General features: G+C 71.8%; 55 protein-coding genes (1 of these 55 running past the window's edge). 26 read left to right on the forward strand and 29 right to left on the reverse strand.

The genetic code is table 11. From position 1 onward, the window contains the following. Window positions 1–137 precede the first annotated feature (137 nt). On the forward strand, window positions 138–764 hold the full coding sequence (locus ACZ6TI_RS21765) for a DUF3043 domain-containing protein (protein ID WP_465346912.1): 627 nt from the start codon (window positions 138–140) through the stop codon (window positions 762–764). Between the two features lie 89 nt (window positions 765–853). After that, complete coding sequence (locus ACZ6TI_RS21770; protein ID WP_465346913.1) at window positions 854–1,471, forward strand: TetR/AcrR family transcriptional regulator; 618 nt, start codon at window positions 854–856, stop codon at window positions 1,469–1,471. Here ACZ6TI_RS21770 and ACZ6TI_RS21775 read toward each other — a convergent pair. The 3 genes from ACZ6TI_RS21775 to ACZ6TI_RS21785 all read right to left on the reverse strand — a co-directional run bounded on the left by ACZ6TI_RS21775 (window position 1,468) and on the right by ACZ6TI_RS21785 (window position 4,054). After that, on the reverse strand, window positions 1,468–3,006 hold the full coding sequence (locus ACZ6TI_RS21775; RefSeq protein ID WP_465346914.1) for a WXG100-like domain-containing protein: 1,539 nt from the start codon (window positions 3,004–3,006) through the stop codon (window positions 1,468–1,470). The genes ACZ6TI_RS21770 and ACZ6TI_RS21775 overlap by 4 nt on opposite strands. A gap of 62 nt (window positions 3,007–3,068) precedes the next feature. Further along, window positions 3,069–3,377, reverse strand: a complete 309-nt coding sequence (locus ACZ6TI_RS21780; protein WP_465347130.1) for an AzlD domain-containing protein — start codon at window positions 3,375–3,377, stop codon at window positions 3,069–3,071. After that, window positions 3,377–4,054: an AzlC family ABC transporter permease gene (locus ACZ6TI_RS21785; RefSeq protein ID WP_465346915.1), complete on the reverse strand. Its 678-nt coding sequence runs from the start codon at window positions 4,052–4,054 to the stop codon at window positions 3,377–3,379. Before ACZ6TI_RS21785 ends, ACZ6TI_RS21780 begins: the two co-directional genes overlap by 1 nt. A 55-nt stretch (window positions 4,055–4,109) precedes the next feature. On the opposite strand from ACZ6TI_RS21785, the gene ACZ6TI_RS21790 reads away from it, so the two are divergent. Then, entirely contained in the window at window positions 4,110–4,679 is a 570-nt protein-coding gene (locus ACZ6TI_RS21790; RefSeq protein WP_465346916.1) for a helix-turn-helix domain-containing protein, read from the forward strand. A 12-nt stretch (window positions 4,680–4,691) separates the two neighbouring features. Here the strand turns inward: ACZ6TI_RS21790 and ACZ6TI_RS21795 are convergent, their stop codons facing one another. Genes ACZ6TI_RS21795 through ACZ6TI_RS21805 form a run of 3 tightly spaced genes read right to left on the reverse strand, consistent with a single transcriptional unit; the run spans window position 4,692 to window position 7,157 of the window. Next, on the reverse strand, window positions 4,692–5,657 hold the full coding sequence (locus ACZ6TI_RS21795) for an ABC transporter ATP-binding protein (protein WP_465346917.1): 966 nt from the start codon (window positions 5,655–5,657) through the stop codon (window positions 4,692–4,694). Beyond that, window positions 5,654–6,454: an ABC transporter permease gene (locus ACZ6TI_RS21800; RefSeq protein ID WP_465346918.1), complete on the reverse strand. Its 801-nt coding sequence runs from the start codon at window positions 6,452–6,454 to the stop codon at window positions 5,654–5,656. The genes ACZ6TI_RS21795 and ACZ6TI_RS21800 overlap by 4 nt, the downstream gene beginning before the upstream one ends. Continuing rightward, window positions 6,447–7,157 (reverse strand): ABC transporter permease, encoded by a 711-nt coding sequence (locus ACZ6TI_RS21805; RefSeq protein ID WP_465346919.1) that lies wholly within the window; start codon window positions 7,155–7,157, stop codon window positions 6,447–6,449. Before ACZ6TI_RS21805 ends, ACZ6TI_RS21800 begins: the two co-directional genes overlap by 8 nt. A gap of 295 nt (window positions 7,158–7,452) precedes the next feature. Here ACZ6TI_RS21805 and ACZ6TI_RS21810 point away from each other — a divergent pair, with 295 nt between their 5' ends. Together ACZ6TI_RS21810 and ACZ6TI_RS21815 are read left to right on the forward strand one after the other, a co-directional pair. Beyond that, on the forward strand, window positions 7,453–11,298 hold the full coding sequence (locus ACZ6TI_RS21810; protein ID WP_465346920.1) for a WG repeat-containing protein: 3,846 nt from the start codon (window positions 7,453–7,455) through the stop codon (window positions 11,296–11,298). A gap of 19 nt (window positions 11,299–11,317) precedes the next feature. Further along, the gene (locus tag ACZ6TI_RS21815) at window positions 11,318–12,316 is read left to right on the forward strand and encodes an aldo/keto reductase family protein (protein ID WP_465346921.1); all 999 of its coding nucleotides are present in this window, start codon (window positions 11,318–11,320) and stop codon (window positions 12,314–12,316) included. Here the strand turns inward: ACZ6TI_RS21815 and ACZ6TI_RS21820 are convergent, their stop codons facing one another. Then, window positions 12,317–13,132, reverse strand: coding sequence for a site-2 protease family protein (locus ACZ6TI_RS21820; protein WP_465346922.1), 816 nt, complete (start codon window positions 13,130–13,132; stop codon window positions 12,317–12,319). Next, the gene (locus tag ACZ6TI_RS21825) at window positions 13,129–13,326 is read right to left on the reverse strand and encodes a hypothetical protein (protein ID WP_465346923.1); all 198 of its coding nucleotides are present in this window, start codon (window positions 13,324–13,326) and stop codon (window positions 13,129–13,131) included. Before ACZ6TI_RS21825 ends, ACZ6TI_RS21820 begins: the two co-directional genes overlap by 4 nt. Window positions 13,327–13,409: 83 nt before the next feature. On the opposite strand from ACZ6TI_RS21825, the gene ACZ6TI_RS21830 reads away from it, so the two are divergent. Both ACZ6TI_RS21830 and cobS read left to right on the forward strand, forming a co-directional pair. Then, complete coding sequence (locus ACZ6TI_RS21830; RefSeq protein WP_465346924.1) at window positions 13,410–15,092, forward strand: bifunctional adenosylcobinamide kinase/adenosylcobinamide-phosphate guanylyltransferase; 1,683 nt, start codon at window positions 13,410–13,412, stop codon at window positions 15,090–15,092. Then, the gene (gene cobS, locus ACZ6TI_RS21835; protein ID WP_465347131.1) at window positions 15,064–15,813 is read left to right on the forward strand and encodes an adenosylcobinamide-GDP ribazoletransferase; all 750 of its coding nucleotides are present in this window, start codon (window positions 15,064–15,066) and stop codon (window positions 15,811–15,813) included. Before ACZ6TI_RS21830 ends, cobS begins: the two co-directional genes overlap by 29 nt. Here the strand turns inward: cobS and ACZ6TI_RS21840 are convergent. Both ACZ6TI_RS21840 and gcvT read right to left on the reverse strand, forming a co-directional pair. After that, window positions 15,799–16,152, reverse strand: a complete 354-nt coding sequence (locus ACZ6TI_RS21840; RefSeq protein ID WP_465346925.1) for an MmcQ/YjbR family DNA-binding protein — start codon at window positions 16,150–16,152, stop codon at window positions 15,799–15,801. The genes cobS and ACZ6TI_RS21840 overlap by 15 nt on opposite strands. A 4-nt stretch (window positions 16,153–16,156) precedes the next feature. Then, window positions 16,157–17,227 carry a glycine cleavage system aminomethyltransferase GcvT gene (gcvT, locus tag ACZ6TI_RS21845; RefSeq protein WP_465346926.1) on the reverse strand — a complete coding sequence of 357 codons (1,071 nt, stop codon included), beginning with the start codon at window positions 17,225–17,227 and terminating at the stop codon, window positions 16,157–16,159. 108 nt (window positions 17,228–17,335) lie between these two features. On the opposite strand from gcvT, the gene ACZ6TI_RS21850 reads away from it, so the two are divergent. Further along, complete coding sequence (locus ACZ6TI_RS21850) at window positions 17,336–18,880, forward strand: leucyl aminopeptidase (RefSeq protein WP_465346927.1); 1,545 nt, start codon at window positions 17,336–17,338, stop codon at window positions 18,878–18,880. Here ACZ6TI_RS21850 and ACZ6TI_RS21855 read toward each other — a convergent pair. Further along, on the reverse strand, window positions 18,877–19,197 hold the full coding sequence (locus ACZ6TI_RS21855; RefSeq protein WP_465346928.1) for a hypothetical protein: 321 nt from the start codon (window positions 19,195–19,197) through the stop codon (window positions 18,877–18,879). The two genes, ACZ6TI_RS21850 and ACZ6TI_RS21855, sit on opposite strands and share 4 nt — an antisense overlap. Before the next feature lie 252 nt (window positions 19,198–19,449). On the opposite strand from ACZ6TI_RS21855, the gene lpdA reads away from it, so the two are divergent. The 6 genes from lpdA (at window position 19,450) to ACZ6TI_RS21885 (ending at window position 26,649) form a co-directional block, all read left to right on the forward strand. Continuing rightward, entirely contained in the window at window positions 19,450–20,841 is a 1,392-nt protein-coding gene (gene lpdA / locus ACZ6TI_RS21860) for a dihydrolipoyl dehydrogenase (RefSeq protein WP_465346929.1), read from the forward strand. A 38-nt stretch (window positions 20,842–20,879) separates the two neighbouring features. Next, complete coding sequence (sucB, locus tag ACZ6TI_RS21865; RefSeq protein ID WP_465346930.1) at window positions 20,880–22,787, forward strand: 2-oxoglutarate dehydrogenase, E2 component, dihydrolipoamide succinyltransferase; 1,908 nt, start codon at window positions 20,880–20,882, stop codon at window positions 22,785–22,787. 215 nt (window positions 22,788–23,002) lie between these two features. Next, window positions 23,003–23,917, forward strand: coding sequence for a TIGR01777 family oxidoreductase (locus ACZ6TI_RS21870; protein WP_465346931.1), 915 nt, complete (start codon window positions 23,003–23,005; stop codon window positions 23,915–23,917). Between the two features lie 31 nt (window positions 23,918–23,948). After that, window positions 23,949–25,817 (forward strand): DUF6311 domain-containing protein, encoded by a 1,869-nt coding sequence (locus ACZ6TI_RS21875; RefSeq protein WP_465346932.1) that lies wholly within the window; start codon window positions 23,949–23,951, stop codon window positions 25,815–25,817. A gap of 23 nt (window positions 25,818–25,840) precedes the next feature. Further along, complete coding sequence (lipB, locus tag ACZ6TI_RS21880) at window positions 25,841–26,482, forward strand: lipoyl(octanoyl) transferase LipB (RefSeq protein ID WP_465346933.1); 642 nt, start codon at window positions 25,841–25,843, stop codon at window positions 26,480–26,482. After that, entirely contained in the window at window positions 26,482–26,649 is a 168-nt protein-coding gene (locus ACZ6TI_RS21885; protein ID WP_465346934.1) for a peptide ABC transporter substrate-binding protein, read from the forward strand. Before lipB ends, ACZ6TI_RS21885 begins: the two co-directional genes overlap by 1 nt. A 627-nt stretch (window positions 26,650–27,276) precedes the next feature. Here ACZ6TI_RS21885 and ACZ6TI_RS21890 read toward each other — a convergent pair. Genes ACZ6TI_RS21890 through ACZ6TI_RS21900 form a run of 3 tightly spaced genes read right to left on the reverse strand, consistent with a single transcriptional unit; the run spans window position 27,277 to window position 28,899 of the window. Next, on the reverse strand, window positions 27,277–27,678 hold the full coding sequence (locus ACZ6TI_RS21890) for a hypothetical protein (RefSeq protein ID WP_465346935.1): 402 nt from the start codon (window positions 27,676–27,678) through the stop codon (window positions 27,277–27,279). Then, entirely contained in the window at window positions 27,678–28,088 is a 411-nt protein-coding gene (locus tag ACZ6TI_RS21895; RefSeq protein WP_465346936.1) for a MarR family winged helix-turn-helix transcriptional regulator, read from the reverse strand. The genes ACZ6TI_RS21890 and ACZ6TI_RS21895 overlap by 1 nt, the downstream gene beginning before the upstream one ends. A 43-nt stretch (window positions 28,089–28,131) precedes the next feature. Further along, a complete protein-coding gene (locus ACZ6TI_RS21900; protein ID WP_465346937.1) occupies window positions 28,132–28,899 on the reverse strand; it encodes a helix-turn-helix domain-containing protein in 768 nt (255 codons plus the stop codon). Window positions 28,900–28,962: 63 nt separating this feature from the next. Here ACZ6TI_RS21900 and ACZ6TI_RS21905 point away from each other — a divergent pair, with 63 nt between their 5' ends. Next, window positions 28,963–29,760: an SDR family NAD(P)-dependent oxidoreductase gene (locus ACZ6TI_RS21905; protein ID WP_465346938.1), complete on the forward strand. Its 798-nt coding sequence runs from the start codon at window positions 28,963–28,965 to the stop codon at window positions 29,758–29,760. Window positions 29,761–30,100: 340 nt separating this feature from the next. Here ACZ6TI_RS21905 and aspS read toward each other — a convergent pair whose 3' ends face one another. Further along, window positions 30,101–31,348 carry an aspartate--tRNA(Asn) ligase gene (gene aspS, locus ACZ6TI_RS21910; RefSeq protein WP_465346939.1) on the reverse strand — a complete coding sequence of 416 codons (1,248 nt, stop codon included), beginning with the start codon at window positions 31,346–31,348 and terminating at the stop codon, window positions 30,101–30,103. Window positions 31,349–31,736: 388 nt separating this feature from the next. Here aspS and lipA point away from each other — a divergent pair, with 388 nt between their 5' ends. Beyond that, complete coding sequence (gene lipA / locus ACZ6TI_RS21915) at window positions 31,737–32,633, forward strand: lipoyl synthase (protein ID WP_465347132.1); 897 nt, start codon at window positions 31,737–31,739, stop codon at window positions 32,631–32,633. A 122-nt stretch (window positions 32,634–32,755) separates the two neighbouring features. Here the strand turns inward: lipA and ACZ6TI_RS21920 are convergent, their stop codons facing one another. Genes ACZ6TI_RS21920 through ACZ6TI_RS21935 form a run of 4 tightly spaced genes read right to left on the reverse strand, consistent with a single transcriptional unit; the run spans window position 32,756 to window position 36,746 of the window. After that, window positions 32,756–33,094, reverse strand: a complete 339-nt coding sequence (locus tag ACZ6TI_RS21920) for an immunity protein Imm33 domain-containing protein (protein WP_465346940.1) — start codon at window positions 33,092–33,094, stop codon at window positions 32,756–32,758. After that, entirely contained in the window at window positions 33,091–33,660 is a 570-nt protein-coding gene (locus ACZ6TI_RS21925; RefSeq protein WP_465346941.1) for a hypothetical protein, read from the reverse strand. Before ACZ6TI_RS21925 ends, ACZ6TI_RS21920 begins: the two co-directional genes overlap by 4 nt. Window positions 33,661–33,666: 6 nt before the next feature. Beyond that, window positions 33,667–36,525 (reverse strand): helix-turn-helix transcriptional regulator, encoded by a 2,859-nt coding sequence (locus ACZ6TI_RS21930; protein ID WP_465346942.1) that lies wholly within the window; start codon window positions 36,523–36,525, stop codon window positions 33,667–33,669. Window positions 36,526–36,566: 41 nt separating this feature from the next. Further along, entirely contained in the window at window positions 36,567–36,746 is a 180-nt protein-coding gene (locus ACZ6TI_RS21935) for a hypothetical protein (RefSeq protein ID WP_465346943.1), read from the reverse strand. Between the two features lie 185 nt (window positions 36,747–36,931). Here ACZ6TI_RS21935 and ACZ6TI_RS21940 point away from each other — a divergent pair, with 185 nt between their 5' ends. Further along, on the forward strand, window positions 36,932–37,624 hold the full coding sequence (locus ACZ6TI_RS21940; RefSeq protein WP_465346944.1) for a DUF4191 domain-containing protein: 693 nt from the start codon (window positions 36,932–36,934) through the stop codon (window positions 37,622–37,624). On the opposite strand, the gene ACZ6TI_RS21945 is transcribed toward ACZ6TI_RS21940, so the two are convergent. Next, on the reverse strand, window positions 37,621–38,007 hold the full coding sequence (locus ACZ6TI_RS21945; protein WP_465346945.1) for an RDD family protein: 387 nt from the start codon (window positions 38,005–38,007) through the stop codon (window positions 37,621–37,623). The two genes, ACZ6TI_RS21940 and ACZ6TI_RS21945, sit on opposite strands and share 4 nt — an antisense overlap. 175 nt (window positions 38,008–38,182) lie before the next feature. Between ACZ6TI_RS21945 and glnA the strand changes: the two genes are divergently transcribed. Continuing rightward, entirely contained in the window at window positions 38,183–39,607 is a 1,425-nt protein-coding gene (gene glnA / locus ACZ6TI_RS21950) for a type I glutamate--ammonia ligase (RefSeq protein ID WP_465346946.1), read from the forward strand. On the opposite strand, the gene ACZ6TI_RS21955 is transcribed toward glnA, so the two are convergent. From ACZ6TI_RS21955 to ACZ6TI_RS21965, 3 genes are read right to left on the reverse strand one after another with little or no spacing between them, the layout of a single operon-like run. After that, window positions 39,604–39,816: a hypothetical protein gene (locus ACZ6TI_RS21955; RefSeq protein ID WP_465346947.1), complete on the reverse strand. Its 213-nt coding sequence runs from the start codon at window positions 39,814–39,816 to the stop codon at window positions 39,604–39,606. The genes glnA and ACZ6TI_RS21955 overlap by 4 nt on opposite strands. 11 nt (window positions 39,817–39,827) lie before the next feature. Further along, window positions 39,828–40,154, reverse strand: a complete 327-nt coding sequence (locus tag ACZ6TI_RS21960) for a hypothetical protein (protein ID WP_465346948.1) — start codon at window positions 40,152–40,154, stop codon at window positions 39,828–39,830. A 47-nt stretch (window positions 40,155–40,201) separates the two neighbouring features. Beyond that, complete coding sequence (locus ACZ6TI_RS21965) at window positions 40,202–40,600, reverse strand: DUF6188 family protein (protein WP_465346949.1); 399 nt, start codon at window positions 40,598–40,600, stop codon at window positions 40,202–40,204. An 89-nt stretch (window positions 40,601–40,689) separates the two neighbouring features. Here ACZ6TI_RS21965 and ACZ6TI_RS21970 point away from each other — a divergent pair, with 89 nt between their 5' ends. From ACZ6TI_RS21970 to ACZ6TI_RS21995, 6 genes are all read left to right on the forward strand, one after another. Further along, window positions 40,690–41,391 (forward strand): VOC family protein, encoded by a 702-nt coding sequence (locus tag ACZ6TI_RS21970; RefSeq protein WP_465346950.1) that lies wholly within the window; start codon window positions 40,690–40,692, stop codon window positions 41,389–41,391. A 69-nt stretch (window positions 41,392–41,460) separates the two neighbouring features. Continuing rightward, the gene (locus tag ACZ6TI_RS21975) at window positions 41,461–42,156 is read left to right on the forward strand and encodes an alpha/beta fold hydrolase (protein ID WP_465346951.1); all 696 of its coding nucleotides are present in this window, start codon (window positions 41,461–41,463) and stop codon (window positions 42,154–42,156) included. Window positions 42,157–42,403: 247 nt separating this feature from the next. Beyond that, window positions 42,404–42,763, forward strand: a complete 360-nt coding sequence (locus tag ACZ6TI_RS21980) for a hypothetical protein (RefSeq protein ID WP_465346952.1) — start codon at window positions 42,404–42,406, stop codon at window positions 42,761–42,763. Window positions 42,764–42,773: 10 nt separating this feature from the next. Further along, a complete protein-coding gene (locus ACZ6TI_RS21985) occupies window positions 42,774–43,130 on the forward strand; it encodes a YciI family protein (RefSeq protein WP_465346953.1) in 357 nt (118 codons plus the stop codon). A gap of 79 nt (window positions 43,131–43,209) precedes the next feature. After that, window positions 43,210–45,192, forward strand: a complete 1,983-nt coding sequence (locus tag ACZ6TI_RS21990; RefSeq protein WP_465346954.1) for a GMC family oxidoreductase N-terminal domain-containing protein — start codon at window positions 43,210–43,212, stop codon at window positions 45,190–45,192. Next, entirely contained in the window at window positions 45,189–46,604 is a 1,416-nt protein-coding gene (locus tag ACZ6TI_RS21995; protein ID WP_465346955.1) for an aldehyde dehydrogenase family protein, read from the forward strand. Before ACZ6TI_RS21990 ends, ACZ6TI_RS21995 begins: the two co-directional genes overlap by 4 nt. 50 nt (window positions 46,605–46,654) lie before the next feature. Here ACZ6TI_RS21995 and ACZ6TI_RS22000 read toward each other — a convergent pair whose 3' ends face one another. The 4 genes from ACZ6TI_RS22000 to ACZ6TI_RS22015 form a co-directional block, all read right to left on the reverse strand. Then, window positions 46,655–47,743 carry a hypothetical protein gene (locus ACZ6TI_RS22000; protein WP_465346956.1) on the reverse strand — a complete coding sequence of 363 codons (1,089 nt, stop codon included), beginning with the start codon at window positions 47,741–47,743 and terminating at the stop codon, window positions 46,655–46,657. Next, entirely contained in the window at window positions 47,736–48,332 is a 597-nt protein-coding gene (locus tag ACZ6TI_RS22005) for an RNA polymerase sigma factor (RefSeq protein ID WP_465346957.1), read from the reverse strand. Before ACZ6TI_RS22005 ends, ACZ6TI_RS22000 begins: the two co-directional genes overlap by 8 nt. Then, window positions 48,325–48,567 (reverse strand): hypothetical protein, encoded by a 243-nt coding sequence (locus ACZ6TI_RS22010; protein ID WP_465346958.1) that lies wholly within the window; start codon window positions 48,565–48,567, stop codon window positions 48,325–48,327. Before ACZ6TI_RS22010 ends, ACZ6TI_RS22005 begins: the two co-directional genes overlap by 8 nt. 116 nt (window positions 48,568–48,683) lie before the next feature. Beyond that, window positions 48,684–49,892, reverse strand: a complete 1,209-nt coding sequence (locus ACZ6TI_RS22015) for a hypothetical protein (RefSeq protein WP_465346959.1) — start codon at window positions 49,890–49,892, stop codon at window positions 48,684–48,686. A gap of 106 nt (window positions 49,893–49,998) precedes the next feature. Here ACZ6TI_RS22015 and ACZ6TI_RS22020 point away from each other — a divergent pair, with 106 nt between their 5' ends. Next, window positions 49,999–51,228 (forward strand): hypothetical protein, encoded by a 1,230-nt coding sequence (locus ACZ6TI_RS22020; protein ID WP_465346960.1) that lies wholly within the window; start codon window positions 49,999–50,001, stop codon window positions 51,226–51,228. A 9-nt stretch (window positions 51,229–51,237) separates the two neighbouring features. Continuing rightward, window positions 51,238–51,903: a uridine kinase family protein gene (locus tag ACZ6TI_RS22025; RefSeq protein ID WP_465346961.1), complete on the forward strand. Its 666-nt coding sequence runs from the start codon at window positions 51,238–51,240 to the stop codon at window positions 51,901–51,903. Here ACZ6TI_RS22025 and ACZ6TI_RS22030 read toward each other — a convergent pair. Both ACZ6TI_RS22030 and uxaC read right to left on the reverse strand, forming a co-directional pair. Continuing rightward, window positions 51,866–54,277 carry a serine/threonine-protein kinase gene (locus tag ACZ6TI_RS22030; protein WP_465346962.1) on the reverse strand — a complete coding sequence of 804 codons (2,412 nt, stop codon included), beginning with the start codon at window positions 54,275–54,277 and terminating at the stop codon, window positions 51,866–51,868. The two genes, ACZ6TI_RS22025 and ACZ6TI_RS22030, sit on opposite strands and share 38 nt — an antisense overlap. 109 nt (window positions 54,278–54,386) lie before the next feature. Further along, window positions 54,387–55,375, reverse strand: partial view of a glucuronate isomerase gene (gene uxaC, locus ACZ6TI_RS22035; protein WP_465346963.1) — the 3' portion only. 406 nt of this gene lie beyond the right edge of the window; the window shows 989 of its 1,395 coding nt (coding positions 407–1,395); its start codon lies beyond the right edge, outside the window; its stop codon occupies window positions 54,387–54,389.

Here is a 55,375-nt window from a genome sequence, read left to right on the forward strand (position 1 = left end):
AGCGCATGTGAGGGGAAGTCGTATCCTTGTGTCCTGCCATTAAAGGTTGCTTGTCCTTTTCCAGTGACTGGCCGGGCGGGACAGTCGTCGCATGCGTGTTCCCCCCCCCCCCCCCCCTCTTCGTTACCCTTCATGACGTGCCCTCGCTGTTTCGCCGCAAGTCAGACGATGCCTCCACCACCGTGACCACTGAGCCGGTGGCGGAGGAGACCGAGCCCGCCCGGCCCAAGAGCTACACGCCGAGCAAGAAGGAGCTGGGTCAAACCACTCCGAAGCGGGTCACCAACCAGCGGCGGGTGGTGGAGCCGGCGCCGAAGAACCGGCGCGAGGCATACAAGAAGATGCGCGAGCGGCAGCGTGTCGAGCGGGCCGAGGCATCCGCGGGCATGCGCGCCGGCGACGAGCGTTACCTGCTGGCCCGCGACCGGGGCCCGGAGCGGGCGCTGGTCCGCAACATCGTCGACAGTCGCCGCACCGTCGGCACCTATTTCTTCGCCGGCGCGATCATCGTGCTGATCGGCTCGTCCACCCGGATGCCGGTGTTCATCCAGGTGGCCGCAAACCTGCTGTGGGCGCTGCTGGCGGTCGGCGTGATCGTGGACAGCTGGCTGATCTCGCGCAAGGTGCGGGCGCTGGTGCGCGAGCGCTTCCCCAACACCAAGCAGCGCCTCGGTTCGCTGTCGCTCTACGGCATCATGCGCGGGCTGACCTTCCGCCGGATGCGGGTGCCCAAGCCGGCCGTGGCCTTGCACGAGAAGGTCTGATCGAGACTCCGGACGGCCGCCGTGAGACCACGGCGGCCGTTTCCTATTTCCGTTGACGGAGTGAGTACTCACTCCGTAGGCTTTTGAGCATGACAGACGACACGGCCCGGCGCCGGGCGCCGGGCATGACACCCGAGGAGCGCAGATCCGCCATCGTGCGGGCCGCGCTGCCGCTGATCGCCGAGTTCGGGGCGGCGGTGACCACCGCGAAGATCGCCCGCGCGGCCGGCATCGGCGAGGCCACGATCTTCCGCGTCTTCGAGGACAAGGAAGCACTGCTCAAGGCGTGCATCGCCGAGGCCCTCGACCCGGAGAACCTGCTCAGCCAACTGCGCTCGATCCCGCTGGAGGGCCCTCTGGAGGACCGCTTGATCGAGGCCGCCGAGGCGCTCGACGCCCATCTCGGCCGGGTGGGCGATGTCATGCGCGCGATGCACGCGTCCGGCATGCCCAACCGCCGGCCGTCGCCCGATCTCAACGCCGAGCCGACCAAGCGGCTGATCGCCGGGCGGGAAGCCTCGCAGGCGGCCACGAAGGTGGCGATCGTCGAGCTCTTCGAACCCGACCGCGACCACCTGCGGGTCTCCGCCGAGGCGGCCGCCGACGTCTTCCTGCGGTTGCACGCCGGCCGGCCGATGACCGGCGAGCCCGCCGACCGCCAGGCCCAGATCGACGTGCTCCTGCACGGCGCCCTGAAGCGCGATTAGCCGCCGCGCAGGATTTCGCGGATCCGATCCAGCGCCGGGTTGCCCTCGGTGTAGGAGTTGCTGTGCGCGCTGACCAGCCCGACGCCCGGACCGAGCTCGATCAGGTCGAGGTAGTTCGGCCTGGTCCAGAAGACGTCGGCGCCGAAGGCGGGGTCGGTGGGATCGTTGCCGTGTCGCGCGGTCCCGGCCTGGGCCACGGGATCGTTCCCGGCGGTCGTCACGTGCACGTGCTCGCCGATCTGTGCCGGATCGACCCGGTCGAGGCGATACTCGCTGACGTGCTGCACGCCCGGGTCGGTGCTGGCGACCAGCACCACGTCGTCGGCGGCGAGCAGCCCGCGAGCGGCGTGGCCGATCACGGTGGTGCCGTAGCTGTGGCCCTCGACGGTCAGATGGGCGTCGGAGTTGAGTGCCCGCAGTCCTTCCTGAAACCGGCGCAGCGGCGCGGCGCCGGCCGCCGCATAGCTGTCGGAGTCCGCCTGCGCGATGTCGTCCGGCGCGTCGTAGCCGAGGTAGTAGATCGCCGACGTGGCCGGATCGGGCCCGGCGCCGCCGGGCGGGGTGCGCAGCGCGATGGCCCGGTCGAGCGCCTCGGCGTCGGTGACGCCGCCCAGGTCGTGGCCGACGCCGGGCAGGTGGGTGACGACGTTGGTGGCGTCGTCCGGGTTGCCGCTGGCGATGATCGCCCGCCCGTCGCCGCTGGTGTCCAGGCCGATCAGGAACAGGTCCCGGTCGTTGGACAGCCGGTCGCGGATCTCCAGCAGGCCCTCGATGTTGCGGCGCACCTGGGTGATGTCCTGCCCCGGCGCGGGCGGGATGCTCCCGGTGGCCAGCTGCTGCTCGTACTCGCGCAGGGACGCCAGCTCGCGGTCGAGGACCTCCTGGTTGGCGATGTTCCGGAAGCCGGACGGGATGCCGTCGAGGTTGCGGATCAGGTCCGGCTGGTTGTTGGCGATCGCATAGCGCTCGGTCAGCGGTAGCGACTCGAACCAGTCCCGGACCTGAGCCGGAGTCGCGCCGGCCGGCGGCCCGGCCGAGACCGCCGGCTGGGCGACGGTCTGCATCGGGCCGGCGGCCGCGCTGATCCGGGCGGCCGAGGCGGTCATCATCTCGGTGACCAGGCCGGCCAGCTGCCGCACGAAATCCACGCGCGCGGCCTCGGGCAGGGTGGCCAACCGGCGTCCGTAGGCCGCGATGTTCTCCGCCATCAGGTTGTTGATGCCCTCCTTGACCCCGGTCACCTCGGCCACGAACATCTCCACCCGGCGCGCCATCTCGGTCATGTCGGCGCCGGTCGTGGACGCCCGCCGCAGGTTCTCGCCGACGCGGGCGTGGAAGGCCTGCCCGGCGCCGTCCGGCCAGCCCTCGGCGAGACCGCCGACGTCGTGGGCGCCGGCCTGGATGAAGCCGTCGCCGCCGGCCCGCCAGGCCTGGGCCAGGGCGCGAACGCCGTCCTCGTCGGACGTGGGCCACCCGGCGATCGCCCGCACCTCGGGCCAGAGGTTGAAGTCGGCCGGCGGCTCGGGAATCGGCATGCCGTCCACTGTGGCGGCTTCGGAAGGGCGAACGGACGCCGATGGCCGCAAGCGGCAACCGGTTACGGCAGGCCGGCGAGGCGCAGCAGGGCGGCGGTCGCGGCGGCGGCGAGCACCACCACGACGAACGGGAGCTTGCGCCAGGCGAGCAGGACGCCGACCAGCACGCCGGCCGGGCGGGCGACTCCGGCGAAGGCCGCGCCCTCCATCAGCGCGGCGGTCGCGGCCAGGGCCGCCAGCAGCGCCGCCGCGGCCATCGGGAGCAGCCGCTGGACCTGGTCGGACAGCTCCAGGCGGTCACGCAGCAGGACGCCGCCGAGCCGGATCGCGTAGGTGCCCACGCCCAGGGTGATGATCGCCGCGAGCAGCATCACGCGTCCGCCTTTCTCGGGATGAAGGCCGCGCCCAGGCCCAGCAGGGCGCAGAGCACCGGCAGGCCGGCCGGCAGCACCGGGGTGAGCAGCACCGCGACCGCGGCGCCGGTGAGAGCCACGGCCCGGGTGGTCCGGTCGCGCAACGACGGCAGGATCAGCGCGATCAGGCCCGCCGGGAAGGCCGCGTCCAGGCCGAACGTGGCCGGGTCGCCGGTGGCGCCGCCGAGCAGCACCCCGAGCAGCGTGCCGAGATTCCAGAAGGTGAACAGCGTGGTGCCGATCAGCCAGTACGTGCGGCGGCGGCGCTCCGGATCCGGCTCGCGCAGGGTGAAGGCGACCGTCTCGTCGGTCATCAGGTGGCTGCCGATCAACTGGTGGCGCAGCTTGGGGCCGATGGTGCTCGACACGGCCAGGCCGAACGGCAGGTGGCGGGCGTTCAGCAGCAGCCCGGCCAGCACCGCGGCGATCGGGTTGCCGGCCGCGAGCAGGCCCACCGCCAGGAACTGCGCGCCGCCCGCGAAGACCACGGTCGACATCAGGAACGGCACCCAGGTCGGCAGCCCGTACGCGATCGTGATGGCGCCGAACGATGCGCCCACGGCAACCATCGCGGCGGCGATCGCGGCCGCGTCCCGCAGGAGGCGGCGGTCGATCGTTCGCTGTACCGTACGCATGGTTTGAAATAATGAACGCGACAGCTAGTGTTCGTCAAACCGAACAGAGCGTCCGATGGAGCGAACAGTGCAGCAACCCTCTCCCCCGCTGGCGACCATCGCCGCAGCTCTGCGCGCCGAGCGGGTGCGCGCCGGCATCTCGCTGGCCGAGCTCGCCCGCCGGGCCGGTGTGGCGAAGTCCACCCTCTCGCAACTGGAATCCGGCACCGGCAACCCGTCGATCGAGACGCTCTGGTCGCTCGGGGTGGCGCTGGGCATCCCGTTCAGCCGGCTGGTCGAGCCGCCCGTGCCGAGCGTCCGGGTGATCCGCAGCGGCGAGGGCCCGCTGCTCGCCGCGGACCAGGCCGACTTCGTCGCGGCGCTGCTCTCCGCGGGCTCGGCGCACACCCGCCGGGACATCTATGTGATGGAGCTCGAGCCGGGCAAGCCGCGCGAGGCCGAGGCGCACATCCCGGGCAGCTTCGAGCACGTGGTGGTGGCTGCCGGGCGGATGCGGGCCGGGCCGAGCAGCGAGCCGGTCGAGCTCGGGCCGGGCGACTACATCGCGTTCCCCGGCGACGTCCCGCACCGCTACGAGGCGCTGGACACCGGCACGTGGGCGGTCCTGGTCATGGAGCACCGTTAGAAAAAGCGCTGGTCATGGAGCGCCGTTGGACAGATAGAGCCGGGAGACCACGTCCTCGATGTCCGGCTCGACCAGCGACAGATCGCGCACCGACGCGGCCGTCATCAGGGCCGCCACCGCCGCCCCCGCGGTGGTCGAGTCCAAGCTGTACGAAAGCCGGTGCCCGTCCGCCTCGGAGGACACCAGCGAGGCCCCGGCCAGCGTGAAGTCCGGGGGCAGCGGTGCGTCCAGGTCGACGACCAGCCGGCGCCGCGAGCCGTAACGGTCGTGCAGCGCCTCGATCGTGCCGTCGTGCACCACGTGCCCGTGGTCGATCACCACCAGCCGCCGGCACAGCCGCTCGATGTCCGCCAGGTCGTGCGTGGTCAGCACCAGCGTCACGTCGCCGGTCGCGCCCAGCTCGGCCAGGAACGACCGGACCGCCTGCTTGCTGACCACGTCGAGCCCGATCGTCGGCTCGTCCAGGAACAGCACCTCCGGCCCGTGCAGCAGCGCCGCGGTCACCTCGCCGCGCATCCGCTGGCCCAGCGAGAGCTGGCGCACCGGGGTGTCCATGAACGCGTCCAGGTCGAGCAGCGAGCGGCAGCGGCGCAGCCGGGCCTCGTGCTCGGCGGCCGGCACCCGGTAGATGTGCCGGAGCAGCGTGAACGACTCGCGCAACGGCAGGTCCCACCACAGCTGGGAGCGCTGGCCGAAGACCACGCCGATCCGCCGGGCCAGCCGGGTGCGCTGCGGCACCGGGGTCAGGCCGCAGACCCGCACCTCGCCGGCGGACGGCATCAGGATGCCGGTCAGCATCTTGAGCGTGGTCGACTTCCCGGCGCCGTTCGGGCCGATGTAGCCGATCATCTCGCCCCGCTCGACGGTCAGGTCGATGCCGTCCACAGCGGACACCGTGCGTTTCAAGCGGCGTAACCGGCCCGCTTTGACGCGTACGGTGAAATCCTTCTGCAGTTCTCGCATCTCGATGACGCTCATGATCCAGTGCTCCGGTAGTGGCGGATGCCGGCCCGCCAGGCGAGCGTGGCGAGAGCGGCCGCGACCAGCGCGACCAGCGGCGACAGAAAGCCGGCCCAGGCGGGCAGACCGAGCGGGTCGGGCTTGTCGAGCAGGGTCAGCGCCGGTTGGTAGGCGACGAACGCGAAGCCGAGACCATAGGCGAAGGTCGCGCGGAACCAGCCCGAATAGACCGAGACCGGATAGGAGGTGAAGTCCCGCCCGCCGTAGGTGAACGCGTTGCCCACCTCGCCCGAGTCCACCCACCAGAAGGCCAGGCTGGCGCTGAGCACGAAGATCGACGAGAAGAAGACCGCCCCGGCCGGCACGACGGTCACCAGCAGCAGCGCCCGGGTGGGTGTCCACTGCAGATCGTTGAGCCGCAGCGCCACCACCAGCACGACCAGGCTGAGCAGCACCCGAAGCAGCTTGCGGAACGGCAGGTCCATGCAGAGCAGCTGCCACAGCGAACCGAGCGGCCGGACCAGCACCACGTCCATCATGCCGGTGCGCACATAGTTCTTGAGGTGGTCGACGTTGCCGACCAGCAGATCGGCCAGCGCGAACCCGATCGACGAGAGGCTGACCACCAGCAGCGCCTCGCGCAGGGAGAAGCCGGCGATCGCGGTGGTGCTGCCGAAGAGCACCAGCACGGTGGCGACGTCCAGGGCGGTGGCGCCGGCGTTGGAGAACACCTCGACCGCGAAGGACCAGCGGTAGGACGCGATCGAACGGAACTGGCCGCCGATCAGGGCCGCGTACGCCCGCAGCTCACCCACCCTGCACCACCAGCTTGCGCTCGGCCCGCCGCTGCACCACCACGCACACCGCCAGCAGCAGCACGCACCAGAACGCCTGCACCAGGATCAGTCCCGCCTGCACCGCCGGCGAGTCCCGCTCGACCAGCACGTCGGATGGCGTCTGCAGCAGGCTGGGGAACGGCGTGCCCAGATAGAGCGTCACGGCCGCCCAGTCCGGCAGCAGGCGCAGCGGGAAATAGAGGCCGGCCAGCACGCCGGACGCCAGCGTCCAGAGGATCACCATGCCGCGGGCGTCCTGCAGCCAGTAGCCGGTGGCGTTCACCAGGTAGCGGCAGGCGAAACAGGCGACCGTGGCCAGCACGATCGACAGCGCGAACAGCGGGATCGTCGCCCAGCGCTGCGGCACGTAGAGCGGGAAGAAGATCAGCCCGGCGACCACCGGCGGCAGAAAGCGGGTGAGCAGCCCGTGCGCGGCCCGGCCGAGGTCGGCGGCCAGATAACTGATCACCGGGTGCACCGGGCGCAGCAGGTCGGCGGCCACCTCGCCGGTGCGGATCCGGTCGGCCAGATCCGTCCAGCCCCAGATCGCCACCACGCTCAGCAGACCCTGGCTGACCCAGACATAGGTGGCCAGTTGCGTCGCGTCGTATCCGGCCGCGCGACCGCCGACCGTGGCCTCCGCGACGGCAAGCAGGACATAACACCGCAGAAAGCCGAACACGATATTTGTGAACGATCCGGCGATGGTGGCCTGCCGATACGTCGACCAGCGGCGGAAGCCGGACCTGGCAATCGCACTGAAAGTAATCATGAACTGCCGTGCCGGGTGGTCAGGAGAGATCAGGGGCACCCTGGCGTCGAGCCCGTCCACGCCGTTAATCTCCTCTCCATACCCCCGCAGTGGAGCCGGGCGACTGTACCCCGGTGTCCCGGCCGGCCACCGCACAATTTCCTGACGAGGTGGATCACCCCGTGACTGAGCGTTGCCAACCGTCGGGCCACCTTCGTGGTGCCCGATGAACGGCTGGAGCTCTCACCTGGGCGCCGATCGCTGGGACGACGAGCCGGCCTGGCTCTACGAGATCACCTGGGAGTGGGAGCCGCTGCCCGGGCAGCGCTATCCGGGCGATCCGGGGCGGCGGCGCCGGGCGGTGCACACGCCGGTCTATGAGGCCGCGCGGGGCGATGACGTGCACGGGGTCGGTGTCGCGGGGGTCGGGCCGGGTCCCCGGCCGCCGGCTTCGTGGGACGCCGACGAGGCCGTCCGGTACGAGACCAAGCCCGCTTCCCGCACTCCGGAGGAACCACCGGGGTACGGGCCCCGGCAGCGCACCGAACCGCCGCGCACCGAACCTCCCCGCGCCGAGCCACCGCGCACGGAGCCTCCCCGCGTCGAACCGCCGCGCGCCGAGCCGCTTCGTGCCGAGCCCTCGTGGAATCAGATGGTGCCGATGCCGCAGCGGCCGGTGCCGGGGCCTCGGTCGGCGGCTGACCAACGACCGCCCGAGTCCTACCGGCCTGAGCAATATCGGCCCGCGCCGGAGCAATATCGGCCCGCGCCGCCGGCGCAACCGTCGCCGGATCCTTATCGCCGGGGCACCGCGCCCGCACCCGGGGCCTATGGGCGCGGCACGCCGCCCGGGCCGCCGCAGCGGGATCCGCGGGCGGGCGGGCGGGTCCTCGACGGTGAATGGCAGGAAGGGACGCCCGGCGCCCGGGAGCGCGGTCCGCGGGATGTCGGGCCGCAGCGCGACGCGCACTGGGCCGGGCGTCCGCCGGAGGCGCAGGGCTATGCGCAGCCGCCGCAGGCACAGCCACGGGACGCTGGGCAGCCACGGGACGCTGGGCAGCCACGGGACCCCGGGCAGCCACGGGACGCCGGGGCGCAGCGCGACGCGCACTGGGCGGCTCGGGCCGAAGCCCCGCCCGCCCGGGACGCGCACTGGGCCGCCGGGCCGCCGCGGCAACGTCCGCCCGTGGTTCCGGGGCCGCCGGAGCCGCAGGAGTTCCGGCCCGCGTTCCGGGACGCGCCGCCGCGCGAGCAGGAGACGCCGCCGCCGTTCTACGGCCCGGTGCAGCCGACGCTGCGCGACACCCGTCCGGGATCGGGTGCCGCCCGGCCGGGGTCGGGTGCCGCCCGGCCGCCGGAGACCTACGGGCGGCCCACGTCGCCCGCTTCGCCGCAGGCATACGGACGGCCCGCGCCACCACAGGCGTTCGAGCGCCAGGCGCCCAGGCCGACCTCGCCCGCACCGCCGCAGGGTTACGAACGACCCGCGCCGCCACACGCGTTCGAGCGCCAGGCGCCCAGACCGACCTCGCCCGCACCGCCGCAGGCCTACGAACGACCTGCCCCACCCACGCCGCCGCAGGCGTTCGAGCGGCCTGCGCCTCGGCCCGTGTCGCCGCAGGAGCATCGCCGGCCCACCGCGCCGACGTCCGGTGCGGCGCCGATACCGCACTGGCAGGAGCCGCGGCCCTTCGTGTCTCCGGCGGCGAACTCGTGGCCGCCGGCCGGACCGGAGACCACCCTGCCGGGTGCGCCGCCGACCGGCGTCGACCCGGCCGACACCTTCGCCGGGCCGATCGGCGATCCCGCGGACACCTTCCCGGGGCGCACCGTCGGACCGATCTCACCGGCCGCCCAACCACCCGCCGGGCCGGTTTCGCCCGCCCAGACCTTCGCCGGGCCGGCCGCGCAGAGCTATGCCGGGCCGGTCTCACCGGCCGCGCAGACCTTCGCCGGGCCGGTCGAGGCGCTTGCCGGAGCCGATCCGGAGGACACCTTCGCCGGGCCGGTGGAGCCCGTCACCGCCCCGCCGGCGATGGATGCCGGGCCGGCCGTCCTGGATCCGTCGCTGGGCACGACGGCGGATGTGGACTACGACCCCGGGGTGGAGCCGGTGACCGCTCCCCCGGCCTCCGCGGCGCCCGCGGCCGGGCCGGACGACGACGAGCACGGACTCGGCTGGCTGCTGCGGCAGAGCGGCCTCGGCGCACTGTCGACCGAGGCCGAACCGGAGGACGCCGCCGCATCCGAAGTGGAAGCCACTGCCGAGCCGGAACCCGAACCGGAGCCCGAGCCGGAAGCCGAACCGGAAGCCGAATCGGCCGGTGCGGAGAAGCCCGCCTGGTTCGAGCCGTCCACCGACACCAGACTCCAGCGGCCGGCTTCGCTGGCCGAGGCCGAGCCGGTGTCCGCCGCGCCCACTTCGGGGGCGTCCCCCAAGTCGATTGTGGACGTGCGGACAGCCGGGACAGACTCCACGGCCGAAGCCGAGACCGACGCGGAACTGGCATCCGAGGCGGCGGAACTGGCATCCGAGGCGGGAGTCAAGACCGAGGCGGAAACCGAGCCCGAGGCGGACGCGGCATCCGAAGCGGCAGCGGCTCCCGAAGTGGAAGCTGCACCCGAGGCGGAGGTCGGGCCGGAGGACGCGGAAGAGGACTACGAGGAGCCGCCGGCGCTGCCGGAGGAGCCGGTGGCGGCGGATGCCGGGGAACGGCTCGCGGCCGCCGTCGTCGGGGCGGTTGCCCCGCTGGTCGGAAGCGCGCCGGCCGATCCGGGCCGGAACGTGGGTCCCGGCGGTGACGGAACGCGCAGCCGGCTCGTGGATCCCGAGCAGGTGCTGGCCTCGTACCCGTGGAGTTTTGAGAATGGCACCCTGCGGGAGATCGCCGACGAGCCGGACCACCTCCGGGAGGTCCGCGACCGGCTGACCGACAAGCTGGAGTACGCCGAGCGCGACGCGGTCCGGGCGCGGCTGCTGAGCCTGCGCGCGGTCGTCTCGCGGGTGCTCGGTGACGTGGACTTCGCGCTGGCCGACGGGCGCGCCGCACTGACCCACGCGCAGGCCACCGGTGAGCTGCGGCGGACCGCGATCGTGCAGGCCCGGCTGGCGAACGTGCTGCGCCGGCGCGGGGAGTTCGAGGAGGCCGACCGGCTGTTCGAGGAGGCCGGCTCGCCCGAGCTGCCGGACCGGTTGCGGGCCGAGATCGCCGAGCAGGCCGCGCGCTCGGCCTATGAGCAGGGCCGCTATCTCGAGGCGATGAACCGCTTCGAACAGGCTCTCGACCTGCGGCACCGCGGGGACGACGAGATGGTGACCCGGGTCGAGAACGCGCTGGACGAGGTGACCGAGCGGGCCCGGGAGAAGGGCTGGGGGCCCTATCCGCGCAGCTCGGACGAGATCCTCGGGCGGGTCTCGCCGGCGCCGCTGGAGACCGGCGGCGAGTGGGCCGAGGCGCGGGAGTACACGGACGGGCTGGCCTGGGCGCGCCGGCCGGACGCGCGCACCTGGACGCTGCTCGACGCGGACGGCCGGGCGCTGATCGACGCGGACGCCGGATATCTGCAGGTGCGCCCGTTCAGTGAGGGTCTGGCCTGGGTGTCGCGGGACGTGTCGGGTGGCTGGTTCGCGATCGACCGGCATGACCGGCTGATCGTGCCGGGCGGATTCGACGACGCGGGACCGTTCCGGCACGGGGTGGCGCCGGTGCGCCGCGGCGGCTGGGGCGCCATCGACCAGTACGGCCGGATGGTGGTCGCGCCGAAGTACCGCCGGTTCGCCACCGAGCTCACCGGCGGCCGCAAGGTGGACGGGTTCACCCACGAGGGCCTGGCGATCGTCGACGCCGGCGACCGGCTCGGCGTGGTCGACCGCACCGGGCAGCTGCTCGTCGCGCCGGTGCACCCGGGCCTGGTGATCCACCCGGTGGCGTTCCTGATCGCGGACCGGTTCGGCCGCTGGGGCGCGCTGGACCGCGAGGGCGAGACGCTGATCGAGCCGGTGCACCGCCGCCCGGACGATGTGGCGGAGGCCATAGACGACCTTCTCGCGGACACTCGCCCCGTCCTCTGACCTGAGTAGGGTCGAGCTCATGGAGTTCCGTCATCTCGGCCGTTCCGGCCTGCTCATCAGCGAGATCGCCTACGGCAACTGGATCACCCACGGCTCCCAGGTCGAGGAGGAGGCCGCCGACGCGTGTGTCAAGGCCGCGCTCGACGTGGGCATCACCACGTTCGACACCGCGGATGCCTATGCGGGCACCAAGGCCGAGGAGGTGCTCGGCCGCGCGCTCAAGGGCCAGCGCCGCGAGGGCCTGGAGATCTTCACCAAGGTCTTCTGGCCGACCGGTCCCGGTCCGAACGACCGCAGCCTGTCCCGCAAGCACATCCAGGAGTCGATCAACGGTTCGCTGCGCCGTCTGCAGACCGACTACGTCGACGTCTACCAGGCGCACCGGTTCGACTACTCGACCCCGCTCGAGGAGACGATGATCGCGTTCGCCGACGTCGTGCGCTCGGGCAAGGCGCTCTACATCGGCGTCTCGGAGTGGACCGCGTCGGAGATCCGGGCCGGCTGGGAGATGGCCCAGGACCTCAAGTTCCAGCTGGTGTCGAACCAGCCGCAATATTCGATGCTGTGGCGGGTGATCGAGGCCGAGGTGGTGCCGACGTCGCTCGAGCTGGGCCTCGGCCAGGTGGTCTTCTCGCCGATCGCGCAGGGCATCCTGACCGGCAAATACGAGGCGGGCAAGCAGCCGCCGGCCGGGTCGCGGGCCACCGACGAGAAGTCCGGCGCCGACTTCATCTCGCGCTGGCTGACCGACGACACGCTCAACACGGTGCAGAAGCTCAAGCCGCTGGCCGACCAGGCCGGGCTGTCGATGGCGCAGCTGGCGGTGGCGTGGGTGCTGCAGAACCCGAACGTCTCCGCGGCGATCGTCGGCGCGTCCCGCCCCGAGCAGGTCTATGACAACGCCAAGGCATCCGGCGTCAAGCTCGACGGCGACCTGCTGAAGAAGATCGACGAGATCGTCGACCCGATCGCCGAATATGACCCGGCGAAGACGGTCAGCCCGCCTAAGCGGCCCTGATCAGCCGTTGCTCCAGAAGCGCATCAGCTCGAAGCCCAGCGACGACAGGGCCGGTGGGACGCCGATGACCTCGGCGATCCAATAGACGAAGGTGAAGAAGATCCGGTTGAGCTCGGACTGCCAGAGCAGCAGGAAGAGCAGGATGAAACCGTATGGCGCGAAGAGGTTGTAGGCGCGCTGGTAGGCCGGGCTCATCCACGGATGCAGCATGTTCCCGCCGTCCAGGCCGGGCACGGGCAGGAAGTTGAGCACGCTGGCGGTGATCTGCAGCACCGCCAGCAGTGCCAGCGCCGCCCAGAACTCGATGTGGTCGGAGCTGCCGGTCAGCACGCCGTCCTCCACGCCCGGCGCCAGGCCGGTGAAGAACGGCACCGCGAGCAGCAGCGCGAAGATCACGTTGGTGAGCGGGCCGGCCGCGCTGACCAGAGACTGCTTGAGCTTGCTGCCGATGTGCTCGTGGTTGATCCAGACCGCGCCGCCGGGCAGGCCGATGCCGCCGAGCACCACGATGACGACCGGCAGCACGATGGACAGCAGCGGATGCGTGTATTTCAACGGGTTCAGCCGCAGGTAGCCCCGATCGGCCACCTCGTGGTCCCCGGAGAAGTAGGCCACGATCGCGTGCGCGTATTCGTGCAGGCAGAGCGACAGCAGCCAGCCACAGATGACGAGCAGGAACACGTCGACCTTGACGTTGCCGAACCCGACCCAGGCCATCCATCCGCTGACCCCGGTGAGCGCGAGGATGCCGACGAAGACCGGGCTGGGCACGAACGCGCTGCGCGGCACGCGGCGGCCGGTCTGGAATCCGGTCACTCGGCCGACTGCAGACTCATCTTGTAGTCAACCCGGTCGTCCTCGACCAGGATGACCTGAGCGATGCCGGCGGCGGCCAGCTCACGCCACGCCTGGCCGATCCACGACTCGGCGTCGGCCTGGCTGCTGAACGTCTCGGTCGGCCCGGCCACCGGCTGCCCGTCGACGCCCTCGTACCGCCAACTCCACGGCATGCGCCGCCCCCTCACTTCTTTGAAGTCGCTGCCCTTCCACCCTACGGCGTCGGGATTCGCGACCCGGCCCTAAGGTAACGGTCATGTCCGTTGATCGGTGGAACACCGCGCTGGTGCTCGGCGGCATCCGTTCCGGCAAGTCCGCGTTCGCCGAGGCGCTGGTCGCCGACGCCGCCTCGGTGCGCTATGTGGCGACCGCCGCGGGTGGCGAGGACGACCCGGAGTGGATGAACCGCATCGAGGCGCATCAGCGCCGCCGCCCGCAAACCTGGTCCACCGAGGAGACCGGCGGCGATCCGGGCCGGCTGGCCGCGGTGCTGGCCGACGCCAAGCCGGACGACACGCTGCTGATCGACGACCTGGGCGGCTGGGTGGCCACGCTGCTCGCTCCGGCGAACCAGCCGCAGGACGATGTCGCGATGGTGGCGGCGCTGGCCGCGGCGGTGGAGACCTGCGCGGGGCGGGTGGTGCTGGTGAGCCCTGAGGTGGGGCTGTCGCTGGTGCCGGCCACGCCGGTCGGTCGCGCTTTCGCGGATGCCTTGGGTACGGCGAACCAGGCGCTCGCCGCGGTCTGCGATCGGGTCGCTCTCGTGGTGGCCGGGCAGTCCACCTGGATCAAATCCGCCCCGGCCGCCGCCGAACCGCCGGCCGCGGTGCCGCCTGCCGCCGTGCCGCCGGTTGTCGTCGCGCCGCCGCCGCCCGCGGAGCCGGCCACGCCCGAGGTCGTCGTCGCGGCCGGCAGCGAGGCCGAGGACGAGGCCGATGTCGTGTTCGAGCCGGGCATGGATCTGCCGATGCCCGACCAGGACGCCGGCCCCGACGCGCACGACCGGCTGGCCACCCTCGACCTGCGTGGCGCCGGGCTCGGCCCGCTGAGCGAGGCCGTCGAGTTCGCCGCCGCCACCCAGCAGACGCCACGTCCCCAGCCCTGGTCCGCGGTGCGGGTGCTGCTGCTGGCCGGCGCGCACGAGGGCGGCGCCGCGGCCGGCGAGGACCCGGACGAGATGGAACGCCAGGTGGCCGCCGCCGAGGCCGGCGAGGGCGCGCTGATCCGGCTCGCCGCGCAGGCCGGCGCCGACGTCGCGGTGGTCCGGGTGCCGCCCTCAGCGGCGATCGAGGACGGCCCGGCGCTGGACCGGGCCGCGGTCGACGCCGCGCTGCGGCAGGGCTGGGCGCTGGCCGCCGCCGCCGAGCGGGACGGCCGGGACGCGCTGCTGATCGCCTCCTGCGGCCGGGGCACCGACGCCGCCGCCGCGGCGGTGCTGGCCGCCACCACCGGCGCCGAGGCGGTCGCCGTGCTGCCGCGGGTGCTGGCGCCGGGCGGCACCTTCGACGACAACGCCTGGATGGTGCGCTGCGCCGCGGTGCGGGACGCGCTGCATCGGATCCGGCAGGAGTCGCGCGGGGCGCAGGACATCCTGGCGCAGATCGGCGGCGCGGACATCGCGGTCGCCACCGGCGCGCTGCTGGGCGCGGCCGCGCGCCGGCTGCCGGTGCTGCTGGACGGCCCAGTGGGCATCGCGGCCGGGCTGGTCGCCCGGGATCTGGGCAGCCAGGTGCGGCACTGGTGCCTGCTGCCGGACGCGGGCACGTTCCCGCTGGTGCGGCAGGGAGCCGACGTGCTCGGGCTGACCGCGGTCACCGAGCTCGGGCTGGATCTGGGCGAGGGACTGAACGCGCTGGCCGCACTGCCGCTGCTGCGCACCGCGATCGGGCTGGCCGCGGGCCTGCCAGTGCATCCGGCGCTGCTGGCCGGCCACGACTAGAGCGGTGGGCGGACTGCGGCTCGCGCTCACCACCTTCACGGTCCTGCCGCTGCCGGTCGGGCCGATCGACCGGCGGGCGGCGGCCGTGGCGATGAGCGTCGCGCCGCTGGTCGGGCTCCTGCTCGGCGGCGTGCTAGCCGGAATTCTGTGGCTTTTGTCCGGAACGCCCGCGCTGGTGGCCGGCGGCGTGACCGTGGCCGCGGCGGTGCTGCTCACCCGCGGACTGCACCTGGACGGCCTGGCCGACACGATGGACGCGTTCGGGTCCTATCGTCGGGGCGCCGCCGCGCTCGAAGTCATGAAAAAACCGGACATCGGGCCGTTCGGGGTGGCCGCGATCGCGCTCGTGCTGCTGATCCAGGCCGCCGCGATCACCCCGGTCGGCGCCGTGCTGGCCTGGACCACCGGCCGTCTGGCGGTGCCGTTCGCCTGCCGCCGCGGTGTCCCGGCCGCCCGCGCCGAAGGGCTCGGCGCCCTGGTCGCGGGCACGGTCCCCGCGCCGGTGGTGGCGGTTCTCGCGGTGCCGATCGCCGTCGCTGCAATCTGGGCGGTGCCGGGCCGTCCGTGGCAGGGTCCGGCCGCGGTCGTCGCCGCGATGCTCCTCGTGCTTCTGCTGGTGCGCCACGCGACGCGACGCTTCGGCGGCATCACCGGTGACGTCCTCGGCGCCGCCGTCGAGCTGGCCACCACGGTCACGCTGGTCGGCCTAGCTCTGCGCTGAGTCGTATTCCTTGACCAGCTTCTTCGGTGCGGTGGCACGCCACGCGTCCTCGACGACCCGCCGCAGCTCGTCGGCGTCGGCCGTCGCGAGCGTGACCCGGACCCAGCCATAGCGACCCACGTACGCCGCCTTCTCGTACGTCTCCGGGTCGCTCGCGATCAGCTCGGCCTGGTCCTCCCGGGAAGCCTTGACCGACGCGGTGGGTGAGGTCGGGGAGCCGCTCGCGATCATCTTGTCGCCGACCCGCAGCGTCGGGTGCCCCCACTGCTCGACGAACACCTCGCCGGTGCCGGGCAGCGCCAGCACCCACTGCCTGAGCTGCTCATAGGTCACCGCCATCGGATCACCGTACCGAGGTGTCGACGAACGGCGGCTTCAGCACCCGGGCCTCGGTGCGGCGGCCGCGGATGTCGATCTCGACCAGGTCCCCCTCGGCCAGCCCGGCGGACGTGTCGAGCAAGGCGAGCGCGATGCCCACCCGCTTGGTCGGCGAGAAGGTGCCGCTGGTGGTCTCGCCGACGGGCGTGCCGTCCGCGTACACCCGCATGTGACCCCGCGGGATCCCGCGGCCGGTCAGCTCGAGTCCGCGCAGCGTGCGCCGCGGCCCGTCGGCCTTCTCCTTGAGCAGCGCCTCGCGGCCCCAGAAGGCCGGCTTGGACCAGCCCACCGCCCAGCCGGACCGGGCCTGCACCGGACTGATGTCCAGGCTCAGCTCCTGGCCGTGCAGCGGGTAGCCCATCTCGGTGCGCAGCGTGTCGCGCGCGCCCAGACCGCACGGCCGCACCCCGGCGGCGACCAGCGCGTCCCAGACCGGGCCGGCGTCGTCCCACGGGATGACCAGCTCGTAACCCACCTCGCCGGTGTATCCGGTGCGGCAGACCACGGCCTTGGCGTCCGCGGTGAAGGACATGTAGTCGTGCTCGGTGGGCAGCCCGAGGGCGCGCACCGCGTCGACCGACGACGGGCCCTGCACGGCCAGGATCGCGTAGTTGCGGTGCAGGTTCTCCACGATCAGCCCGGCCGGCGCGGCGGCGGCCAGCCGGTCGACCACCTCGGCGGTGTTCGCCGCGTTGGGCACCAGGAACACGTCCTCGTCGGAGAACAGGTAGGCGATCAGGTCGTCCACCACGCCGCCGCTCTCGTCGCAGCAGAGCGTGTACTGCGCCTCGCCGGGCGCGATGCGACCCAGGTCGTTGGTGAGGCAGGAGTTCACGAACGCGGCGGCGCCCGGCCCTCGCACGGCGGCCTTGCCGAGGTGCGACACGTCGAACACGCCGGCGCCGGTGCGCACCGCGGTGTGCTCCTTGATCACGCCGCCGCCCGCGTACTCCAGCGGCATCTCCCAGCCGCCGAATTCGGCGAACTTCGCGCCGAGCGTGGCGTGCCGGTCATGCAGGGGAGATCGCAGAAGCATGGAGTCAACTTACCGGTGCTATCCGGTGTGGTTAGAGTCGCGGGGACACCAGTCGCCGGGGCAGGCCCATGAGGCACTTCCGGCATTCGACATCTTCGGAGAGCCCGAGTGACCCAGCCCAGCCTCAGCCTGGTCGACACCGACCCGGCCGAATTGGCCGTCGACGCCATCGTGATCGGCCTGCACAGCCAGCCCGACGAGGGCGGCGTGCTGCTGCCCGCGGCGGGTGCGGAGAGCATCGCGGCGGCCTTCGACGGCAAGCTCACCGCGACGCTGGCGCTGCTCGGCGCGACCGGCGCCCCCGGCGAGGTGACCAAGCTGGCCACGCTCGGCACGGTCTCCGCGCCGCTGGTGGTCGCGGTCGGCCTGGGCGACGAGCCGTCCGGGTCGGCGCCGCCCGCCGAGACGCTGCGCCGGGGCACCGGCGCCGCAGTGCGTGCGCTGGCCGGCAGCGCGACGGTGGCGCTGGCCCTGCCGCTGCCGGACGACGCCGACGCGCCCGGGGTGCTGCGCGCGATCCTGGAGGGCGCGCTGCTCGGGTCCTACCGGTTCGCCGGCTACAAGACCAAGCCGCAGCCGGGCCGCCGCGAGCCGGTTTCGGCGCTGCAGGTGCACGTGCCGGACGCCACGGACACCGCCGCGCTGGCCGAGCTCGACCGGGCCGCGATCGTGGCCCGGGCGGTGCGGCTGACCCGCGACTGGGTCAACACCGCGCCCAACGACCTGCGTCCGCCGGCCTTCGCCGAGGCGGTCGCGGACGCGGCCAAGGGCACCGGCCTCGAGGTCGAGGTGCTCGACATGGACCAGCTCCAGGCGGGTGGCTACGGCGGCATCGTCGCGGTCGGCCAGGGCTCGTCGGCCGGGCCGCGGCTGGTCAAGCTGAGCTACACGCCGGCCGGGGTGTCCGACCCCAAGCGGGTCGCGCTGGTCGGCAAGGGCATCACCTTCGACACCGGCGGCATCAGCATCAAGCCGTCCGCGGGCATGTGGGAGATGAAGTCGGACATGGCCGGCGCCGCCGCCGTCGGCGCGGCGATGCTGGCGGTGGCCGCGCTGCGCCCGGACGTCGCGGTGAGCGGTTACCTGGCGATGGCGGAGAACATGCCGTCGGGTACGGCGTACCGGCCCGGCGACGTCATCACGATGTTCAACGGCAAGCGGGTCGAGGTGCTGAACACCGACGCGGAGGGCCGCATGGTGCTCGGCGACGCGATGGCCCGGGCCTGTGCGGACGGCACCGACTATCTGTTCGAGACGTCCACGCTGACCGGCGGCCAGGTGGTGTCGCTGGGCAAGCGGATCGCCGGCGTGATGGGCGACCCGGCGACCTGCGAGCGGGTCAAGGCGGCCGGCGAGAGCGTCGGCGAGCCGGCCTGGCCGATGCCGCTGCCGGACGAGGTGCGCAAGGGCATGGAGTCGGACATCGCGGACATCTGCCAGACGAATTCCTCGATGGACCGGGCCGGTCACATGCTGCAGGGCGGGGTCTTCCTGCGCGAGTTCGTGGCCGACGGGGTCGACTGGGCGCACATCGACATCGCCGGCCCGTCGTTCCACTCCGGCGAGGCGTCGGGTTACTGGACCAAGGGCGGCACCGGCGTGCCGGTGCGCACCCTGCTGGCCCTGATCGACGACGTCGCCGCGAACGGCTAGTCGGGCCTGCGCTTCTGGCGCTCGTTGTAGTCGCGCATGCGTTGCGGGTAGCCCATCAGCTTGATGTCGTAGATCGGCATCGACTGCTGGTGGGCGAACCTGCGGGCGAACTCGGGCGACTCCACCCGGCGGCGGGTCCACTCCCCGTCGTGTGCCACGAGCAACAGCGTGGTCTCGGTCACCGTGGTGCGTGGCTCGATGAAACCCTCCACACCGCGCCTGGACCGGACAAACTCCGCAAGATGCTCCAGAGCAGCACGATCCACTGCACGGTCGGTCGTGCGACCCGGCCCCTTGCGCCGGCGGAACCAGGCCACCGAGCCCTCCTCACGCCATCCGCAGCCCCACCACCGCCCGTAACCGGACTGAAGGCTGTCTATTTGCGCAGCCCCACCACCGCCCGCAACCGGACTGAAGGCTGTTTGATTGACGGCAAGGGTACCCACCCCGGGCATGTCGTAGGGCACCTGAGTGCATTGATCGGTTCCACAAGTGACAAGATGACAAGGACGACTGTGAACGTTTCGCCTTCGTAACCCGTGGACGGAACGCTGCTTAGGGAGTTGACCGTGAGCCAGCCGAACGGCGAGACCTTCGACATCGTGATCCTCGGGGCCGGCAGCGGGGGGTACGCCGCCGCGCTGCGCGCCGCCGAGCTCGACCTGACCGTGGCGCTGATCGACAAGGCCGAGCTGGGCGGCACGTGCCTGCACCGCGGCTGCATCCCGACCAAGGCGCTGCTGCACGCCGCCGAGATCGCCGACCAGACCCGCGAGAGCGAGCAGTTCGGCGTGAAGGCCGACCTGGTCGGCATCGACATGGCGGGGGTCAACTCATACAAGGACGGCGTGGTCGGCCGCCTCTACAAGGGTCTGCAGGGCCTGCTCAAGGGCAACAAGCAGATCACCGTGGTGGAGGGCGCCGGCAAGCTGGTCTCCCAGGACACCGTCGAGGTGGACGGCAAGCGTTACACCGGCCGCAACGTCATCCTGGCCACCGGTTCCTATTCGCGTTCGCTGCCCGGCCTCGAGGTCGACGGCAAAAAGGTGCTGACCAGCGAGCACGCCCTCAAGCTCGACCGCGTGCCGGCCTCCGCGATCGTGCTCGGCGGCGGCGTGATCGGCGTCGAGTTCGCCAGCGTGTGGAAGTCCTTCGGCGCCGACGTGACCATCCTCGAGGCCCTCCCCCGCCTGGTCGCGGCGGAGGACGAGGAGGTCTCCAAGGCGGTCGAGCGCGCGTTCCGCAAGCGGAAGATCAACTTCAAGGTCGGCAAGCCGTTCGAGAAGGTCGAGCACACCGAGAACGGCGTCAAGGCCACCATCCAGGGCGGCGAGACGATCGAGGCCGAGGTGCTGCTGGTCGCGGTCGGTCGCGGCCCGACCACGAAGGATCTGGGGTACGAGGAGCAGGGCGTCACGCTCGACCGCGGCTTCGTGATCACCAACGACCGGCTGCACACCGGGGTCGGCAACATCTATGCCGTCGGTGACATCGTGCCCGGCCTGCAGCTCGCCCACCGCGGCTTCCAGCAGGGCATCTTCGTGGCCGAGGAGATCGCCGGCCTGAGCCCCGCGGTGATCGACGAGAACGGCATCCCGCGGGTCACGTACTCGGATCCGGAGGTCGCCTCCGTCGGCCTGACCGAGGCCAAGGCCAAGGAGCAGTACGGCGCCGACAAGGTCAGCACGTACAACTACAACCTCGGCGGCAACGGCAAGAGCCAGATCCTCAAGACCGCGGGCTTCGTCAAGCTGGTCCGGGTGGCCGACGGCCCGGTGGTGGGCCTGCACATGGTCGGCGCGCGCGTCGGTGAGCTGGTCGGCGAGGCTCAGCTGATCTACAACTGGGAGGCGTTCCCGGAGGACGTGGCCAGCCTGGTCCACGCGCACCCGACGCAGAACGAGGCGCTGGGCGAGGCGTTCCTCGCGCTCGCCGGCAAGCCCTTGCACGCCCACTCCTGAAGTCATCCGTCCGCAAGACCTGGTTAGGAGTTCGAAGAATGCCGGTATCGGTCACCATGCCGCGGCTGGGTGAGAGCGTCACCGAGGGCACCGTCACGCGCTGGCTCAAGCAGGAGGGCGAGCGGGTCGAGGCCGACGAGCCGCTGCTCGAAGTCTCCACCGACAAGGTCGACACCGAGATCCCGTCCCCGGCCGCGGGCGTGCTCTCCCGCATCGTGGTCGGCGAGGACGAGACCGCCGACGTCGGCAGCGAGCTGGCCGTGATCGCCGGCGACGACGAGGAGCCCGACTCCTCCTCCCCCGCGCCGGAGCAGAAGCAGGCCGAGCCCACCCAGGAAGCCCAGCCCGCCCAGGAAGCCCAGCCCGCCCAGGAAGCCCAGCCCGCCCAGGAAGCCCAGCCCGCCGAAGAGGAAGAGCCGGAGCCCGAGCCCGCCGCCCTCGACGAGCCGTCCACCGAGAAGCCGGTCGAGGAAGAGGCGCCCGCGCCGCAGACCGCCGCTCCGACCGGTGGCGGCGACGGCACCGCGGTGAAGATGCCGGCGCTCGGCGAGAGCGTCACCGAGGGCACCGTGACCCGCTGGCTCAAGCAGGTCGGCGACACCATCGAGGTGGACGAGCCGCTGCTCGAGGTCTCCACGGACAAGGTCGACACCGAGATCCCGTCGCCGGTGGCCGGCACGGTGCTCGAGATCAAGGTCCCGGAGGACGAGACCGCGGACGTCGGCGCCGAGCTCGCGATCATCGGCACGCCGTCCTCGGGCGACTCCGCCCCAGCTTCGTCGCCATCGACATCGCCATCGCCATCCCCGGAGAAGGCTCCCGAGGAGAAGGCTGAGGCTCCCAAGCAGGCTGAGGCTCCCAAGCAGGCCGAGGCGCCCAAGGTCGAGACCGCTCCCGCCCCGGACCTCGCGCCGGCCGGTGAGTCCTATGCCGACCCGTCGCCGGAGGCTGAGGAGGGCAAGCCCACGCCGCCCGCTCCCGAGCAGGTCAAGTCCAACGGCGGTGGCGCCGGTGACGCGGGCTACGTGACGCCGCTGGTGCGCAAGCTGGCATCCGAGAAGGGCGTGGACCTGTCCGCGCTGACCGGCACCGGCGTCGGTGGCCGGATCCGCAAGCAGGACGTGATCGAGGCGGCCGAGAAGGCCGCCGCGGCGAAGGCCAAGCCGGCTCCCGCTCCGGCGGCCGCGCAGTCCGCGCCCGCCGCGCCGAAGCCGGCCACGAGCCCGCTGCGGGGCCGCACCGAAAAGCTGACCCGCACCCGCGCCACCATCGCGCGACGCATGGTCGAGTCGCTGCAGATCTCCGCGCAGCTCACCACGGTCGTCGAGGTCGACGTCACGAAGATCTCGCAGCTCCGCCAGCGGGCCAAGGTCGATTTCCAGGCCAAGCACGGCGCCAAGCTGACGTTCCTGCCGTTCTTCGCGCTGGCCGCGGTCGAGGCGCTGCAGGAGCACCCGGTGGTCAACTCGTCGATCGATCAGGAGGCCGGCACGGTCACCTACCACGACGGCGAGCACTTGGGCATCGCGGTGGACACCCCCAAGGGCCTGATCGTCCCGGTGATCAAGGACGCCGGCGACCTCAGCCTGGCCGGGCTGGCCAAGCGGATCGCCGACGTGGCCGACCGCACGCGGAACAACAAGATCAGCCCCGATGAGCTGTCCGGCGGCACGTTCACGCTGACCAACACCGGCAGCCGGGGCGCCCTGTTCGACACCCCGATCATCAACCAGCCGCAGGTCGGCATCCTCGGCACCGGCGCGGTGGTCAAGCGCGCGGTGGTCGTCGAGGACGACAACCTGGGCGAGCTGATCGTGCCGCGGTCGATGGTCTACCTGGCGCTCAGCTACGACCACCGGATCGTGGACGGCGCCGACGCCGCCCGCTTCCTGGTAACGATCAAGAGCCGCCTGGAAGCAGGCCAGTTCGAAGGCGAACTCGGCTAGTTCTTCGCAGAGACGGGCCCGGCCAGTGGAGTTGTCCACAGGCCGGGCTGAGCCGGCTGGCTCCGCTTCGCTCCGCGGCGATCGCCTTGTAACCGATGATTCGGGGTCCGGAAACCCTGGCTGCAAACCCCGCAGCCGCCGTTTCCGGGCCCCGAATCATCGGCGGCGATCGCGATCCGTTTTGAGCTTGTTCAAGTTCGGGAATGATGGGGCTCATGCGGATCCTCCTGGCCGGCGCGTCCGGTTTCCTGGGCACACGTCTCGCCGACCGGCTGCGCGGCGCCGGGCACCACGTCACCCGGCTCGTGCGGCGCCCGGCGGAGGCGTCCGACGAGGCCACCTGGCAGCCGAACCAGGGTCAGCTCGACCCGGCCCACGTGGCCGGCGTCGACGCGGTGATCAACCTGGCCGGCGCCGGGGTGGGCGACAAGCGCTGGACGGCGGCATACAAGAGCCAGATCCGGTCCAGCCGAGTGGACAGCACCGGCACGATCGCCAGGGTGATCAAGAACCTGCCCGCCGAGGACCGCCCCCGCACGCTGCTGCAGGGCTCGGCGGTGGGGTGGTACGGCGACACCGGCGACCGCCGCGTCACCGAGGAGGAGCCGGCCGGCCGTGGCTTCCTGGCCGACGTGTGTCAGGTGTGGGAGGCCGCCGCCCGCCCCGCCGAGGACGCCGGCGTGCGGGTCGCGCTGCTGCGCACCGGCCTGCCCCTGGACCAGCACGGCGGCCTGCTCAAGCCGCAGATGACCCCGTTCCGGATGGGCGTCGGCGGGCGACTGGGCAGCGGAAGGCAACATGTGCCGTGGATCGGCCTGGCCGACTGGCTGGGCGCCGTCGACTTCCTGCTCGAGCAGGAGGTGGCCGGCCCGGTCAACGTGGTCGGTCCCGAGCCGGTGACCAACGCCGAGTTCACCGAGGTGTTCGGGCGGGTGCTCAAGCGGCCGGCGATCACCGTCGTGCCCGGCATCGCGCTGCACGTCGCGCTCGGCGAGTTCGCCGGCGAGGCTTTGCGCAGCCAGCGGGTCATTCCGGGGGTGCTCACCCGGGCCGGCTTCCGGTGGGCGCAGCCGACGCTCGAGTCCGCCCTACGCGCCGCTCTGGACCAGACACCGAGCGCTGCGGCATAGCACTCCGCGGCGACTTGCTAACCTGCCGCTGATGTCCGTCACCGCTCCCGCGCCCGCCGAGGCCGACGACCCGCCCGCCGAGGCCGAGACGCCTCCCCGGGTCCGCCGTCGCTGGCCCGGTCACGTGCTGTTCGCCGTGATCGCGCTCAGCGTGGCGGTCTATGTGACCAACGGCCTGTGGGCGGACCCGCAGTCGAAGGTGCTCACCCGCAACGCCGGCGACCAGGCCTTCTTCGAATGGCTGCTGGGCTACGGGTGGTACCTGCTGAGCCACGGCGGCGACCCGTACTTCACCGACCTGCTGAACGCGCCGAACGGCGTGAACCTGGCCGCGAACACCTCGATCACCGTGTTCATCGTGCTGTTCGCGCCGCTCAGCCACTTCCTCGGGCCGCAGGTCGGCTTCGCGACCGTGCTGACCCTCAACCTGGCCGGCACCGCGTTCGCCTGGTACCTGTTCTTCAACCGCCACATCACCCGGCGGCGCGCGATCGCCGGGGTGATCGGGTTGTTCTGCGGCTTCGCGCCGGGCTTCATCTCACACGCCAACGGCCACCTGAACTGGACGGCCGGCTGGGTCGCGCCGGTCGTGCTGTGGTGGGTGCTCAAGCTGCGCGAGCCCGGAAGGTGGCTGCGCAACGGGCTCGTGCTCGGCCTGCTCGTGTCGGCCGGTTTCTCGATCGCCGCCGAGGGTCTGTTCTTCACCGCGCTGGCCTGTGGCGTCTTCCTGATCACGTGGTCGTTCGGCAAGGCGACCCGGGCGGAGACCAAGGCGGCGCTGCCGACCGTGCTGGCCGGGCTGGGCGTGACCGCGCTCGTCGCCGGAGCACTGCTGGCATATCCGCTCTACATGCACTTCGCCGGGCCGCAGAGCTTCTCCGGCACCGGGTTCAATCAGCGGCACTACGTCGAGGACGTGGCGGCCTATCTGAGCTATTCCGGGCGCACGCTGGCCGCGTGGGCCGGCATGGACAGCTCCAGTCTGGCGCCCAACCCGACCGAGGAGACGTCGTTCTTCGGGCTGCCGCTGATCGTCCTGGTGATCGCCGGCCTGGCCTTCCTCTGGAAGTTCTCCGACCCCGGCCGCCGGGTCACGCTGCGCGCGCTGATCGTGACCGCGGTGGTGTTCCTGCTGCTGTCCTGGGGGCCGCGGCTGCAGTTCCTGGAGCACGAGACCGCGGTTCCGCTGCCCTATGCGGCGCTCGCGCATCTGCCACTCTTCGACTCCGCGCTGCCGGGCCGGTTCGCGCTGGTGCTGATCGGCGTCTTCGGGGTGGTGCTGGCGATGCTCGCCGACCGGCTGGTGACCGAGCCGATCCCGTCGGCCACGGCGCAGACCGCGTTCGCGGCGGCCATCGCGGTGGCGCTGGTGCCGCTCGTGCCGCTCCCCCTGCTGACCACGGTGCGCACGACCGAGCCGCAGTTCATCTCGTCCGGCGCCTGGAAGCGTTATGTAAGCGAGGGCGGGGCGATGAGCTCGCTGCCGTTCGCCAGCAACGCCTCGTCGGACGCGCAGCGCTGGCAGGCGTACACGCTGGCCCGCGGCGGGCAGCAGTTCAAGATCCCGGACGGCTACTTCCTCGGGCCGGGCGGCGAGAACGGCACCGGACGGATCGGCGCGGCCTGGCACCGCACCGACTGGTTCCTGTTCCGCGCCGCGCGTTACGGCGAGATCCCCAGCATCAACGACGACGACCGGGCCCGCGCCCGCGAGGATCTGGCGTACTGGAACATCCAGGCGTTGTTCCTGGCGGACCAGGTCACCGGCGCGGACGGGCCGGACTTCCGGGCGGCTGTCGAGATCACCGCCCGCGACCTGTTCGGTGAGCCGGTGCGGGTGGGTGACGTGCTGCTGTGGCGGATCCGGCCGGGTGTGGACCCGGTCACTCCGCCGCGCTGAGGAGGCGGATTAGGCTGGGGGGCGTGACCAGTCCGACGCTCACCGTGCTCCGCCCCGGCCTCGTCGATTATGTCGAGGCGTGGGCCGAGCAACGCCGCATCCACGAGGCCGTGGCAGCCGGCGACCAGACCGACACCATCCTGCTGCTCGAGCACCCCAGCGTGTTCACCGCGGGCAAGCGCACCGAGCCCGCGGACCGGCCGTTCGACGGCACGCCGGTGGTCGACGTGGACCGCGGCGGCAAGATCACCTGGCACGGGCCGGGGCAACTGGTCGGTTACCCGATCATCAAGCTGCCCGATCCGATCGACGTGGTGGCATACGTCAGGCGTACCGAACAGATGTTGATCGAGGTTTGTGCGGAGTTCGGCGTGACCGCCGCGCGCTCCGAGGTGCCCGGCCGCAGCGGCGCGTGGGTGCTCGCCGACGAGCGGGGGCCCGACCGCAAGATCGCCGCGATCGGCATCCGGGTGGCGCGCGGGGTGACGCAGCACGGCTTCGCGCTCAACTGCGACTGCGACCTGTCGGCCTATGACAGGTTCGTGCCGTGCGGCATCCGCGACGCGGGGGTGACGTCGCTGACCGCCGAGCTGGGCCGGCCGGTGACCGTGGCCGAGGTGTTGCCGGTGGTCGAGCGCCACCTGCCGACGCTGCTGACGCAGTGATGGCACTGCTGCATCGCGATCCGGCCGACCCGCGCGTCTTCGTGCCGCGCCAGACCGGCGGCCTCGGCCTGAACTTCGCCCACCCGATCGCGTGGGGCATCTTCCTGAGCATGACGGTGATCCCGCTGGTCATCGTCATCGGCGTAACCATCGCCGTCCTGGTCTGACGCTCCTGCCGGCAGAATCGAGTGCGGCCGGGACAGCTCGCCAGACGACTGCGCAGCCCAGGACGGCGCGACCCCCACGACGGCTCGCCCCACGACTGCGCAGCCCAGGACGACGCGACCCCCACGACAGCTCGCCCCACGACTGCGCAGCCCAGGACGACGCGACCCCCACGACAGCTCGCCCCACGACTGCGCAGCCCAGGACGACGCGACCCCCACGACAGCTCGCCCCACGACTGCGCAGCCCAGGACGGCACGACCCCCACGACGGCGCGCCCCACGACTGCTCGCCCCACGACTGCTCGGCCCCGAACGCATGCTCGGACCGGGCGGAGCAAACGGAACAACCCCGCTGAACCGGTCAGGCCAAGCGCTCCTTGGCGGCGGGCGGGCCGGCCCGCCTAAGCCGCTGATGTGCCAGTCGTAGCAAGCCAACCTGCCTGCCAGAGCCCACCACCGCCCTCCGCCGCCCCCACCCCGGCACTGGGTGGGCATCAACTTAGGGCTTGGGTGTGACGCTTTCGGCCGTCGGACGGCCTGCCTGTGGACGGAGCTGGACTTGGCCGGACCCCTCTATCCCGGCGACGGCGCGCGCTGTCGGATGAGGGTGCTGGCGGTGGCGCCGGATCAGCTGGGGGCGAGCCAGGGGAAAGGTGCGAGGTCGGGCTCGACCCAGCCGGTCTTCGCCCGGGGAGCGGCCAGCGTCGCCGAACGGTAGAAGCGGGTCAGCAGGCGCTTGTCGAGCAGCGCCGGATTCCGGCCGGCGAACGTGGTGAAGTCGTCGTCCGGGGTCTCACCCACGTGGTGCCCGACCAGCTCGACCCACGCCCGGCTCACCGTCGCGTGGTATTTCTGCGGCGCGCCCGCATAGCGCGCCGTGTGCTGGATCCCCGCCACCACCACGCCGACCGCGGCCGGCATGCCACATCGCCGCACCGCCAGCCAGGTCAGATGGACGTGCTCCCGATGGCCGAACCGGGCGGACGCCGCCATCACCTCGGCCATCAGCTCTTCGAACGTCGCGCTCATCAGGACAGGGCCTCCAGTGCGGTGCGCAGTGCCGCGATCGTCTCGGCGGGCAGGCGGCCGAGCGCGCGGTGTTCCAGATCGGCGATGGTCTGCCGGATCGTGGTCGCCGCCCGGCGTCCGGCCGGGGTCAGCTCGACCAGGACCACCCGGCGATCGCCGGGCCGGGCGCCGCGGGTGATGTGGCCGCGGCGTTCCAGGCGGTCGAGCACGCTGGTCACCGTAGTCGGGCGGCTGCCGACGTCCGCGCCGAGCTCGGACACCGTGCGCGCGCGACCGTCGGCGAGATTGCCGAGTGCGTTGATCTCGGCCGGGGTCAGATCGAGGTCGGCCAGCTCGGCGGAGAGGGCCTGCAGGGTGGCGTGCGTGGCTCGCTGCAGCGCCAGCAGGGCCGACCAGCCATCGGTTATCACGATTTCGTACTATACGATTTCGTTCTTCTCGGCGACAAGGGATTTAGATCAGGCGGGCCAGCGCGTCCGCGGACGGCGTGCCCGGGTCGGCCTGATAGACGATGATCGTGTCGCCGTCGGTGCCGGAGACGGTCAGCGCGCGCCGGTGCACGGTGAGCGGGCCGACGATCGGATGGTCGAAGCGTTTGGTCTCGTCGCGCGGCGCTCGCACGTCGTGCCGAGCCCACAGCCGCCGGAAGTCCGGGTCGGCGCCCAGCTCGGCGACCAGCGCGATCAGCCACGGATCGGCCGGGTCGGCGCTCGCCCGCAACGCGGCCACGGTCTGCACGGCGATTTCCGGCCACTGTGGGAAGAGCCGCCGCACGGCCGGATCCTGGAACATGTCGCGGACCAGGTTGCGCCCGGCGGTGTACATCGTGCTGAGCGCGGCGGCCGGCTTGTTGCTGCCGAGCACGTCGAAGCGGCGGCTGCGCACGTAGGCCGGGGTGCCCGGCCAGGCGTCCAGCAGCTGCTGCACATCGATCTCGCGGGCCGGGGTCTTCCTCGGCGGCTGGGCGAGCCGGTGCAGGTGGGCGGTGGTGTCGGCGTCGAGCCGCAGCGCGCGGGCGAGGGCATCGAGGATCTGCGGCGACGGGTGCCGGTCACGTCCCTGCTCGAGCCGCATCAGGTAGTGCTCGCTGACCCCCGCGATTCCCGCCAACTCGTCGCGGCGCAGCCCCGGCACGCGCCGCCGGCCGACAGATCGCAGCCCCGCGTCCTCGGGTGAGACCAGCGCCCGGCGCGCTTTGAGGAACTCCCCGAGCAGGTTCACCTGCGAAGGGTAGCCCCGAGCCGGTACTGGCTACCGGCTCCGGCCGCAAGCACCGTGGAGGCCATGAAGACATGGTTCGTCACTGGCGCCTCGCGTGGCTTCGGCAGCGTCTGGGCCGAGGCCGCGCTGGCCCGCGGAGACAAGGTCGCCGCCACGGTCCGAGACCCCAAAACCCTCAAACCCTTGATCGACCGGTACGCCGGCAGCGTCCTCCCGCTGACCCTGGACGTCACCGACCGAGCCGCGGTCTTCGCCGCCGTAGCCACCGCGGCAGACCACTTCGGCCGCCTCGACGTGGTGGTCAACAACGCCGGCTACGGCCTCTTCGGCATGGTCGAGGAGGTTACCGAGGCGCAGGCCCGGGCCCAGTTGGAGACCAACTTCTTCGGCGCGCTCTGGGTCACCCAGGCCGCGCTGCCGATCATGCGAGCCCAGTCCGGCGGCCACTTCCTGCAGGTCTCCAGCATCGGCGGGGTGGCCGCGTTCCCGTCGCTGGGCCTCTATCACGCGTCGAAATGGGCCCTGGAAGGCATGAGCGACGCCCTCTCCCAGGAGACCGCCCACCTGGGCATCCGGGTGACGCTGGTCGAGCCCGGCCCATACGGCACGGACTGGTCCGGCTCATCGGCAGTCCACACCACGCCGTTGCCGGCCTACGAACCGGTCCGCGAGGCCCGCCGAGCCGGCGCCGCCGCCCGAACCCCCGCCGACCCGGCCACCACCGCAGCCAAGATCCTGTCCGTGGTCGACGCCGACAACCCACCCCTGCGCGTCTTCCTGGGCGACTTCCCGCTCCCGATCGCCGAACGAGCCTACGAACAACGCCTCACCACCTGGCGGGAGTGGTCCCTGCAATCCTGAGCGGATGACGCCTCCGGAGCCGTTGACGATCCCGATCTACTGCCGCCGGAGCCGACCAGGCGGCTTTGTCCACAGCCATGCCATCCGACGGCCGAAACCTGTCATACCCCAGCCCTAGATTGATGCCCACCCAGTGCCGGGGCGGGGGTGGCGGCGGGGCCGAGGCGGGGGTGGCGGCGGGGCCGAGGCGGGGGTGGCGGCGGGGCCGAGGCGACCGGTGTTCGCGCGCAGCGCGAAGGAGCTTGGGAATCACTCAGGTGGCAGGGAGCGCAGCGACCGGTCTCCGCGGGAGCTGCGGCCTGCGCTCCCCACCTACCTGGGACCTGAATTAGATCTTGATCTAGGGGCTGATGCGGTGCAGGTCGCGCGGGAAGGCCGTCACCTCCCGGACGTTCGCGGCGCCCAGCAGTCGGGCCACGAAGCGTTCCAGGCCGATCGCGAAGCCGCCGTGTGGTGGCATGCCGTAGCGGAACGCGTCGAGGTAGCCGGCGTAGGGCGTCAGGTCTTCGCCGACGACCGCCTGGTAGTCCTCCAGGCGGTGCAGGCGCTGGCCGCCGGTGACCAACTCCATGCCTCGGAAGAGCAGGTCGAAGCCGTTGGAATGAGCCGGGTCCGACGGGTCCGGATGGGTGTAGAAGGGGCGTTTCGCCATCGGGTAGCCGGTTACGTACACGAAGTCGCTGCCGTGTTCGCGGGCTGCCCACTCGCCGATTGCTCGCTCGTGGGCCGGTGCCAGGTCCGGTTCGTCCGGCGGGGCGCCGGCGATGCGGAGCGCCTCGGTGAAGTGCATGGACGGGATCTCGGCGGGGACCTTCAGGGCGGCCCACGGCTCCACCGCGAGCGCCATCTCGGCGAGGGTCGCGGTCAGCACCTCCATCACGTCCCGGTGGTCGGTGACGAAGCCGAGTTCGGCGTCCAGCGACGTGTATTGCGCCAGGTGGCGGCCGGTGTCGTGCGGTTCGGCGCGGAAGACCGGGCCCACCTCGAAGACGCGTTCGAAGACGCCGACCATCATCTGCTTGTAGAACTGCGGGCTCTGCGCCAGATAGGCGGGCCGGCCGAAATAGTCGAGCTGGAAGACGTTCGCGCCGGACTCGGTGGCCGAGGCGACGATCTTCGGGGTGTGGATCTCGACGAACCGCCGGCCGGACAGCGCCGACCGGAAGCCCTCGGTCGCCGCGGCGGCGACCCGCAGCGCCGCCGACCTGGTGGGATGGCGCAGGGTCAGAGCGGCCAGGTCGAGCTGGGTGGGCAGGGTCGCGGCGAGCGCGGGTCGATGCAATTCGACAGGCAGGGGTACGCGCACCGCGCTCAGCACGCGGAACACCGGTTCGGTGAGCTCGACCCCGGCCGGCGCCGCCTCGTTCGCGGTGACCCGGGCCGACACCTCGACCACGCTCTCCTCGGCGATCGACTCGATCTCGGCGCGCACCACCTCGTCGGTGACCACCACCTGGCTGAAGCCCCCGGCGTCCCGGACGATGACGAACGCGACCGATTTCAGCAGCCGGCGGCGGTGCACCCAACCGGCGATCGTGACGGTCTCGCCGACGTGCCCGGCGAGTTGGCTGGAGAGGATGCGTTGCATGGCGGTGACCTCCTCTGATGACTGCAACGCGGCCCCAGGGAGGTGTGGGCGAGCGGGATCCTCGCGGTGCCACCACACCTTCGCTCTTCGCTTTCGGGCGAAAAGCCTCTTGTCGTGCTCGGCTCGGGAGTGTCTTCGCGCCCCGGCGCCGGGCCACCTTCACAGCTCTCGGTGGCTCTCTCGGCCGGCGTGTTCGAGGCGGTACTCGGTTCCTTCACAGCCGTGGACAGCACGTTAACAACGCACCACGGGCTGGGAAAGCGGGTTTACACGTGTCACGTGAGGGCACTCACATCGACCGTCACGTGAGCCTCGTCGCCCAGAGGCCTCCGAGGGCTTGATCGGGCGTAACCTCGGCCTTGTGACTATTGCTCCCGAGGGCCGCCGCATGCTGCGCATCGAGGCGCGCAACGCTGAGACTCCGATCGAACGGAAACCTCCGTGGATCAAGGTCAAGGCGAAGATGGGCCCGGAGTACACGCACATGCGCGGCCTGGTGCAGAAAGAGGGTCTGCACACGGTCTGCCAGGAGGCCGGCTGCCCCAACATCTATGAATGTTGGGAGGACCGCGAGGCGACCTTCCTCATCGGCGGTGACCAATGCACGCGGCGGTGCGACTTCTGCCAGATCGACACCGGCAAGCCGGCCGAGTTCGACGCCGACGAGCCGCGCCGGGTCGGCGAGTCGGTCGCCACGATGGGCCTCAAATACGCGACGGTCACCGGTGTCGCCCGTGACGATCTGCCGGACGGCGGCGCCTGGCTCTATGCGGAGACCGTCCGCCAGATCCACAAGCTGCAGCCGGGCTGCGGCGTCGAGCTGCTGATCCCCGACTTCAACGCCGACGAGACCCAGCTGGCCGAGGTCTTCGGCGCGGCGCCCGAGGTGCTCGCGCACAACGTCGAGACCGTCCCGCGGATCTTCAAGCGGATCCGTCCCGGCTTCCGTTACGAGCGTTCGCTCGGCGTGCTGACCAGTGCCCGTTCGGCCGGGCTGGTCACCAAGAGCAACCTGATCCTGGGCATGGGCGAGGAGCGCGCCGAGGTGTCGCAGGCGCTGCGCGACCTGCACGACGCCGGGTGCGAACTGATCACGATCACGCAATACCTGCGGCCGACGCCGCGGCACCACCCGGTCGAGCGCTGGGTCAAGCCGGAGGAGTTCGTCGAACTGCAGGAGGAGGCGACCCAGATCGGCTTCGCGGGCGTGATGAGCGGGCCGCTGGTCCGGTCGTCCTACCGCGCCGGCCGGCTCTACCAGCAGGCCCTCGCCGCCCGCGGCTGAGCTTCTGTCCGCGCGGGTCCGCGGCTGACCTTCTGGCCGCGCGGGTCCGCGGCTGACCTTCTGGCCGCGCGCGCCCGCCTCCAGCCTCGCGAGCGGCCGTCGGCCGGCGTCGCCAGACAGGCTCACGCCTCCAGGAACGCTTCGTCGAACCAGATGTCCTCGTGCCCGGGGGCGAGGATCACGCCCCACCCCGGTGGGAGCGCGAGGTAGGGCGTCAATTCCGGCGCATGGTCGGCGATGTGCTCGATGTGGCAGGCGCTGAAGAAGTCCGGGTCCGCGCTGGCCGCGCCTCGCCAGACATACCAGCCGTTGGTCCGGCCGACCGGTGGGTGGCGGATCGCGTTCAACGGGAGCAGCTCCGGGCCCCGCGACAGCGCGACACCGAAGGTCGTTCTTCGCGCCGGCGGGGCGGGTTCGACACCGAAACGCCGGCACACCCGGCGCTGGTCCCCGGAGATCACCGGGCGATTCGGGAGCGCGTGGGCCAGGACCGGCTAAGGCCGAAGCGAGCGGGCCAGGACCGGCTAAGGCCGAAGCGAGCGGGCCAGGACCGGCTAAGGCCGAAGCGCGCGAGCCAGGACCGGCTAAGGCCGAAGCGCGCGAGCCAGGACCGGCTAAGGCCGAAGCGCGCGAGCCAGGACCGGCTAAGGCCGAGGCGCGCGGGCCAGGACCGGCTAAGGCCGAGGCGCGCGGGCCAGAGCCGGCTAAGGCCGAGGCGCGCGGGCCAGGACCGGCCAAGGCCGAGGCGCGGGAGCCAGAGCCGGCTAAGGCCGAACGCCGGGAACTTGTCGGAGTAACCCACGCTTCTGACGCTGCGCCGGTCAGCGCGACCACAGTCGGGCCGATCGGCGCGTAACAGCTGGCTGATCGCATCGCCGGCCGCCGGGAGACGCTCGCCCGCGGCGATCGCGACCGGGTCGAAGGCCAGTCCGCCCTCGACGCAGAGCGCGACTCGCTGGGAGCCGGCCGAGTGCTCCGCCTCGATCCGATGCACCGGGTCGATCATCGCCTCGAGGACGTGAGCCATCGGCGGTCAGTCACCCAGCAGGCCCAGGCGGTGGGCGACCGCGGCAGCTTCGACGCGGTTTGCCACGTCGAGCTTGGCGATGATGCGGGAGACGTGGACGCTCGCGGTCTTGGGTGAGATGTAGAGCCGCTCGGCGATGCGGCTGTTGCTGTGGCCCTCGGCGACCAGGCGCAGCACCTCGCGCTCGCGGGCCGTCAGGATCTCGGTGCCGACGGCCGTCGCCTGGGCCGCCGATCGCAGGCCCAGCCGATGTGCCAGCGTCTCGGCCTCGGCGGTCAGTGGCGCCGCGCCCAGCGAGCCGGCGATCTCCGCCGCCTCCTCCAGAGCCTCCCCCGCCGCTGGTCGGTCGCCCGCGCCGGCTGCCGCGCCCGCGAGGCCCAGCAGCGCCACCGCCAGTGGGTGCCGCTGGCCGTCGGCCCGCCAATGCTCGACCGCCTGGCGCCAGCAGCCGGCGTCGTGGCCGAGGATCGCCTCGACCTGCGCCGCATAGGCCTTATCCACCGTGCGGCGCACCGGCAGCTCCGCGGCCAGCGCGGTGATCTGCCCGGCCAGGTCGGCGTCGCCGAGCCGGTCGGCGGCGGTCGCCGCGGCGGCCAGGATCGGCCAGCCATAACGCGGACGGCCGGTCAGGGACGGCTCGGCCAGCGCGCCACGCGCCGCGGCCCGGATCGCCGGGTCGTCGCCGTGCGCCAGGGCGGCCTGCACCCGCAGGTCGGCCAGATAGAGCCGGGACTCCTCGGACAGATAGGGCTTGCCGAGATAACCGATCGCGCGGTTGAGCGTCGCCTCGGCGCCCTCGTGGCCGCGAGCCAGCCGCAGCCAGGCCCGCAACCGCAGCGCCGGCACGGCCAGGGTGCCCGGCGGGTCGAGCCGGGCGGCCTCCGCCAGCGGCGCGTCGGCCTCGTCCCACCGGCCCAGCGCGATCAGCGCCTCGGCGTAGTTGGCCAGCAGGAACACGCCGGTGGTGCGGCTCACGCCGACCCGGTCGGCGTTGGGCACGCCCTCCCACGCCGCGTCGGCCGACTCCGCATAACGGCCCAGCTCGAACAGCGAGTCGGAGATGTTGACCAGGGCGCGGGCGAGGTTGGGCAGGTCGCCGGCCCGGCGGGCGGTGTCGGCGGCCCGGACGGTCTCGGGCAGGCCGTCCTCCGCCGGGATGCGGCCCGCGCAGACCCGCCCATAGGTGATCGTCGCCGACACCTGCGCGGCGACGTCGCCCAGCTGCTCGGCGCCGGTCAGCGCCTCGCGGGCGATCACCCCGGCCAGGTCGTTGTCGATCGTGTTGAGCGCGTGTGCGGTGTCGGCCATCAGCAGCACGCTCTCGGTGGTGCGCGGCAGCCGGGCGAGGATGCGGTAGGACTCCCTCGACTCCTCGGCGCCGTCGCTCTTGCCCGCATTTTGCAGCAGCTTGGCCCGGCGCACGTGCAGTCGGGCGGCGCGCAGCGGCTCGGCCTCGGCGTCGAGGCCGTCGAGCGCGTGCCGGGTCAGGCTCAGCGCCCGCATGGTCTCGCCCGCGTCGATGGCGACCAGCGCCGCCTCCTCGAGCAGGTCGAGGTGGCTCGTCTCGAGCAGGTCGGCCGCGCCGGGCACCTGCTCCCACAGCTCGAGGACGCGGTCGAGCAGCTTGGCCTGCTCGCCGAACGCATAACGCCGGCCGGCGTCGGAGGCGGCTCGCCGGGCGGCCACCAGGGCGCGCGGGTGGTCGTGGGCGGCGTGCCAGTGGTGGGCGATCTCGGCCGGCGCACGGCCGATCGGCACCAGCGCCGGCTCCGCTTCGATCGCCTCCGCATAACGCGCGTGCAGCCGGGCGTGCTCGCCGGGCAGCAGGTCGTCGTGCACCGCCTCGCGGACCAGCGCGTGGCGGAACTCGTAACCCCCCGCGAAGTCGACCACGATGAGCTGGGCGGCGACCACCGCGCGCAGGGCCGACTCGAGCTCGGCCTCGGGCACGCCGGCCACCCGGGTGAGCAGGTCGTGCCCGAACCGGGTGCCGCCGACCGCGGCCACCCGCAGCGCCCGCTGGGCCGGCTCGGGCAGCTGATCGACCCGGGACAGCAGCAGGTCGCGCAGGTTGTCGGGGATGTCGCCGCACTCGTCGCCGGACGCGGCGAACTGCTCGATGAAGAACGGGTTGCCCTGCGCCCGCTCGTTGAGGGTGTCGACGGTGTGCGGCTCGGGCTCGGTGCCGCGCAGGTGGGCCAGCATCTCGGCGGTGCCGTCGCGGTCGAGCCGCTCGAGCTCGAGGCGCTGCACCCCGCGGACCCGGTCGAGCTCGGCGAGGAACGGCCGCAGCGGATGCCCCCGATGAAGCTCATCCGTGCGGTAGGTGCCCACCAGCAGCAGCCGCGGCAGGCGCGCGGACCGCATCAGGAAGCCGATCAGGTCACGGGTGGACCGGTCGGCCCAGTGCAGGTCCTCGAGGACGAGCACCAGCGGCTGCTCGTCGGCCAGCCGCCCGAACAGCGCCGCGACCGCCTCGAACAGGTGGCCGCGGCGCATCTCGCCACCCGACTCGGGCGGGCCCAGCTCGGGCAGCAACCGGACGAAGTCGTGCTCGCGGCCCTCGAAGACGGTCGCGTCGCGATGGGCCAGCGCGCGCAGGGCGGCCGCGAAGGGCGCATAGGGCAGGCCCTCCTCGCCGAGCTCGAGGCTCTGCCCGGTGAGGACCTGGGCGCCCTCGGCGGTGGCGCCGGCGGTGAACTCCTCGATCAGGCGGGTCTTGCCGACCCCGGCCTCGCCGCCGACCAGAACGGCCGACGGCTCGGCGCTGCGGGCACGTTTCAGAGCGTCGCGCAGCACGGACAGATCGGCCTCACGGCCGACCAGCACGCCACTGCTCACGCTCGCCGTCACGAGATCGAGCATGCCATGCGGGTACGACAGAATTTCCCCGCCGGACAGCCCGATCACAACGCGGCCGGAGCCCGTACCGGGCGTGGATGCCGGGACGCCCGGCCCCAGCGGCGATGCCGGCCGGCCGGGGATGCCTCGCGGGCGATCCGGTGGGCGGTCGCCTCGCGCTGCAGCTCGTCGGCACGCTGGTGGAAGAGGTCCAGTTGAGTGTGCGGATCGGTGTAGGGAAACATGCGCTTGCTCCTCGCGTACTCGTCGTCGTTGGTCCTTGTTCTTTGTCAATGACGACTCTGCGCGCGAAGGTGTCAGGGCGGCATGCGGACACAGCCTGATATCCGGGGCCGCCGCTACCTTACGGAGCTGCATGAAGGTGCCCTCTCCGCGTAAGGCCCTTACCGCTCCCACTACACTTCCGGGTATGGCAACCCCCGAGGAGAAGGTGTCCTTCGGCACCCGGCTCAAGCAGATCGGCCAGGTCTTCGCGTTCACCGCGAAGCAGGACAAGTGGTTCGTCCCGCTGCTCGCGGCGGCCGTGCTGATCCCGGTCGCGCTGACCGTGCTGGTGGTTCTCCTCGGGCTGGGCTGGGTCTGGATCCCGGTCGGCGTGATGGTCACGCTGCTGGCCGCGCTGATCGTGCTCAACCTGCGGTCCAACGCCGCGATGATGAACGTGGCCGAGGGTCAGCCGGGCGCGGCGGCGCAGATCGTGGAGAACATGCGCGGCGACTGGCGGGTGCGTCCCGCGGCCTCGTCGACCACGCAGTTCGACATGGTGCACGTGGTGATCGGCCGGCCCGGCGTGATCCTGCTCGGCGAGGGCCAGGCGCAGCGGGTGCGCAACCTGATGGGCCAGGAGAAGCGGCGCCTGTCCAAGGTGATCGGCAACGCCCCGCTCTACGACTACATGGTCGGGTCGGGCGAGGGCGAGCTGTCCGTGCGCAAGCTGCGCACCACCTTCATGCGGCTGCCCCGCAACCTCACCGGCAAGGACGTGAACGCGCTGGACAAGCGGCTGAGCGCGCTGATGGCGCGCCCGCAGATGCCGAAGGGCGCGATCCCCAAGAACATGCGCCCGTCGAAGGGCCAGTTCCGCCAGCAGCGCCCGCGCTAGCTCCGCGGTTTCAGCACGACCACCGAGCCCGCCGCGCGGTCGTGCCAGCCTCGGCGGGTCTGGTCCATGATCACTGCCGGGATGAGCAGGGCCAAGAGCAAAGATCGCAAAAACGCCTTGGGTACGCCGATGGCGCCGCCGTCCTCGATCGAGATGCATCGGATGCCCGCCAGAGCCATGCCCGGCGTCTGTCCGAAGAGGCCGATCCCGATGGTGTTGACCACGATCAGCACGGCCACCGGCGGCCACGCCACCGCCCGTGGATCACCGATCAGGCTGCCCAGCATCAGGCACAGCGCCCAGTCGATCACCAGAGCGCCGAACCGGCGGCCGAAGTTCGCCAGCAGCGTCTCGGCGGGGTTGAATTCTGCGCTTGCGGCCACGAGGCCCGAGCGTACCGGTATACCCTGCGAGTGGTCGCGCCAGCTCACCGGCTCCGTAACACGGCGGAAACAATAGGGATACGCCTGGGCAACCCCGTGGCCATAGCGTCGCGACCAGCCTAGCGACGTGGCGGCCGTTGCCGCCCGGTTCGAGAATCCTGTGCCAGGAGGACGTGTGTTCGCCAATCCCGAGGAACTCCTGCGATACCTCAAAGACGAGGACGTCAAGTTCGTCGATGTACGGTTCTGTGATCTTCCCGGCGTGATGCAGCACTTCAACATGCCGGTGGAATCGTTCGACGACAGCGTCGTCACCGACGGCCTCGCCTTCGACGGATCGTCGATCCGCGGGTTCCAGGCCATCCACGAGTCGGACATGATGTTGCTGCCCGACGTGACCACCGCCTTCGTGGACCCGTTCCGGATCCAGAAGACGCTGGCCCTGAACTTCTTCATCCACGACCCGTTCACGCGTGAGGCATACTCCCGTGACCCGCGCAACGTGGCCAAGAAGGCGGAGACCTACCTGGCCTCCAGCGGCATCGCCGACACCGCCTACTTCGGCGCCGAGGCGGAGTTCTACATCTTCGACTCGGTGCGCCACGAGACGGCCGCCAACCAGGCCTTCTACTACATCGACTCGATCGAGGGCGCCTGGAACTCCGGCAAGGAGGAGGAGGGCGGCAACCGCGGCTACAAGACCGCGTACAAGGGCGGCTACTTCCCCGTCTCGCCGCTCGACCACTACTCCGACCTGCGCGACGCCATGGTGCGCCGGCTGATCGACGTCGGCTTCACCGTCGAGCGTTCGCACCACGAGGTCGGCACCGCCGGCCAGGCCGAGATCAACTACAAGTTCTCGACCCTGCTGCACGCCGGCGACCAGATGCAGATGTTCAAGTACATCATCAAGAACACCGCCTGGGAGCACGGCAAGACCGCGACGTTCATGCCCAAGCCGCTGTTCGGTGACAACGGTTCCGGCATGCACACCCACCAGAGCCTCTGGCTGGGCGGCGAGCCGCTGTTCTACGACGAGACCGGCTACGCCGGCCTGTCCGACACGGCCCGCTGGTACATCGGCGGCCTGCTGCACCACGCGCCGTCGCTGCTGGCGTTCACCAACCCGACGGTCAACTCGTACCGGCGCCTGGTGCCCGGCTACGAGGCCCCGGTCAACCTGGTCTACTCGCAGCGCAACCGGTCCGCCTGCACCCGCATCCCGGTGACCGGCAGCAACCCGAAGGCCAAGCGCGTCGAGTTCCGCGTGCCGGACCCGTCGTCGAACCCGTACCTGTCGTTCTCGGCCCAGATGATGGCCGGCCTGGACGGCATCAAGAACAAGATCGAGCCGCCGGCCCCGATCGACAAGGACCTCTACGACCTCCCGCCGGAGGAGTGGGGCAACGTCAAGCAGGTGCCGGGCTCGCTCGACGCCGTGCTCGAGTCCCTGGAGACCGATCACGAGTTCCTGACCGCCGGTGGCGTCTTCACCGACGACCTGATCTCCACCTGGATCGACTGGAAGCGCGCGAACGAGATCGACCCGGTCCGCCTGCGCCCGACCCCGCACGAGTTCGAGATGTACTACAACGTCTAACGGTCTTTGAAGCGGCGGTCACCACCGGCTCCGAGCCGAGGTGGCCGCCGTTTCGCGTGGTCCGCCCAGCCGATCGCCAGTACCGCGACGACAGCCGTCACCGCGCCGACGATCTGCACCGCTATCGGCATCAGCGCGGGATGGGAGCGTCGCCCGCCGACGCCGCCCTGCGCCCGGATCACGCCTCCGGCGGCCGGGGTTTCGCCCACCGGACCGTCGCCTAGGGTCCGGCGTCGGCGCGTCGCGCGGCAACCCAGATCGCGCGGACCAGGCTGTGGATGACAACGTTGAGCACCGCCGGCCCCAGCATCACCACGTGCCGGGTGATCCTGTCGAGACCGTCATAGGCGTAGGGATCGATCCAATGGTGCAGCGACCAGGGCAGCCCGAGCACGGACAGCGGGACGTACGGCAGTAGCAGGCCAAGTGACGCTGTCGGTCCGGTCCTCGTTCGGTCGATGCCGACGAACATGACCAGATACAGGGTCACCAGGACGAGAACCACGGCGGCATGGGCGAGCAGGATCCGCGATCCGCGTGACTTCACGACGGCACCTTAACGGGCTGACTGCCGGAGGTTGGCCGGGTCGGCGTTCAGGGGAGCTGCCAGTCGGTTTCTCCGCCGGGGCCGACGGTGATCGGCTCGACGCCGATCCCGCTCAGACCCCAGGACTCGTACTGCGGGTGCGGGCCGGCGTGCAGCTGGAATCCCTCGTCGAAGGCGAGGCGGAGTGCCCCCTTGGCGCGGATCTCGACGGTGGTGACGGTTCGCTGGAACAGATCTAGGGCGGGGCCGAGCGCCGAGCCGGTGCCGGGGTCGAGTTCGTGCCATTCCCCGTCGCGGTCGCAGAGCAGGAAGGGCGTCTCGATGACGAGTTCGGCGTCGACGCGGTAGCCCTCGTCGGGATCGAGGGCCGAGAAGCTGAGTCGGACCTGGAAGTCGAAGGCGATCCGGTCGACCCGGCAGCCGATCAGCGATGTGGGGATCTTCATGACACCTGTTCTGCCCGGTTGCCCGGGACGGTCCGTTCGTCTTGGGTTCCGGAAGTCGCTCGTCCGGAATCTGTTCTAGCGTGTTCGCCATGGACATGTTGACTGACGAGCAGATCGCCGAGACTCCCCTGGCCGACTGGCGCAAGCTTGGGCAGGGACTGCACGCCCGCTATGTGGTCGGCAGCTTCGGCGCCGGGGCGCGGTTCGTGGCCGCGGTGAGCGACGCCGGGGACGAGGCCGGCCACCACCCTCGGGTGACGATCGGCGACGGGTTCGTCGACCTCAAGCTGATCAGCGACGACGCCGTCTATCGCGACGGCGAGGGCGCCGAGCACATCGTCGAGTGGGTCACCCGGCAGGACCTCGACCTCGCGCGGCGGATCACCGAGATCGCCGCCGGGCAGGGGGTCGCCGCGGACCCGGCCGCGATCACCACGATCGAGCTCGCCCTGGACACCGCGAACGCCGCGAAGGTCGCGCCGGTGTGGGCCGCGCTGCTGACCGGAGGCACCGAGGCGCGCGGTCGCGGGACTCTCGGCGACGACGTGCGGGACGCGACCGGGCGGGTGCCGATCCTGTGGTTCCAGAAGACCGACGAGCACGAGACGCCGCGGCAGCGGTTCCACATCGACGTCTGGGTGCCGGCCGACGTGGCCGAGCAGCGGATCGCCGCCGCGGTCGCGGCCGGCGGCATCGTCGTGGACGACAGCCAGGCGCCGTCGTTCACGGTGATCGCCGACCAGGACGGCAACAAGGCGTGCGTGTGCGCGGCGGCAGCGCGGAAGGACTGACGCCCTTAGGCTCGGGCGCATGACTCTTCTGTGGATGGATCACGTCGGCGTGGTGGCCGGGGAGCTCGGATGAGCGTGTTCGCGTTGATCCACGGCGCCGGGGATGCCGGCTGGTACTGGCATCTGGTCGTGCCTGAGCTGCGGGCGCGGGGGCACGACGTGGTCGCTCCGGACCTGCCGGCCGGGGACGATGCGCTGACGCTGGACGACTATGCCGATGCGGTGGCGTCGGCGGTCGGTGACCGTACCGAAGATCTGGTTGTGGTCGGGCAGTCGTTCGGGGGGTTCACCGCGCCGCTGGTGGCGGCCCGGCTGCCGGTGAGCGCGCTGGTGCTGGTGGCCGCGATGGTCCCGGCTCCCGGGGAGTCGCCGGACGACTGGTGGGGCAACACGGGCTACCGCGAGGCGGCGCGGCGTCAGGCCTCGCTGGACGGCGGTCTCACCGGCCACGACGATCCGCACGTCTCCTTCTATCACGACGTGCCTCGCCGGCTCGCCGATGAGGCGATCGGCCGGGGGCGGGGCCGGGATCATCCGTCGGCCGCGGCGTGCGCTCAGGCGTGGCCGCTGAAGGAGTGGCCGGACGTGCCGACCAGTTTCGTGCTGTGCACAGAGGACCGCTTTTTCCCAGCCGACTTCCTGCGCGGCGTCGCGACGGAACGCCTCGGCGTGTCCCCCGTCGAGATCGCGGCGAGCCATTGCGTCGCCCTGAGCCGACCCGCCGAACTGGCCGACCTGCTCGCGCCGCCGAACCGGGACGGGTGACTGATATCGGCGCTTCACCAGGTCACGGGCGCGGGTCAGGTGATCACGAGTGGACAGCGTGTCCGGATGGTCCGCGCCCAGCACCCGACGCTGATCGGCCGGCCGCCGCCGATCGGACCCCGGCCGCGGTGTTCGCCGAGGGATCGTCCACTGCGGCCATCCCGACAGTTGACACACCCGCGCACGGACCGTCACTCGGCCGGGTGGCCGGTCAGGCGCTACGGTCACTGTCCGAGGGAGGGTGAACATGCCACGAGGACGCGTACTGGTGATCGGTCTTGATCCGGTCCGGATTCCCGGCTGGGATCCGGCGCCGGTGATGGCCAAGATCAAACGTGGGCAGGAACGTTTCGACGAGCTGGGCATCGCCGCCGACCACTGCCTGGTGGCGCCCGACGAGAACCCCGAGGCCGCGATCGCCGAAGCGCTGACCGGCCAGGACTATGCCTGCGTCGTGGTGGGCGGCGGCATCCGCACCCACGAGCCGCTGCTCGACCTCTTCGAGAAGACGGTCAACCTGGTCCGCGAGCACGCACCCGGCGCGGCCATCGCCTTCAACAGCACGCCCGACGACACCGCCGACGCCGCCCTGCGCTGGCTGAAGTGAACAGGCGGACATGCGATTCGACCGCTACACCGTCACCCTGCTGACGCTGCGGCCCGACGCCCCGGAGATGACCGGCGAGGAAGCCGCCGCGCTTCAGGACCGGCATCTCGCGCACGGTGCCGACCTCCAGGAACGCGGACTGATCCTGGCTCGCGGACCCCTGGTCGAGCAGGACGACGAGCGCCTCCGCGGCATCTCCATCTGGTCGGTGGATCAGGCGACCGCCCGCACACATGCCGAAGCCGACCCGGCCGTGCGGATCGGCCGTCTGGCGGTCGAGGTGATGACCTGGATGATGCCCGCCGGAAACCTCCAATTCGGCAAGGTCCGAGCCCCGCGATCCATCGCCGAGGTGCAAGCGGACTGAGCCGAAACATGCACGAAGACTGTCGGAAACATCGGCCGCCGCCTTAAGGTGAGGCACCCCGTCAACGGAGGTGGGCACCGTGGCCGACATCCTCTCCGACTTTCAGACGCAGGTGCTGCGCGCGCTCTGCGACACCGTCGTCCCGTCGATCTCCAGACCCGACGACGCCGACGGGTTCTGGGCCCGCCGCGCCACCGATGTGGGCGCCGACCAGGGCGTGCTGATGCTGCTCGCGGCGCTGCCCGCCGAGCAGCGCGGCCAGCTCGGCGGCCTGCTCGACGTGATCGGTTCGCAGGGCTTCCTGGGCGCCTCGCAGGAGTCGCGCGAGCAGATCCTCACCACGCTCTCGCTGGCCTCGGCGCCGGCCGGAGCCGGCATCGCCTCGCTGGCCAGCCTGATCCTCTTCATGACCTACGGCCTGCCGGACGCGACCGGCCGCAATCCGAACTGGACCCGGCTCGGCTATCCGGGCCCGATCTCCGCGGCGCCGCAGGCCGATCGGCCGATCACGCCGCTGCGGCCGGACGGCGACCTCGAACTCGAGGCGGACGTCGTGGTGGTCGGCTCCGGCGCGGGCGGCGGGCTGATCGCCGGCCGGCTGGCCGCGGCGGGCGCCCGCGTGGTCGTGCTCGAGGCGGGCCGCTACCGCACCGAGGCCGACTTTTCCCAGCTCGAGCTGGTCGCGTTCCAGAACTCCTACTGGCGTGGCGGCCCGACGCCGACCGCCGACCTCAACGTCACCCTGCTGGCCGGCAGCGGGCTCGGCGGCGGCACGGTGATCAATTGGACCAACTGCCTCAAGACCAAACCATGGGTACGCGAGCAGTGGGCCACCGCCGCCGGCCTCACCGACGTCGCCACCGAAGCGTTCGACCAGCACCTGGACCGGGTCTGGCGGGAGCTGTCGGTCACCGGCAACTGTTCCGAGCTCAACCCGGTGCACGAGGCGATGAAGCGCGGCGCCGACGCGCTGGGCTGGTCGTTCAGCACGGTGCAGCGCAACTGGGACGAATCCCGGCACGACCCGGCGATGGCCGGCTACCTCGGCTTCGGCGACCAGTCCGGCGCCAAGCGGTCGACGCTCAAGGTCTATCTGGAGACGGCGGTCGCCGAGCACGGCGCCCGGGTGGTCGACGGCTGCACGGTCGAGCGGATCCTGCTGGAGAACGGCCGGGCCGCGGGCGTGCGGGGCGGCTGGACCAGCGAGGACGGCAGCGCCTCGGCGACCGTCACGGTGCGCGCGCCGGTGGTCGTGCTCGCGGCCGGCGCGCTGGAATCGCCGGGGGTGTTGCTGCGCACCGGCATCGGCGGCCCGGCGGTCGGCGACTACCTGCGGCTGCACCCGTGCACGGTGACGACGGGCGACTACGGCACCGACCAGCGTGCCTGGTGGGGTGCGCCGCAGGCCGGCCTGATCAACGAGTTCGCCGCGGTCGACGACGGCTACGGGTTCCTGATCGAGGGCGTGCAGTACACCACCGGGCTGGGCGCCTCGTCGGTCGCGTTCACCACCGGCGAGGAACACAAGACGGCGATGGCGGACTACCGCAACGGCGGCTCGTTCATCGGGCTGGTGCGCGATCACGGGCACGGCCGGGTCACGCTCGGGCCGGACGGCGCCACCGTCCCGTGGTACTCGATGACCGACGAACGGGACGTCCGGAACATGCGTCGCGCCTTGGGTGCGCAGATTCGCGTACACAAGGAGGCGGGCGCGCGGGGCATCCAGGTCTTGGGCCGCGGTCTGCCGGGGTGGCGCCATGGCGACGACCTCGAGGCCTTCATCGCGCGGGCGCAGCGGATGCCGCTGCGAGCCGGCGGCGCGACGCTGTTCTCCGCGCACCAGATGGGCACCTGCCGGATGGGCGACGATCCGGCGACCAGCGTGGCCGACCCGCGCGGCGAACTGCACGACACGCCGGGCGTGTGGATCGGTGACGGGTCGGCGTTCCCGACGCCGTCCGGCACCAATCCGATGATCACGATCATGGCGCTGGCGTCGCGGACGGCATCCTTCGTCGCCGAGTCGGCCGGCCTGAAGATCACGGAGGCGGCGCGATGACGCGGGATCGGTTCTTCATCGGCGGCGAGTGGGTCGAGCCCGCCTCGGACGAGACCATCGACGTGATCAACGCCGGCACCGAGGAGGTCCTGGCCACGGTTCCGGCCGGCACCGCGGCCGACGCGGACCGGGCGGTCGCCGCGGCCCGGGCGGCCTTCGACGGCTGGGCCGCCACCCCGCTCGCCGACCGGGTCGCGTTCTGCACCGACGTCTCGCTGGAACTGCAGAAGCGGCAGCACGAGCTGGCCGAGCTGATCGCGGCGGAGATGGGCGCGCCGATGCCGTTCGCGATCGCGGTGCAGACCGCGCTGCCGACGGTGACGTTCGCGTCGATGCAGCACCTGGCCGAGGATCTGCCGTGGGAGCAGCGGATCGGCAATTCGCTGACGGTCCGCGAGCCGGTCGGCGTGGTCGCCGCGATCACCCCGTGGAACTATCCGCTGCACCAGGTCGCCGCCAAGGTCGCGGCCGCGCTCGTCGCCGGGTGCACGATCGTGGTCAAGCCGAGCGAGGTGGCGCCGCTGAGCGCGTTCGTGCTGGCCGAGATCCTCTCCGGGGTGGGTCTGCCGCCGGGCGTGTTCAACCTGGTCACCGGCTATGGCCCGGTGGTCGGCGAGGCGCTGGCCGGGCACCCGGGCGTGGACATGGTGTCGTTCACCGGCTCGACCCGGGCCGGCCGCCGGGTCGCCGAGGTGGCCGCGGCGACCGTCAAGCAGGTCGCGCTCGAGCTCGGCGGCAAGTCCGCCAACATCATCCTGGACGACGCCGACCTGCCGAAGGCGGTCACCGACGGGATGGCCAAGTGCTACCTGAACTCCGGGCAGACGTGTTCGGCGCTGACCCGGATGCTGGTCCCCCGCGCGAGCCTGCCGGCCGCCGAGGCGATCGCCGCCGCGGTCGCCGCGCAGATGCGCGTCGGCGATCCCTTCGCGGCCGAGACGGTGCTGGGCCCGCTGGTCTCCGCGGCGCAACGCGATCGGGTGCGCGACTACATCAACCGCGGCGTCGCCGAGGGCGCCCGGATCGTCTGTGGCGGCGCCGGCCAGCCGGTGGATCTCGAGCGCGGCTTCTTCGTGAATCCCACGGTGTTCAGCGATGTGACCCCGGACATGACGATCGCCCGCGAGGAGATCTTCGGGCCGGTGCTGACGATCCTTCCGTACGACGACGAGGACGACGCCGTGCGCATCGCGAACTCGTCGGATTACGGGCTGGCCGGCGGGGTGTGGTCCGGTGACCGCGAGCGGGCCGTCCGGGTGGCCCGCCGGTTGCGCACCGGCCAGGTCGAGATCAACGGCGCGGCCTTCAACCCGCTGGCGCCCTTCGGCGGCTACAAGCAGTCCGGCCACGGCCGCGAGCTCGGCCCGCACGGCGTGCTCGAATACACCGTCCTCAAGGCCATCCAGCTCTGAGGACGGTCGCGGCTCACGGCGGGCCTGATTGTGCCAAGCCGGCGGCGGCGTCAGGGGGCGCCGGCCGGCACGTGGCGGGCGCCGTGCCGCACCTCCCACCGGTCGGGGCCGATCGGCACCGACATCTGCTCGATGGCCTCCTGCCAGCGGGCCGGCCACCGGGTCGTCGACGACCAGCGCACCCCGTCGAGGTCGACGTCGGCCAGCTCCGCCTTGCGGACGTCCGCCCCGGCCAGGTCGCTGAGCAGCGCGATCACCGCGTCGATGTCGGCGGCGGCCGGGGTCATCGCGATCTGGCCCAGGAGCCGCTGCTGATAGTCGGACGCCTCGGCCGCCTCCGCCATCGCCCGGGAGATCGCGCCCTCCAGCGCGATGTCCAGCTCCTCGAGCGCCGGGCGCTGCAGGTCACGACGCATGCCTAGCAGCACCTCGGTCATCGACTGACTGACGTACTGGTTGGCGCCGGGCCGCTCGGTGACGCCGCGGACGGTCCGGGTCGTCCACGGCAGGCCCGCTTCCCGCAGGCGCGTCGCGGAGTGCCGGCATTCGTACAGGTAGGACTCGAGCGCGGCGATCGCGCCGAGATTGGTCTCCGGCAGGTGGGGGCCCGGCGGAAAGAGGTGGGCGAACCCGCGCAGCCGGGCGGACCGCGCGGCGACCATGCCCCGGCGCAGGTCGTCGACCACGGTGAGCGCCGCGTCCAGCTCCTCGATCAGCACGGCCAGCGCGTTCGGCGGCTTCTGCTCGCGATCCTCGGCGGTGGTGGCGGCGTCGATGAGATCGACCATCGCCCGATCCAGCACGCGGAGGTGGGTGAGCACGCGCACGGCGGGCCGCGCGGCGAGACGCCGCTTGGGTTTGGCCGCCGCGGCGATCCGGATCAGCGGGTGCGGCTCGGGGTCCGCGACTTCTCCGGTACGCCCGGACGACACCGAAGCGGGACACAGGATCGCGTTCAGCCCGGCCGGCACGTCGAGCAGCCCGGTGATCTCGTCGGCCAGGGCCCGCTGATCGCGCGGCAGCATCGCGTCGCGCAGCCCGGCGCCCAGGTCGAGCAGTCCGGCCAGGTCCGCGGTGAGCCGGCGTTCGCGCTGGTCGATCCATCTCCCGGCGGCCCGGTCTCGGCGCGTGTCAGACATCGGCGTCTCCTCTGCTGAGCGCGACGGCTACGGCACGGCGGGCCAGTTTGAGGCTGCCGCGCACGGCTTCCGGGGTCATCCGGAGCTCGGTCGCGATCGCGGCGGGATCGAACCCGTCGAGCGTCCAGGCGAGCACCTGGCGCTGCCGGGCGGGCAGCCCGTTGAGGACGGCCAGCACGTCCTGCCGCTGCTCCCAGGCGATGATCCCGGTGACGTCGGCCGCGCCCAGCAGGGGTGTGGTGGCGGCCGGGTCGACCACCGACTCGGGCATCGTCGCCAGCCGGCGCGCCCAGAGCCGGGACGCGACCCGCCGGGACCAGGCCCGGGGATGGACGATCGTGCGCCAGTGGCGATAGGCCTCGACCATGGTCTCCTGGGCGATGTCCGCGGCCTCGACGGCGGGCACCCCCTGCACCACGAGGAAGGCGACCAGCTTCGGCGTGAGCACCGGATATTGCGCGGCGAAGTCCGCGTCCACGGCGCACTGATCCGTCTGCCGCTCGGCGGGCGCCGGCCGGTCGTCGACCATGCCCAGCAGCTCGGCGGTCATCTCGGTGATCTGCGCCTCGCGGGTCTCCGGCTCATCCATGATCGACGGTCGCCTCCGGCGCCGGGACCACCATGCTCAGTCTGGTCCCGTCCGCGCGCTGCTCGTCGACCCGTCCGCCGGCGGCCAGCGCGCCGGCCAGATCGGCCAGCGTCCGCGCGCGGGCCTGCTCGTGCCGGACCCGGCCGCGCAGCCGGATGCCCAGCGCGACCACCCCCATCGCCTGCATGACCACCAGCGTCAGAACGGTCACCGCCGGTTCCAGAATCGTCTCCATCGTGCCCCTCTCCCAAGCCTGTCATGACCTAGTGGCGGCGGGAGCCGACGGCGTGAAGCGCGGGGCGCTCCTCTTTCGGGTGGTTGTGCCCCGGACGGCGTCAGGGGGCGCGCTCCTCAGGGGCGGTAGCGGCGGTCGAAGCGGGCGCGCAGGCCGCCCAGCTTGCGGGCCGTGCGCAGCCGGCTTTCGAAGCGCGCCAGGTCGGCCGGGGTGGCCACCGATCGGAACAGGGCGCGGGCCTCGGCGCGGAGCGTGTCGTCCGCCTGCATCATCTGCTTCTGCGTGACGGCGCCCTGGCAGAGTGCCGTCCGTGCGCGCTCGCCCACCTCCGGGTGGGTGGTCAGGGCGTGCAGGCGCCGAAGCAGGCCCATCGGGTCGGCGACGCTGAGGTTCGGCGCGATCCGCAGGGCGAGGGCGAGCTCGGCGGTGTCCTCGCTCGCCAGCATGCCCACCACGACCGGCGCGAACCGCGGATCCCTCCGCCGCCGGTCGAGCCGTAATCGCAGGGCGACCTCGTGGCCCTTCGGTTCGCCGTGGGCCGCCATGATCAGCGCGGGCCGGAGGAGATCGGTCGCGCCGAGCCGGCGCAGGTCCTCGGTGGCCGCGTGGCTGATCTCGAAGTCGTGCGGGTCCAGCGCCAGGAAGACCAGCGCGTCGCGCACCAGGTCGGAGTCCGGCCGGTGGCCGTCGTCGGGCAGTTCGCGCAGCAGCCACCACAGGCTCGCCCGGCCCTGCGGCGAGGTCTCTCCGTCGAACGACTCCCGCACCCGTTCGCCGGGCACCTCGTGGGCGCGCAGCGCGGCGAGGATCTCGGTCAGCCCCTTGGAACCGGCCGGCACCAGCGCGGCGGCCGCGAGCAGGGCGGGCACCGCGTCGTCCGGCCACAGGTCGCTCACCGCACGGGCTGCCGGGGCCACGCTCGACCGGTCGGCCAGCGCGGCGATCAGCACCGGGGCCGCCCGCTCGTCGCCCAGCCGATGCAGGGCGGTGATCAGGCCGGCCCGGGTCCGGGCCCGGTCGCGGTAGCGCTCGTCGGCCGCCGACGGCTGGGGCAGGTGCACGACGCCCGCCTGTTTGAGGTGCGCGCCGACGTCGGTGTTGGGCGGGAGCTCGTCACTCAGGCGCGCGTGCTCGTCGTACATCCGATCCCAGGCGCGCTTGATCGCGGCCTGCCGTTCGCGGAAGGCGAGGACGTCGGCGAGCTCCGCCTCCAGCCGGGAGATCAGCGCCGGGACCGCCTTCGGGCCGGCCGCGCCCAGCGCCTGGACCGCCGGTCGGCCGCCCTCCTCCAGGTCGTCCATCATCCGATCGAGGTAGCCCGCCACCGGGCCATGGTGGCACCGACGAGCGAGTGGCCGTCCCCTGTGGCCGGTTCCGGCCGGACCTTTCGGCGGGTGCGTTCATCGACCGCGGCGAGGGAGGATCGCAGCTGTGAGGACTGCCGCGGTGTTTCCGACCTTCTGCCACATCAGCGAATACGGACCGCACGGCTACGACTCGCTGCACCGGATGCTGGCGGTGAGCGACCGGCTGCACCTGTGGTCGCCGTCCAGTGTGCTGCTGACCGGTCCGGGCTGCCAGGTGCCGCCGAAGGACTTCATCAAGTACGTCGCGGCCGGCCGGATCGTCGTGCACGGCCGGCAGGACTGGCTGCTCGACCCGGCGTGGCGGGCGCATCGCGCCGAGGAGGTGCCCGGCGCGGCGTGGACCGACGGCATCGACGGCGAGATCCGGGCGATCTACTTCGACGACGCCCGGCGGCCGGACGACGAGAAGCGCGTGGTGGTGGCGCCGCCCGAGCGGGGATCCGGGTGGGCGGCGGAGTACGTCGACCGGCATCCGGCGGAGATCGACCGGTGGGGGCGCATTCTGCGCAGCAAGAACGTGGACCGGAAGCTGCCGCCGGAGACCCTCAACTTCGTGCGTCGGCAGGGCCGGAAGTCGGACGGCGACGTGCCGACCATGACTCGTGCCGTCCTGCAGATCGCCTACAACCACGGCGACGCGTTCCGGGCGACCGGCGCCGAGGCCCCGATCCTGCTGTCCGCGCTCGACCGCGAGTTCCTCCAGCTCCTGGGCGGCGCGCCGGAGGAGACCGAGCGGCTCCGGCAGGACACCGGCATCGCCGACCCGGTGGCGATCGCCAAGCTGACCGAGCAGATGTTCGAGGTGCTGCGCCAGCTCGACCTGATCTCCGGCGATCGCGGCACCCCGGGCAGCGTCGACAAGTTCCTGCGCGGGGACGGGCACACCCTGCTCACCGCCTGGTTCGCCCAGCTCTGCCGGCTGGTGAAGTACTTCGACCAGCGGCGGATCGACGATCTCGTGCTGTCCTATCTGGAAGCCGAGGAGCAACGGGCGCAGTTCCTCTCCCCGCTGCAACAGCTGCGGAAAACGTCCCGGACGGACACCGTGATCGCGACCGCCGAGCTGGTCGGCGACGCGCTGGACGCCGCGCTGAGCCCGGTGGGACTGGCCAAGCTGGCGCTGGACACCTATCCGGTCGGCAAGGGCGTCATGCGGCAGCTGGGCTGGGCGCCGCAGAAATACACCGGCCCGCAGTGGCCGTATCTGTACTCCTTCGGCCGGGTGGCGACCAGGAAGGGCCGCGATCAACTCCGCTACGCGCTGCGGGACATGCGCAAGCAGCAGAACGGGTAGTGGTGCGGCGTGGAACTCGGACCGGGTGAGCCGGCGGCCGGATCATGGCGGGTCGAGCGGCTCGACGAGCTGGCCGGCAGACTCGCCGCGGCGCGGGTGATCGCCGTCGACGGGCGCGGTGGCGGCGGCAAGTCGACGCTCGCCGGGCGGCTGGCCCGACGGCTGCCCGCGGCCGCGATCGTGCACACCGACGACGTCGCCTGGAACCATTCCCGCTTCGGCTGGGACGACCTGATGATCGACGGCATCCTGGAGCCGTTCCGGGCCGGCGACGAGGTGCACTATCAGCCGCCGGCCTGGGCGCCGCACGGGCGTACCGGTCGGATCGATCTCCCCGCGGGGAGCCGGACCTTGATCATCGAGGGGGTCGGCGCCTCGCGCCGGGGGTTCGCCGGGCTGCTCGACTTCGCGATCTGGGTGCAGTCGGACTACACCGAGGCGCGGGAGCGCGGCGTCCGGCGGGACATCGCGGAACTCGGCCGCGACCCGGACGAGGCGCTGCGGCACTGGTGGGAATGGGAGGAGGAGGAAGTCCCGTTCCTGCTCGACGACCGGCCGTGGGACCGGGCCGACCTGATCGTGGCGACGTCTCCGGTGCTTCCCCACGACCCGGAGACCGAGCTGGTGGCCGGCGCTCTCACGTCGCCTCCGGGGTCCTCTCCAGCGCGACCCTAGCGGCGGCGGCGCTGGCGAAGCGGGCCTCCGGACGGGCGCGGGTCAGACCCCGCACCACGGACTTCAGCTCGGGCGAGCAGGTGAGCTCGTCGACCGCGAGGTCCTCGTTCATCCGCCGGTAGGTCGCCGAGGCCCAGTTGTCGCCCATGTCGATCCGGGCGCCGCGCAGCATCTCGAACAGCACCAGCCCGACGGCGTAGAGGTCGGACCGGTGATCGACGACGTCACCGGACAGTTGTTCCGGCGCCATGTAGGCGAGCGTGCCGATCAGCACGTGCTCGCCGGTCACCTCGCTCGACTGCTTCTGCTTGGCGATCCCGAGATCGACGATCACCGGGTCGGTCTCGGACCGCATGATGATGTTGCTGGGCTTGATGTCGATGCGATAGAGGCCCATGTCGTGCAGGTACTGCACGGCGTCGAGGATCTGCGCGCCGAGGTGCACCGCGCGCGCGGCGGGCATCGGGCCCAGGCTGATCCACTTGTCCAGACCGCCGAGCCCCTCGACCAGCTCCATGACGATGGCGAGCCGGCCGTCGGGTTCGGCGATGAACTCGTGGGTGCGGATGACGGACCGATGCCGGAGGGTGCCGACCAGGCGGGCTTCCCGTTCGAATCGCAGGCGCACCGACGGGTCCTGGTCGAGTGGGTCGCGCATGATCTTCACCGCGACGTCGAGACCGGTCGTGGTGTCCCGGGCCCGATAGACGGTGCCCGTCCCGCCGGTGCCGAGGATCTCGGTCAGCATGACCCGGCCCTCGGCCAGCCGGCGTTCGGCGCGCGGCACGTTGAAGTCCGCCTCCCGGGCCGGCCGGGTCAGGTCGGCGGTCGCATAGGGATCGGCCGGCAGCAGGGAGTCGGCGCCCAGCAGCATGATCCGTTCGCGTTCGTTGGCCCGGGCGATGTGCAGCAGGCGCCGCCGCAGGCCGCCGGAGAGCCGATAGGACGGCAGGCTCTCGGAACGGGCGGACACCAGCGTGCGGAACGCGGCGTCCGGGCTGAGCCGGTCGAGCACCATCGTGCCGGCCAGGTGCTCGAGCCACGCGCCGACCACCGACTCCGAGACCGGGATGATCGAGCCGATGCTGCGACGCCCCTTCACCACCTGCTGCGCGTCGAACACGCCGCCCTCGCTGCGCAGGATCCAGTCCAGCACGTAGTAGGCCCCCAGCCGGAACCGGTCGTCCACCAGGCTGGCCTGCTGCTCGCCGGGGTGGCTGCCCAGATAGGTCTCGACGATCCGGGAGAGCTCCGCATAGACCCGCACCTTCTCGATCTCGTCCGCGGGCACCACGACGACCGGCCGATCGTTCTCCCAGCGGACCAGGCCGTTGAGCTCCTGGAGCAGGCGCCGCGGGATGCCCCGGCTGCGATAGGACAGGTAGTCGCGCAGGTCCTCGACGTCCCCGGCGGGCTCGGTCAGCACCGCCCGCAGCAGCAGGTCCGGGCTGTGCCAGAGACACGGCACATAGGTCGTCCAGGAGAAGATGCTCTCGAAGATCCCGATGCCCTCATAGGTGTCGCCGGCCGCCGCGTCCAGCAGCTCGGCGCCGCCGACGAACAGCGTGTGGATGCCGGTGGTGGTCAGCACGTTCTTGAGCGTCACCAGGATGTTGTTCAGGCAGACGACCCCGGCGTCCTCGTTGGTCAGCTTGTCCAGCTCGTCGATGATCACCACGACGTGCACCGGCGGCCGGTCGCCGATCCGCAGCAACCGCTTGAGCCAGTTGAGGCTGTGCAGCGGCGCGTCCTTCAGCAGCCGGTTGATCCGCACGAAGTCGTGCTCGACGTCGGAGTCGCTGTAGGCCAGGAAGGACGCCTCGGTGGCCAGCGACTGGGTGGTCTTGAGAGCGCGCTGCATGGTCGGTGTGAGCGAGGCGGCGTTCGGGCCGGTCCCGATGCCGATCTTGGCGGACAGACCGGCGGTCTGCGCCTCCTCGCGGCTCGCCGACTCCTTGGTCGCCACCGACATCGAGGTCCTGGTGTACGCGAGGATGATCGCGTTGCGCACGTCGGCCGGCAGATGGTCCAGCACCCGCAGATCGTTCAGCTCCTCGAACAACCGGCGGGTGACCTTGAACAGGAACTCGTTGCTGGACACCGGCCGGGCCACGTTCAGGCTCACGAACACGTAGGTGCGATCGTCCGGCCTCGCCGCCAGCGCCTCGGTCACCTGCTGGATCATGGTGGACTTGCCGCAGCCCCGGAACCCGCCGATCAGGAAGGCGCCGCCGTCCGAGTGCCGGATGCGCTCCGCCACGCCGGCCACCAGTTCGCGATGCCCCAGATAGGGGATCGGCGCGGTGGCGGAGTGCAGCGGCTCGTGGATGTAGCGGAAGCCGGGATCGACCCGGAACTCCAGCCGGGACGTCACCGGTCGCTCAGCCAGGTCGAATACCACTCGGGGTCGGCGGCTCGCCCGGCGGCCGGCCGGTCGTGGATCTCCGCCGCGTTCCACACGCGACCAAAGGTATCAGCGCCGACTAATGGACCTTGAAAACCTTGCGCGGCTGGGTGACCACCAGGTCGGTGATGACCTCGAAGGCCTCCTCCTCGTCGAGGCGATGGGTGGCGACCAGGCCGGCCAGGAAGCCCGCGTCCAGGCGGCGGGACATGTCGTGCCGGGCCGGGATCGAGCAGAAGGCCCGGGTGTCGTCGATGAAGCCGGAGAGGCGGCTGAATCCGGCGGTCTCGGTGACCGACTCCTGGAAGCGGCGGATCTCCGACGGATTGTCGAGATACCACCACGGCGCCCCGGCATAGACCGACGGGTAGAAACCGGCGAGCGGGGCGATCTCCCGGCTGTAGACGTCCGAGTCGACCGTGAAGAGCACAAGATGAAATCCGGGGTACGTGCCGAAGCGCTCGAGCAGCGGCCGCAACGACCGGGTGAACTCGACAGCGACCGGGATGTCGTGCCCGGTGTCCGGTCCGAAGCGGGCCCCGGTCGCCGTGTGGTGCCCGCGGCAGATTCCCGGATGCACCGTCATCACGAGCCCGTCGTCGCAGCTCATCCGGGCCATCTCGAAGATCATGTGGCGGCGGAAGGCGGTGGCCTCCGCGGGCGTGACCGTGCCGGCCAGCGCCGCCGTGTAGATCCGCTCGGCATCGGGGCGCGCGAGGGGCTCCGTACCCGCGTCGAAGTGGCCGTGATCGGCCGACACCGCACCGTGCGCGACGAAGTAGCGCCGCCGGTCCGCCAGCGCCGCGAGGTAGCCGGCGTAGTCGCCGGTGTCCCCGCCCAGCTCCTTGACCGTGGCCGCCCAGCCGGACCGGCCGACCTCGAGATAGCGATCCGGCCGGAAGGTGGGCACGACCGAGATGTCGGGCAGGGCGCGCAGAGCGGCGTGCGCGTCGAGCTGGTCCGCCGGGTCGTCGGTGGTCGCCAGGAACGAGATGTTGAACCTCTCGAGCAGCGCCTGCGGCCGGTGGCTGGGCTGGGCGAGCTGGGCGGCGATCTCGTCGTAGAGCA

Source organism: Actinoplanes sp. NPDC051388, from assembly GCF_055586225.1.

What these genes read in the sequence shown, in the direction of transcription:
- ACZ6TI_RS21770 (WP_465346913.1), top strand. Translation starts at nt 854, where the DNA reads ATGACAGACGACACGGCCCGGCGCCGGGCGCCGGGCATGACACCCGAG.
- ACZ6TI_RS21775 (WP_465346914.1), bottom strand. Translation starts at nt 3,006, where the DNA reads ATGCCGATTCCCGAGCCGCCGGCCGACTTCAACCTCTGGCCCGAGGTG.
- ACZ6TI_RS21780 (WP_465347130.1), bottom strand. Translation starts at nt 3,377, where the DNA reads ATGCTGCTCGCGGCGATCATCACCCTGGGCGTGGGCACCTACGCGATC.
- ACZ6TI_RS21785 (WP_465346915.1), bottom strand. Translation starts at nt 4,054, where the DNA reads ATGCGTACGGTACAGCGAACGATCGACCGCCGCCTCCTGCGGGACGCG.
- ACZ6TI_RS21790 (WP_465346916.1), top strand. Translation starts at nt 4,110, where the DNA reads ATGGAGCGAACAGTGCAGCAACCCTCTCCCCCGCTGGCGACCATCGCC.
- ACZ6TI_RS21795 (WP_465346917.1), bottom strand. Translation starts at nt 5,657, where the DNA reads ATGAGCGTCATCGAGATGCGAGAACTGCAGAAGGATTTCACCGTACGC.
- ACZ6TI_RS21810 (WP_465346920.1), top strand. Translation starts at nt 7,453, where the DNA reads ATGAACGGCTGGAGCTCTCACCTGGGCGCCGATCGCTGGGACGACGAG.
- ACZ6TI_RS21815 (WP_465346921.1), top strand. Translation starts at nt 11,318, where the DNA reads ATGGAGTTCCGTCATCTCGGCCGTTCCGGCCTGCTCATCAGCGAGATC.
- ACZ6TI_RS21825 (WP_465346923.1), bottom strand. Translation starts at nt 13,326, where the DNA reads ATGCCGTGGAGTTGGCGGTACGAGGGCGTCGACGGGCAGCCGGTGGCC.
- ACZ6TI_RS21830 (WP_465346924.1), top strand. Translation starts at nt 13,410, where the DNA reads ATGTCCGTTGATCGGTGGAACACCGCGCTGGTGCTCGGCGGCATCCGT.
- ACZ6TI_RS21840 (WP_465346925.1), bottom strand. Translation starts at nt 16,152, where the DNA reads ATGGCGGTGACCTATGAGCAGCTCAGGCAGTGGGTGCTGGCGCTGCCC.
- gcvT (WP_465346926.1), bottom strand. Translation starts at nt 17,227, where the DNA reads ATGCTTCTGCGATCTCCCCTGCATGACCGGCACGCCACGCTCGGCGCG.
- sucB (WP_465346930.1), top strand. Translation starts at nt 20,880, where the DNA reads ATGCCGGTATCGGTCACCATGCCGCGGCTGGGTGAGAGCGTCACCGAG.
- ACZ6TI_RS21870 (WP_465346931.1), top strand. Translation starts at nt 23,003, where the DNA reads ATGCGGATCCTCCTGGCCGGCGCGTCCGGTTTCCTGGGCACACGTCTC.
- ACZ6TI_RS21875 (WP_465346932.1), top strand. Translation starts at nt 23,949, where the DNA reads ATGTCCGTCACCGCTCCCGCGCCCGCCGAGGCCGACGACCCGCCCGCC.
- ACZ6TI_RS21885 (WP_465346934.1), top strand. Translation starts at nt 26,482, where the DNA reads ATGGCACTGCTGCATCGCGATCCGGCCGACCCGCGCGTCTTCGTGCCG.
- ACZ6TI_RS21890 (WP_465346935.1), bottom strand. Translation starts at nt 27,678, where the DNA reads ATGAGCGCGACGTTCGAAGAGCTGATGGCCGAGGTGATGGCGGCGTCC.
- ACZ6TI_RS21905 (WP_465346938.1), top strand. Translation starts at nt 28,963, where the DNA reads ATGAAGACATGGTTCGTCACTGGCGCCTCGCGTGGCTTCGGCAGCGTC.
- aspS (WP_465346939.1), bottom strand. Translation starts at nt 31,348, where the DNA reads ATGCAACGCATCCTCTCCAGCCAACTCGCCGGGCACGTCGGCGAGACC.
- lipA (WP_465347132.1), top strand. Translation starts at nt 31,737, where the DNA reads ATGCTGCGCATCGAGGCGCGCAACGCTGAGACTCCGATCGAACGGAAA.
- ACZ6TI_RS21925 (WP_465346941.1), bottom strand. Translation starts at nt 33,660, where the DNA reads ATGGCTCACGTCCTCGAGGCGATGATCGACCCGGTGCATCGGATCGAG.
- ACZ6TI_RS21930 (WP_465346942.1), bottom strand. Translation starts at nt 36,525, where the DNA reads ATGCTCGATCTCGTGACGGCGAGCGTGAGCAGTGGCGTGCTGGTCGGC.
- ACZ6TI_RS21935 (WP_465346943.1), bottom strand. Translation starts at nt 36,746, where the DNA reads ATGTTTCCCTACACCGATCCGCACACTCAACTGGACCTCTTCCACCAG.
- ACZ6TI_RS21940 (WP_465346944.1), top strand. Translation starts at nt 36,932, where the DNA reads ATGGCAACCCCCGAGGAGAAGGTGTCCTTCGGCACCCGGCTCAAGCAG.
- ACZ6TI_RS21965 (WP_465346949.1), bottom strand. Translation starts at nt 40,600, where the DNA reads ATGAAGATCCCCACATCGCTGATCGGCTGCCGGGTCGACCGGATCGCC.
- ACZ6TI_RS21970 (WP_465346950.1), top strand. Translation starts at nt 40,690, where the DNA reads ATGGACATGTTGACTGACGAGCAGATCGCCGAGACTCCCCTGGCCGAC.
- ACZ6TI_RS21975 (WP_465346951.1), top strand. Translation starts at nt 41,461, where the DNA reads ATGAGCGTGTTCGCGTTGATCCACGGCGCCGGGGATGCCGGCTGGTAC.
- ACZ6TI_RS21980 (WP_465346952.1), top strand. Translation starts at nt 42,404, where the DNA reads ATGCCACGAGGACGCGTACTGGTGATCGGTCTTGATCCGGTCCGGATT.
- ACZ6TI_RS21985 (WP_465346953.1), top strand. Translation starts at nt 42,774, where the DNA reads ATGCGATTCGACCGCTACACCGTCACCCTGCTGACGCTGCGGCCCGAC.
- ACZ6TI_RS21995 (WP_465346955.1), top strand. Translation starts at nt 45,189, where the DNA reads ATGACGCGGGATCGGTTCTTCATCGGCGGCGAGTGGGTCGAGCCCGCC.
- ACZ6TI_RS22000 (WP_465346956.1), bottom strand. Translation starts at nt 47,743, where the DNA reads ATGTCTGACACGCGCCGAGACCGGGCCGCCGGGAGATGGATCGACCAG.
- ACZ6TI_RS22005 (WP_465346957.1), bottom strand. Translation starts at nt 48,332, where the DNA reads ATGGATGAGCCGGAGACCCGCGAGGCGCAGATCACCGAGATGACCGCC.
- ACZ6TI_RS22010 (WP_465346958.1), bottom strand. Translation starts at nt 48,567, where the DNA reads ATGGAGACGATTCTGGAACCGGCGGTGACCGTTCTGACGCTGGTGGTC.